The organism is Plantibacter sp. AC185 (genome assembly GCF_979258065.1).
Genome location: NZ_OZ409831.1, coordinates 4,014,360 through 4,070,217, shown reverse-complemented (window position 1 = coordinate 4,070,217; position 55,858 = coordinate 4,014,360). Strand labels below are relative to the sequence as shown.

Annotated in this window: 54 protein-coding genes (2 of these 54 only partly in view); 22 read left to right on the top strand and 32 right to left on the bottom strand. The window is 70.6% G+C overall.

The features are described 5' to 3' along the window. The 6 genes from ACZZZB_RS18965 to ACZZZB_RS18940 form a co-directional block, all read left to right on the top strand. A protein-coding gene (locus ACZZZB_RS18965; RefSeq protein WP_463530485.1) for an ABC transporter substrate-binding protein crosses the window boundary here: on the top strand, nt 1-991 show its 3' portion. Its footprint begins 503 nt before the window's first position; only the last 991 of its 1,494 coding nucleotides appear in the window; its start codon lies off the left edge, out of view; the stop codon is at nt 989-991. Nucleotides 992-1,053: 62 nt separating this feature from the next. Next, the gene (locus ACZZZB_RS18960) at nt 1,054-2,022 is read left to right on the top strand and encodes an ABC transporter permease (RefSeq protein WP_463530484.1); all 969 of its coding nucleotides are present in this window, start codon (nt 1,054-1,056) and stop codon (nt 2,020-2,022) included. Further along, on the top strand, nt 2,019-2,885 hold the full coding sequence (locus ACZZZB_RS18955) for an ABC transporter permease (protein WP_430890862.1): 867 nt from the start codon (nt 2,019-2,021) through the stop codon (nt 2,883-2,885). Before ACZZZB_RS18960 ends, ACZZZB_RS18955 begins: the two co-directional genes overlap by 4 nt. Continuing rightward, nucleotides 2,882-3,703 (top strand): ATP-binding cassette domain-containing protein, encoded by an 822-nt coding sequence (locus ACZZZB_RS18950; protein ID WP_463530483.1) that lies wholly within the window; start codon nt 2,882-2,884, stop codon nt 3,701-3,703. Before ACZZZB_RS18955 ends, ACZZZB_RS18950 begins: the two co-directional genes overlap by 4 nt. Further along, on the top strand, nt 3,700-4,482 hold the full coding sequence (locus ACZZZB_RS18945; RefSeq protein ID WP_194644661.1) for an ABC transporter ATP-binding protein: 783 nt from the start codon (nt 3,700-3,702) through the stop codon (nt 4,480-4,482). The genes ACZZZB_RS18950 and ACZZZB_RS18945 overlap by 4 nt, the downstream gene beginning before the upstream one ends. A gap of 115 nt (nt 4,483-4,597) precedes the next feature. Then, entirely contained in the window at nt 4,598-6,100 is a 1,503-nt protein-coding gene (locus ACZZZB_RS18940; RefSeq protein WP_370582632.1) for an MFS transporter, read from the top strand. A 7-nt stretch (nt 6,101-6,107) separates the two neighbouring features. On the opposite strand, the gene ACZZZB_RS18935 is transcribed toward ACZZZB_RS18940, so the two are convergent. The 3 genes from ACZZZB_RS18935 to ku form a co-directional block, all read right to left on the bottom strand. Continuing rightward, the gene (locus ACZZZB_RS18935) at nt 6,108-8,291 is read right to left on the bottom strand and encodes a RecQ family ATP-dependent DNA helicase (protein WP_137241600.1); all 2,184 of its coding nucleotides are present in this window, start codon (nt 8,289-8,291) and stop codon (nt 6,108-6,110) included. Between the two features lie 91 nt (nt 8,292-8,382). Continuing rightward, complete coding sequence (locus ACZZZB_RS18930; protein ID WP_370582633.1) at nt 8,383-8,865, bottom strand: VOC family protein; 483 nt, start codon at nt 8,863-8,865, stop codon at nt 8,383-8,385. 32 nt (nt 8,866-8,897) lie between these two features. After that, entirely contained in the window at nt 8,898-9,878 is a 981-nt protein-coding gene (gene ku / locus ACZZZB_RS18925) for a non-homologous end joining protein Ku (RefSeq protein ID WP_463530482.1), read from the bottom strand. Between the two features lie 111 nt (nt 9,879-9,989). On the opposite strand from ku, the gene ACZZZB_RS18920 reads away from it, so the two are divergent. Further along, nucleotides 9,990-12,434: an ATP-dependent DNA ligase gene (locus ACZZZB_RS18920; protein ID WP_463530481.1), complete on the top strand. Its 2,445-nt coding sequence runs from the start codon at nt 9,990-9,992 to the stop codon at nt 12,432-12,434. A gap of 27 nt (nt 12,435-12,461) precedes the next feature. Here ACZZZB_RS18920 and ACZZZB_RS18915 read toward each other — a convergent pair whose 3' ends face one another. Further along, complete coding sequence (locus ACZZZB_RS18915; protein ID WP_463530480.1) at nt 12,462-13,196, bottom strand: LuxR C-terminal-related transcriptional regulator; 735 nt, start codon at nt 13,194-13,196, stop codon at nt 12,462-12,464. Nucleotides 13,197-13,300: 104 nt separating this feature from the next. Here ACZZZB_RS18915 and ACZZZB_RS18910 point away from each other — a divergent pair, with 104 nt between their 5' ends. Then, nucleotides 13,301-14,515, top strand: a complete 1,215-nt coding sequence (locus ACZZZB_RS18910; protein ID WP_463530479.1) for a sensor histidine kinase — start codon at nt 13,301-13,303, stop codon at nt 14,513-14,515. A gap of 6 nt (nt 14,516-14,521) precedes the next feature. Here the strand turns inward: ACZZZB_RS18910 and ACZZZB_RS18905 are convergent, their stop codons facing one another. Beyond that, entirely contained in the window at nt 14,522-15,571 is a 1,050-nt protein-coding gene (locus ACZZZB_RS18905; protein WP_079706043.1) for an LLM class flavin-dependent oxidoreductase, read from the bottom strand. Between the two features lie 197 nt (nt 15,572-15,768). On the opposite strand from ACZZZB_RS18905, the gene ACZZZB_RS18900 reads away from it, so the two are divergent. After that, complete coding sequence (locus ACZZZB_RS18900; protein ID WP_079706044.1) at nt 15,769-16,230, top strand: DUF3817 domain-containing protein; 462 nt, start codon at nt 15,769-15,771, stop codon at nt 16,228-16,230. A gap of 41 nt (nt 16,231-16,271) precedes the next feature. Here the strand turns inward: ACZZZB_RS18900 and ACZZZB_RS18895 are convergent, their stop codons facing one another. Continuing rightward, entirely contained in the window at nt 16,272-17,045 is a 774-nt protein-coding gene (locus ACZZZB_RS18895; protein WP_463530478.1) for an alpha/beta hydrolase, read from the bottom strand. Nucleotides 17,046-17,205: 160 nt separating this feature from the next. Here ACZZZB_RS18895 and ACZZZB_RS18890 point away from each other — a divergent pair, with 160 nt between their 5' ends. Continuing rightward, on the top strand, nt 17,206-18,204 hold the full coding sequence (locus tag ACZZZB_RS18890; protein ID WP_236555474.1) for an NAD(+)/NADH kinase: 999 nt from the start codon (nt 17,206-17,208) through the stop codon (nt 18,202-18,204). 43 nt (nt 18,205-18,247) lie between these two features. Here the strand turns inward: ACZZZB_RS18890 and ACZZZB_RS18885 are convergent, their stop codons facing one another. Continuing rightward, entirely contained in the window at nt 18,248-19,087 is an 840-nt protein-coding gene (locus tag ACZZZB_RS18885; RefSeq protein ID WP_124769423.1) for a siderophore-interacting protein, read from the bottom strand. 67 nt (nt 19,088-19,154) lie between these two features. Here ACZZZB_RS18885 and ACZZZB_RS18880 point away from each other — a divergent pair, with 67 nt between their 5' ends. After that, complete coding sequence (locus tag ACZZZB_RS18880) at nt 19,155-19,553, top strand: hypothetical protein (RefSeq protein WP_463530477.1); 399 nt, start codon at nt 19,155-19,157, stop codon at nt 19,551-19,553. Between the two features lie 67 nt (nt 19,554-19,620). Here ACZZZB_RS18880 and ACZZZB_RS18875 read toward each other — a convergent pair whose 3' ends face one another. From ACZZZB_RS18875 to ACZZZB_RS18860, 4 genes are all read right to left on the bottom strand, one after another. Continuing rightward, complete coding sequence (locus ACZZZB_RS18875) at nt 19,621-20,136, bottom strand: CarD family transcriptional regulator (RefSeq protein WP_064296128.1); 516 nt, start codon at nt 20,134-20,136, stop codon at nt 19,621-19,623. Between the two features lie 65 nt (nt 20,137-20,201). After that, a complete protein-coding gene (locus ACZZZB_RS18870; protein ID WP_194644670.1) occupies nt 20,202-20,927 on the bottom strand; it encodes a TetR/AcrR family transcriptional regulator in 726 nt (241 codons plus the stop codon). A gap of 228 nt (nt 20,928-21,155) precedes the next feature. Next, nucleotides 21,156-22,427 (bottom strand): HNH endonuclease signature motif containing protein, encoded by a 1,272-nt coding sequence (locus tag ACZZZB_RS18865; RefSeq protein ID WP_463530476.1) that lies wholly within the window; start codon nt 22,425-22,427, stop codon nt 21,156-21,158. 315 nt (nt 22,428-22,742) lie between these two features. Next, a complete protein-coding gene (locus ACZZZB_RS18860; protein WP_463530475.1) occupies nt 22,743-23,165 on the bottom strand; it encodes a VOC family protein in 423 nt (140 codons plus the stop codon). A gap of 139 nt (nt 23,166-23,304) precedes the next feature. On the opposite strand from ACZZZB_RS18860, the gene ACZZZB_RS18855 reads away from it, so the two are divergent. Further along, a complete protein-coding gene (locus tag ACZZZB_RS18855; RefSeq protein ID WP_192017882.1) occupies nt 23,305-24,537 on the top strand; it encodes a glycosyltransferase in 1,233 nt (410 codons plus the stop codon). Next, entirely contained in the window at nt 24,534-25,301 is a 768-nt protein-coding gene (locus tag ACZZZB_RS18850) for a PIG-L deacetylase family protein (protein WP_192017881.1), read from the top strand. The genes ACZZZB_RS18855 and ACZZZB_RS18850 overlap by 4 nt, the downstream gene beginning before the upstream one ends. Here the strand turns inward: ACZZZB_RS18850 and ACZZZB_RS18845 are convergent. Together ACZZZB_RS18845 and ACZZZB_RS18840 are read right to left on the bottom strand one after the other, a co-directional pair. Next, nucleotides 25,298-26,521, bottom strand: coding sequence for an MFS transporter (locus tag ACZZZB_RS18845; protein WP_192017880.1), 1,224 nt, complete (start codon nt 26,519-26,521; stop codon nt 25,298-25,300). The genes ACZZZB_RS18850 and ACZZZB_RS18845 overlap by 4 nt on opposite strands. Before the next feature lie 21 nt (nt 26,522-26,542). Beyond that, a complete protein-coding gene (locus tag ACZZZB_RS18840; RefSeq protein WP_064296121.1) occupies nt 26,543-27,586 on the bottom strand; it encodes an NAD(P)-dependent alcohol dehydrogenase in 1,044 nt (347 codons plus the stop codon). 261 nt (nt 27,587-27,847) lie between these two features. Between ACZZZB_RS18840 and ACZZZB_RS18835 the strand changes: the two genes are divergently transcribed. Then, nucleotides 27,848-28,168 carry a hypothetical protein gene (locus tag ACZZZB_RS18835; RefSeq protein ID WP_064295440.1) on the top strand — a complete coding sequence of 107 codons (321 nt, stop codon included), beginning with the start codon at nt 27,848-27,850 and terminating at the stop codon, nt 28,166-28,168. 64 nt (nt 28,169-28,232) lie between these two features. Here ACZZZB_RS18835 and ligD read toward each other — a convergent pair whose 3' ends face one another. The 3 genes from ligD to ACZZZB_RS18820 all read right to left on the bottom strand — a co-directional run bounded on the left by ligD (nt 28,233) and on the right by ACZZZB_RS18820 (nt 31,916). Beyond that, on the bottom strand, nt 28,233-29,258 hold the full coding sequence (gene ligD / locus ACZZZB_RS18830; RefSeq protein WP_463530474.1) for a non-homologous end-joining DNA ligase: 1,026 nt from the start codon (nt 29,256-29,258) through the stop codon (nt 28,233-28,235). 70 nt (nt 29,259-29,328) lie between these two features. Further along, nucleotides 29,329-30,810 (bottom strand): MFS transporter, encoded by a 1,482-nt coding sequence (locus tag ACZZZB_RS18825; protein ID WP_463530473.1) that lies wholly within the window; start codon nt 30,808-30,810, stop codon nt 29,329-29,331. Nucleotides 30,811-30,983: 173 nt separating this feature from the next. Beyond that, nucleotides 30,984-31,916: an alpha/beta fold hydrolase gene (locus ACZZZB_RS18820; RefSeq protein WP_463530472.1), complete on the bottom strand. Its 933-nt coding sequence runs from the start codon at nt 31,914-31,916 to the stop codon at nt 30,984-30,986. Between the two features lie 116 nt (nt 31,917-32,032). On the opposite strand from ACZZZB_RS18820, the gene ACZZZB_RS18815 reads away from it, so the two are divergent. Continuing rightward, the gene (locus tag ACZZZB_RS18815; protein WP_192004832.1) at nt 32,033-32,869 is read left to right on the top strand and encodes a DUF1206 domain-containing protein; all 837 of its coding nucleotides are present in this window, start codon (nt 32,033-32,035) and stop codon (nt 32,867-32,869) included. 92 nt (nt 32,870-32,961) lie between these two features. After that, on the top strand, nt 32,962-34,791 hold the full coding sequence (locus tag ACZZZB_RS18810) for a DEAD/DEAH box helicase (RefSeq protein ID WP_159878916.1): 1,830 nt from the start codon (nt 32,962-32,964) through the stop codon (nt 34,789-34,791). Nucleotides 34,792-34,874: 83 nt separating this feature from the next. Here the strand turns inward: ACZZZB_RS18810 and ACZZZB_RS18805 are convergent, their stop codons facing one another. Genes ACZZZB_RS18805 through ACZZZB_RS18795 form a run of 3 tightly spaced genes read right to left on the bottom strand, consistent with a single transcriptional unit; the run spans nt 34,875 to nt 37,524 of the window. After that, a complete protein-coding gene (locus ACZZZB_RS18805) occupies nt 34,875-35,438 on the bottom strand; it encodes a hypothetical protein (RefSeq protein WP_463530471.1) in 564 nt (187 codons plus the stop codon). A 57-nt stretch (nt 35,439-35,495) separates the two neighbouring features. After that, nucleotides 35,496-36,854 (bottom strand): sensor histidine kinase, encoded by a 1,359-nt coding sequence (locus tag ACZZZB_RS18800; protein WP_463530470.1) that lies wholly within the window; start codon nt 36,852-36,854, stop codon nt 35,496-35,498. Then, on the bottom strand, nt 36,847-37,524 hold the full coding sequence (locus ACZZZB_RS18795; RefSeq protein ID WP_079706060.1) for a response regulator transcription factor: 678 nt from the start codon (nt 37,522-37,524) through the stop codon (nt 36,847-36,849). Before ACZZZB_RS18795 ends, ACZZZB_RS18800 begins: the two co-directional genes overlap by 8 nt. 123 nt (nt 37,525-37,647) lie before the next feature. Between ACZZZB_RS18795 and ACZZZB_RS18790 the strand changes: the two genes are divergently transcribed. After that, nucleotides 37,648-37,833: a hypothetical protein gene (locus ACZZZB_RS18790; protein WP_192017873.1), complete on the top strand. Its 186-nt coding sequence runs from the start codon at nt 37,648-37,650 to the stop codon at nt 37,831-37,833. A 6-nt stretch (nt 37,834-37,839) separates the two neighbouring features. On the opposite strand, the gene ACZZZB_RS18785 is transcribed toward ACZZZB_RS18790, so the two are convergent. Then, entirely contained in the window at nt 37,840-38,304 is a 465-nt protein-coding gene (locus ACZZZB_RS18785; RefSeq protein WP_079706065.1) for a carboxymuconolactone decarboxylase family protein, read from the bottom strand. Between the two features lie 88 nt (nt 38,305-38,392). Then, nucleotides 38,393-38,611, bottom strand: a complete 219-nt coding sequence (locus ACZZZB_RS18780; RefSeq protein ID WP_463530469.1) for a hypothetical protein — start codon at nt 38,609-38,611, stop codon at nt 38,393-38,395. A gap of 25 nt (nt 38,612-38,636) precedes the next feature. On the opposite strand from ACZZZB_RS18780, the gene ACZZZB_RS18775 reads away from it, so the two are divergent. Next, nucleotides 38,637-39,182, top strand: coding sequence for a CGNR zinc finger domain-containing protein (locus ACZZZB_RS18775; protein ID WP_426737990.1), 546 nt, complete (start codon nt 38,637-38,639; stop codon nt 39,180-39,182). Here the strand turns inward: ACZZZB_RS18775 and ACZZZB_RS18770 are convergent. The 7 genes from ACZZZB_RS18770 to ACZZZB_RS18740 all read right to left on the bottom strand — a co-directional run bounded on the left by ACZZZB_RS18770 (nt 39,171) and on the right by ACZZZB_RS18740 (nt 47,715). Beyond that, nucleotides 39,171-40,355, bottom strand: a complete 1,185-nt coding sequence (locus ACZZZB_RS18770; RefSeq protein ID WP_463530468.1) for a sensor histidine kinase — start codon at nt 40,353-40,355, stop codon at nt 39,171-39,173. The genes ACZZZB_RS18775 and ACZZZB_RS18770 overlap by 12 nt on opposite strands. A 123-nt stretch (nt 40,356-40,478) precedes the next feature. Beyond that, nucleotides 40,479-41,660, bottom strand: a complete 1,182-nt coding sequence (locus tag ACZZZB_RS18765; RefSeq protein ID WP_463530467.1) for a M20 metallopeptidase family protein — start codon at nt 41,658-41,660, stop codon at nt 40,479-40,481. Beyond that, nucleotides 41,657-43,294 carry an amidohydrolase gene (locus tag ACZZZB_RS18760; protein ID WP_463530466.1) on the bottom strand — a complete coding sequence of 546 codons (1,638 nt, stop codon included), beginning with the start codon at nt 43,292-43,294 and terminating at the stop codon, nt 41,657-41,659. The genes ACZZZB_RS18765 and ACZZZB_RS18760 overlap by 4 nt, the downstream gene beginning before the upstream one ends. Before the next feature lie 32 nt (nt 43,295-43,326). Further along, nucleotides 43,327-44,796, bottom strand: coding sequence for an amidohydrolase (locus tag ACZZZB_RS18755; RefSeq protein WP_463530465.1), 1,470 nt, complete (start codon nt 44,794-44,796; stop codon nt 43,327-43,329). Continuing rightward, nucleotides 44,793-45,467 (bottom strand): FMN-binding negative transcriptional regulator, encoded by a 675-nt coding sequence (locus ACZZZB_RS18750; protein WP_463530464.1) that lies wholly within the window; start codon nt 45,465-45,467, stop codon nt 44,793-44,795. Before ACZZZB_RS18750 ends, ACZZZB_RS18755 begins: the two co-directional genes overlap by 4 nt. Next, nucleotides 45,464-46,444, bottom strand: coding sequence for a hydroxymethylglutaryl-CoA lyase (locus tag ACZZZB_RS18745; RefSeq protein WP_463530463.1), 981 nt, complete (start codon nt 46,442-46,444; stop codon nt 45,464-45,466). Before ACZZZB_RS18745 ends, ACZZZB_RS18750 begins: the two co-directional genes overlap by 4 nt. Next, entirely contained in the window at nt 46,441-47,715 is a 1,275-nt protein-coding gene (locus ACZZZB_RS18740; RefSeq protein WP_124769450.1) for a hydroxymethylglutaryl-CoA reductase, degradative, read from the bottom strand. The genes ACZZZB_RS18745 and ACZZZB_RS18740 overlap by 4 nt, the downstream gene beginning before the upstream one ends. A gap of 202 nt (nt 47,716-47,917) precedes the next feature. Between ACZZZB_RS18740 and ACZZZB_RS18735 the strand changes: the two genes are divergently transcribed. Then, nucleotides 47,918-49,723, top strand: a complete 1,806-nt coding sequence (locus ACZZZB_RS18735; protein ID WP_463530462.1) for a GAF domain-containing protein — start codon at nt 47,918-47,920, stop codon at nt 49,721-49,723. A 30-nt stretch (nt 49,724-49,753) separates the two neighbouring features. Here the strand turns inward: ACZZZB_RS18735 and solA are convergent, their stop codons facing one another. From solA to ACZZZB_RS18720, 3 genes are all read right to left on the bottom strand, one after another. Continuing rightward, nucleotides 49,754-50,914, bottom strand: coding sequence for an N-methyl-L-tryptophan oxidase (gene solA, locus ACZZZB_RS18730; RefSeq protein ID WP_463530461.1), 1,161 nt, complete (start codon nt 50,912-50,914; stop codon nt 49,754-49,756). A gap of 130 nt (nt 50,915-51,044) precedes the next feature. Further along, nucleotides 51,045-52,748 carry an ABC1 kinase family protein gene (locus tag ACZZZB_RS18725; protein ID WP_463530460.1) on the bottom strand — a complete coding sequence of 568 codons (1,704 nt, stop codon included), beginning with the start codon at nt 52,746-52,748 and terminating at the stop codon, nt 51,045-51,047. Between the two features lie 61 nt (nt 52,749-52,809). Further along, on the bottom strand, nt 52,810-53,301 hold the full coding sequence (locus ACZZZB_RS18720) for a PadR family transcriptional regulator (protein ID WP_085514431.1): 492 nt from the start codon (nt 53,299-53,301) through the stop codon (nt 52,810-52,812). A gap of 199 nt (nt 53,302-53,500) precedes the next feature. On the opposite strand from ACZZZB_RS18720, the gene ACZZZB_RS18715 reads away from it, so the two are divergent. Then, a complete protein-coding gene (locus ACZZZB_RS18715) occupies nt 53,501-54,373 on the top strand; it encodes an oxidoreductase (protein WP_463530459.1) in 873 nt (290 codons plus the stop codon). A gap of 21 nt (nt 54,374-54,394) precedes the next feature. Here ACZZZB_RS18715 and ACZZZB_RS18710 read toward each other — a convergent pair whose 3' ends face one another. Continuing rightward, nucleotides 54,395-54,880, bottom strand: a complete 486-nt coding sequence (locus tag ACZZZB_RS18710; RefSeq protein WP_056005205.1) for a glutathione peroxidase — start codon at nt 54,878-54,880, stop codon at nt 54,395-54,397. 185 nt (nt 54,881-55,065) lie between these two features. Between ACZZZB_RS18710 and ACZZZB_RS18705 the strand changes: the two genes are divergently transcribed. Continuing rightward, nucleotides 55,066-55,692, top strand: a complete 627-nt coding sequence (locus ACZZZB_RS18705) for a dihydrofolate reductase family protein (protein ID WP_137241562.1) — start codon at nt 55,066-55,068, stop codon at nt 55,690-55,692. Next, nucleotides 55,689-55,858, top strand: partial view of a flavin monoamine oxidase family protein gene (locus tag ACZZZB_RS18700; protein ID WP_463530458.1) — the 5' portion only. The gene runs 1,243 nt beyond the window's last position; only the first 170 of its 1,413 coding nucleotides appear in the window; it begins with the start codon at nt 55,689-55,691; the stop codon falls past the right edge of the window. Before ACZZZB_RS18705 ends, ACZZZB_RS18700 begins: the two co-directional genes overlap by 4 nt.

Sequence of the window (55,858 nt, the reverse complement as noted above, 5' to 3'; positions counted from 1 at the left end):
CTGGATCGTCAACGACGCGGCGAAGGACCTCAAGACCACCGAGGACGGCACGGGTCCGTACACGCTCGGCGACTGGAAGCGCGGCAGCACCCTGAGCCTCGAGCGCTGGGACGACTACTGGGGTGAGCCCGCCAAGAACGCGGAGGTGGTCTTCACCTACTTCACCGACGCGACCGCGCTCAGCAATGCGCTCGTCACGAAGCAGATCGACATCATCACGAGCGTGCAGAGCCCCGACCAGCTGAGCCAGTTCACCGACAACGCGGACTACGTCGTCTCCGACGGCGACTCCACGACGAAGGAGCTGCTCGCCTTCAACGACCGGGTCGCCCCGTTCGACCAGGCGCTCGTCCGCAAGGCCGTGTACTCCGCGATCGACACCAAGAAGCTGCTCTCGTCCATCTGGGGCGACTACGGCACGCTCATTGGGTCGATGGTGCCGCCGACGGACCCCTGGTATGAGGACCTCACGCAGGTGAATCCGTACGACCCCGAGCTCGCCAAGCAGCAGCTCGCCGAAGCGGGCTTCGCCGACGGCTTCACCTTCACCCTCGACACCCCGAGCTACGACCCGCACCCGGCCGTCGCCGAGTTCCTCCAGAGTGAACTCGCGAAGGTCGGCATCACGGTCGAGATCAACACGATCAGCGCGGACGAGTGGTACTCGAAGGTGTTCAAGGAACGCGACTTCCAGGCGACCCTCCAGGAGCACGTGAACGACCGCGACGTCGTCTGGTACGGCAACCCGGACTTCTACTGGGGCTACGACAACCCCGAGGTGACCCAGTGGGTGTCGGAGGCCGAGCAGGCGACGACCACCGAGGAGCAGACGGCGAAGCTGAAGCTCGTCAACGAGCAGATCGCCGAGGACGCGGCGAGCGTGTGGCTCTACCTCTACCCACAGATCGTCGTCGCCGCGAGCGACGTCTCGGGGTACGGCGTCAACGGCCTGAACTCGCAGTTCTTCGTGGCGGACATCGTCCGCAAGTAGTCGTCGCCCGGGCCGACCGGCACCGCCCGGTCGGCCCGGGCCTCGCTACGCTGAGGTCCACCATGCTCGCTTACCTGCTGCGCCGATCCGCGTTCCTCGTGGTGTCGTTCCTCGTCGCCATGACCGTGCTGTTCGTGCTGCTCCGGCTGCTGCCGGGCGACCCGTCGAATGCCCTGCTCTCGGTGAACGCCACGCAGGAGCAGATCGACGCGGCGCGCGAGCAGGTGGGAGCCGACCGACCGCTCGGCGAGCAGTTCGCCGCCTGGTTCGGCGGCGTCCTCACCCTCGACCTCGGTTCCTCGTTCGTGAGCTCGCTCCCGGTCGGACCCGAGATCGCGTCGCGTCTCCAGGTGACCGTGCCGCTGACGCTGCTCGCGTTCCTCCTCGCCGTGGTGCTCGCCCTCGTGGCCGGTGTCGTGTCCGCGCTCCGGGCCGACCGCTGGTACGGCGTCGCGTTGTCCGGCCTCTCGCAGCTCGGGATCGCCGTGCCGGTGTTCTGGGTCGGCATCCTGCTCGTCAGCGTGTTCGCGGTGACGCTCCGGCTGTTCCCGTCCGGCGGCTTCCCGCGCGACGACTGGGCCGATCCTGCCGCGGCGCTCACGAGCCTCGCCCTCCCGGTCATCACCATCGCCATCGTCATGAGTGCGTCCATCACCCGATACGTCCGTTCCGCCACGCTCGACGTGGTCGGGAGCGACTATCTGCGCTCCGCGCGGGCGCAGGGAGCCGGCTTCGGCGAGGCCCTGCTCCGACACGGCGCCCGGAACGCCGCGGTGCCCGTCGTGGCGATCCTCGGCATCGAGCTCGCCACCACCTTCCTCGGCGCCGTCGTGGTCGAGAGCGTCTTCAGCCTGCCCGGCCTCGGGTCGATGCTCCTGACGGCGATCCAGCAGCATGACTACCCGAACATCCAGGGCATCCTCCTCGTCTCGACCCTCGTCGTCCTCCTGACGGGCTTCGTCGCCGACATCGCGCAGCGGCTCATCGATCCGCGTCTGCGCACCTCGATCTCGGGGAACGGGCTCCGATGAGCGCCGTCGACGCCCAGACCGCGCTCGCCGACCGGCGCCCCGTGCGGCGCCGCGCCCGGTCCGCGACGCTGACCGTCGGACTCGTCCTCGTCGGCGTCATCGCCGTCCTGGCGGCCGTCTCGCTCGTGTGGTTGCCCTTCGCCCCCACGGACACCTCCGGCGGTCGCCTCGAGGGGCCGAGCGGCACCCACTGGCTCGGTACGGACAAGCTCGGTCGTGACCTCATGACCCAGCTCATGATCGGCGCGCGCATCGCGCTCGCGACCGGCGCCGGGGCCGTCGCGGTCGGGGCGGTCATCGGCATCGCCGTGGGACTCGCCGCGGCCTTCGCATCGGCCTGGCTGGACGACACGATCTCCGCCGCGCTCGACGTCGTGATCGCATTCCCGGTGCTCCTACTCGCCATGCTCATCGTGGCCGCCCAGGGCGCGTCACTCGGCACCGCGATCATCGCGATCGGACTCGCCATGTCGGCCATCGTGGCCCGCCTGACCCGTATCCTCACGAAGCGGGTCCTCAGCGAGCAGTACGTGGTGGCGGCCAGGACCGCCGGGACGAGCTGGGCCGGTGTCATCGGCCAGCACGTGCTCCCGAACATCTGGCCCACCCTGAGCGTCAACCTCGCGCTGCAGTTCGGCATCGCCGTCCTCGCCGAAGCGAGCCTGTCGTACCTCGGCCTCGGCGCGCCGCCGCCGAACGCCTCCTGGGGGCGCCTGCTGCAGGAGGCCCAGGCCACCGTCACGACGGCACCGGTCGGCGCGATCGCTCCGGGTGTCGCCGTGGTGATGCTCGTGGTGGGCGTGAACTTCATCGCGGACGGCCTGCGGGACCTCGGTGATCCGACGAGGAGGCGCGGCGCATGAGTGATCTCCTCGACATCTCCGGCCTGACCATCACCCGGGGCATCCGGCGCGGTGCTCCCGACGGCGCTGACCGGCCGCTCCTCGACGGGCTGGACCTGACCATCGCCGCCGGGGGTCGCCTCGGCCTCATCGGCGGTTCCGGGTCTGGGAAGTCCTTGACCTCCCTCGCGGTGATCGGGCTGCTCGGCGACCAGCTGAGCGCGAGCGGCAGCGTCGAACTGGCCGGCACCCAGGTGATCGGTGCCCCGGACCGCGCGCTGCGGCCGCTCCGCGGTCGGGTGGCCGGACTCGTCTTCCAGGAGCCGCTGACCGCACTCGACCCGCTCATGCGGGTCGGCGCCCAGCTCGCCGAGCCCCTGCGTCGCCATCTGGGACTCCGGGGCGAACGGCTCAAGGAGGCCGGCGAAGCGGCCCTCGTCGAGGTGTCCCTCACCGACACCGCGCGCATCGCCGCCTCCTACCCCCATGAGCTGTCCGGCGGGCAGCGGCAGCGCATCGCGATCGCCATCGCGCTCGCCGGTCGCCCGCAGCTCCTCATCGCGGACGAGCCGACGACGGCCCTCGACGTGACCGTCCAGGCGGAGGTGCTCGCGCTCATCGACCGTCTCGTCCGGGAACGCGGCATGGCGCTCCTGTTCATCAGTCACGACCTCGCCGTCGTGTCGGCCATGGTCGACGAGGTGGTCGTGCTGAGCGAGGGTCGCGCCGTCGAGCGCGGCCCGGTGGCGCAGGTGCTGACGGCACCGAAGCACGAGGATACCCGTCGTCTGGTCGCCAGCGCACGCGCGCTCGACGACGCGCTGGAGGACCCACGATGACCGATGCACCGATCACGGCGACGCCGATCCTCGAGCTGGACGCGGTCGGTTTCCGATACCGCGGCGGTCAGGAGGCCCTGGACGACGTGTCGCTGGCCGTCGGCGCAGGAGAGGCCGTCGGGATCGTCGGTCAGTCCGGCGCCGGCAAGAGCACTCTCCTCCGGCTGCTGCTCGGCCTCGACCGGCCGACCACGGGCTCGGTCCGGTTCGACGGTGGCGCTCTGGACCCCCGCGACCGGACGCGGGTCCGTCGGTTCCGCGCATCGGTGCAGGCCGTCTTCCAGGATCCGTACTCCTCGCTGGATCCGCGGCAGCGCATCGGGCGCATCGTGGCCGAACCGTTGCGATCCCTCCGATTGGCGACCACCGAGCAGGCGACCGTCCGCGCGTCCGAGGCGCTCGAGGCGGTGGGACTGCCCGCCGACGCGGCGTCGCGGTTCCCGCACGAGTTCTCGGGCGGCCAGCGGCAGCGGATCGCCATCGCCCGCGCGATCGTCCCGAACCCCCGGCTCCTCCTCGCCGACGAGCCCGTCAGTGCCCTCGACATGAGCACCCGGATCCAGATCATCGAGCTCCTCGCCGAGCTGCGGGCCTCGAACGGTCTGGCGCTCGTCATGGTCTCGCACGACCTCGGCACGGTGGCAGCGCTGTGTGAACGCACGATGGTGCTCCGACACGGGCAGGTCGTCGAGGCCGGCGCCACCGCGCAGATCCTCCACGATCCCGCCGAGGCCTACACGAAGCAGCTCATCGCGGCGATCCCCCGCCTCCCGCGCTGAGTCGACGACGAGGCCGGACGACATCGGCCCGGCCGAGCCGGGAATACCGCACCGACGGACGGTGTTCGACTCCGAGTGGCCTCGGCCGCATCGACTCTCCACAGGAACAGGACCCGTGACGCAGGATTCAGCGCAGCCCGACGACCACGACGAGGACCAGCCTGGGGCCGAGCGTCCCTGGCTCAGCGACGAGGAGCGGGCGGCTCTCCGCAAGCCGCTTCCGGAGCGCGCGGTCGTCACGAGCCTCGCCTTCACCGGTCTCGTCGCGGCGTTCATGATGACGCTCGTCACCCCACTCGTGCCGTCGCTCCCGACGATCCTCGGCGTACACGCCTCCGACAGCATGTGGGTCGTGACGGCGACGCTCCTGTCGGCCGCGGTCGCGACCCCGATCGCCGGTCGGCTCGGCGACCTCTACGGTAAACGACGGATGGTGCTCGTCCTGCTCGGGATCATGATGGCCGGTTCGGTGCTCGCCGCCTTCTCGTCCACGATCGTCCCGCTCATCGTCGCCAGGGCCCTCCAGGGGATGGCGATGGGCGTGATCCCGCTCGGCATCAGCATCCTGCGCGACGTGCTCCACGCGAAGCGCCTCGGCCCCGCGGTCGCGCTCGTGAGTGCCACGCTCGGTATCGGTGGTGCCGTCGGTCTGCCGATCTCCGCGGTGATCTCGCAGTACCTGGACTGGCATGTGCTGTTCTGGGTCGCGGGTGCCCTCGGCCTCATCGGCTTCGTCCTCGTCGCGCGTTTCGTCCCGGTGAGCACCCTCCGGAGCGAAGGCGGTTTCGACTGGATCGGCGCGATCGGTCTCGCCGCCGGCCTCGTCCCCATCCTCCTCGCCGTCTCGAAGGGCAACGAGTGGGGTTGGACGAGCGTCGGGACCCTCAGCTGCTTGATCGGCGGCGTCGTCGTGCTCCTGCTCTGGGGATGGTTCGAGGTACGGTCCGCCAGTCCGCTCGTCGACCTGCGGATCGCCGCCAGACGGACGGTGCTCTTCACGAACCTCGCATCCATCACGGTCGGTTTCGCCTTCTTCGGCAGCACGGTCGTCCTCCCGGGCATCCTCGAGGCGCCGGTCGGCACCGGGGTCGGTCTCGGGCAGAACATGCTCATCGCGAGCCTCTGCCTCATGCCCAGCGGTCTCATCATGTGGGCGATGTCGCCGGTCGCCGCTCGACTGACGGCGGCCAAGGGCGCCCGGTTGAGCCTGCTGATCGGCATCGCGATCATCGCGGTCGGCTACGCGATCGCGATCGGACTCATGACCGAGGTCTGGCACACCGTGCTCACGGCCACCGCGGTCGGCTTCGGGGTGGGGTTCGCCTACGCAGCCATGCCGACGCTCATCATGGGTGCCGTCCCACCCAGCGAGACGGCGGCCTCCAACGGACTCAACTCCGTCATGCGGACGCTCGGTTCCACGATCGCGAGTGCGGTGATCGGCGCCATCCTGGCCTCACAGGTCGTCACCGACGGCGCTGTCACGACACCCAGTGCGGACGCCTTCCGCCTGAGCTTCGCGATCTGCGCTGCAGCAGCCGTCGTCGGACTCGTCTGCACGATCCTGCTGCCGCGGCACCTGGCCAAGGACACCCGCTCCAGCCTCCACGAGGGCTGACGGGCGATCAGCCCACGATCCCGAGTGCGAACGGGAGGACCGGGCCGGACCCGGCGCGGCGGAGCGCGCGACCGGCGACGGTGAGCGTCCACCGACTGTCGGCGCGGTCGTCGACGAGCAGGACCGGTGCGCCCTCCAACGCTGCGAGCTGCGCCCGGAGTTCGGATCCGACGGTGAAGGCGTCCCAGACGCCGGCCAGGCGGTAGGCGCTGTTGCCGCCCGGACCACCGCGCGGGCCGTCGCCGACGAGGTCGAGCTCCGCGAGGTAGGGCAGTCGCCCGAGCGACGCGATGCCCCTCGCCACGGAGTCGACGAGCTGCGGACGCGACCGTGACGGCACACTGACCACGGCGGCCGGTCGTTGCGCCCACGGCCAATCCGCCAGGACGCGGACGCTCGCGTCGATGACGGCACGGGAGGCGGGAGCATCGGGTGCGCCCGCGGCGAAGAGTTCACGGAGGACACCGCCCCAGCCGAGGTCGGTGAGCCGAGCGAGCGCGCGCCCGGGTTCGAGGCGGTCGTCGAGCGCGATGCGCCCCTTCACCGCTGCGCCGTCCGCGGTGACGCCGAGGCGGTCGGCTCCCGTGGGCCACTGCGCCCGCGGTTCGAGCTCGACGCCGACCCGACCGAGTGCCTCCGAAGCGGAGACGGCCGCGGCGCTGTCGAGTTCGGTGGGGAACCACGGCCCGGCGCACCGGTCGCATCGGCCACAGGGCACCGCGCTCGCGTCGTCGAGCTCACGTTGCAGCACGAGCATCCGGCACTCGTCGCCGCGCTCGTAGGCCAGCATCGCCTGTTGCTCCGCCACCCTGGCCTCGGCGATCCGCCGGTACCGCTCCCGGTCGTAGACCCACGGCTGGCCGGTCGACACCCATCCCCCGGCCACCCGCTGGACCGCGCCGTCGACGTCGAGCACCTTGAGGAGCAGTTCGAGGGGTGTGCGGCGCAGGTTGACGAGCGCCTCGAGCGCGGGCGTGGACCGCGGCTGGCTGTCGAGTGCGTCGAGGACCGCGGTGGCCCGCGCTTCGTCCGGCATCGACGCGGTCGCGAAGTACTGCCAGATCTCCTCGTCCTCCGCTCCGGGCAGGAGCAGGACGTCTGCGTGCTCGGTGGCGCGGCCGGCGCGACCGACCTGCTGGTAGTACGCGACCGGCGAGGACGGAGCGCCGAGATGTACGACGAACCCGAGGTCCGGTTTGTCGAACCCCATGCCGAGCGCGCTCGTCGCGACCAGCGCCTTCAGGCGGTTCTCCTTGAGGAGCCGCTCGGACTCTTCGCGTTCGTCGGGATCGGTCCGGCCCGTATAGGCCCGGACCTCGTGACCGGCCTCGCGCAGCAGCCGCGCGGTGTCCTCTGCGGCGGACACCGTGAGCGTGTAGATGATGCCGGACCCGGTGAGCCCGCCGAGGTGGCTGAGCAGCCAGGTGAGGCGGTCCCGTGACTCCGGCAGCCGGAGCACGCCGAGCCGGAGGGACGCCCTCGCGAGCGAGCCACGGATGGTGAGCACCTCGGCTCCGTGGGAGCCTGCGGCGCCGGGTGCGGTGAGCTGCTCGGCGATGTCGCGGACGACGCGTGCGTTGGCCGTCGCGGTGGTCGCCAGGACCGGGACCTCGGCCGGGAGGCGTCCGATCAGTTCGGCGAGCCGCCGGTAGTCGGGTCGGAAGTCGTGTCCCCAGTCGGAGATGCAGTGCGCCTCGTCCACCACCAGCATGCCCGTCCGGGCCACGAGGGTCGGGAGCTGTTCATCGCGGAAGCGTGGATTGTTGAGCCGCTCGGGTGACACGAGTAGGACGTCGACCTCGTCGGCCTCCAGGCGCGCCCGGACGTCGTCCCATTCGTGCGCGTTCGCCGAGTTGATCGCCACCGCGCGCACGCCGGCACGCTCGGCGGCCGCCACCTGGTCGCGCATGAGCGCGAGCAACGGCGAGACCAACAGCGTCGGCCCGGCGCCCCGTCGGCGCAGAAGGGCGGTCGCGATGAAGTAGACGGCGGACTTGCCCCAACCGGTGCGCTGGACGACGAGCGCACGACGATGTTCGTCGACGAGCGCGAGGATCGCCTCGAGTTGACCGTCGTGGAACGTGGCCCCCGGAACGCCCGTGAGTGCGGCGAGCGCCGCCGTCGCCTCGGCGACCGATCCGGTGGGGGTCGGTTCGGGGTGGGCGGGGGTGGGCGCGCTGGGGTGGGACATGCGGCAAGTCTGTCAGGAGCTGCTGACGGTGGACTGCGCCGGCGTCTCGGAGGGGCGGTGTGCCGTCGGCTGGTCGGTTGTGGAGGAGCCGCTACCGACCGTCCGCAGCGGCGACGAGTTCGGCGATGACGAACTTGGTCTGCCCCATCATGCATTGCATGGCTCGCGCCGCGCGTTCCCGGTCGGGGTCGTTCTGCAGTTCGGCGAGGATGCCGGGCACGATCTGCCAGGACAGTCCCCAGCGGTCCTTGAGCCAGCCGCATTGGCTCGGGGCACCGCCGTCGGCGATGAGGGCGTCCCAGAGCCGGTCGATCTCGTCCTGGGTGTCGGCTCTGACGGAGAAGGAGAACGCCTCGGTGAACGAGAAGATGGGCCCGGCGTTCATCGCGCTGACGGGCAGTCCTTCGAGCTCGAACTCGACGACCATCGCCTGGCCCGCCGGCATGGGTCCGCCCTCCGGGTAGCGGCTCACCGAGGTGATCCGGGAGTCGGGGAACAGTGACACGTAGAAGGTCGCCGCCTCCTCGGCTTGCGAGTCGTACCAGAGGAACGGGGTGATGCGGTGCTCCATCATGTCGTGCTCCCTCTCAGCCCGGGCGTCGTCGCTCAGGCGCTCTTCTTGCGTTTCGTCGCGGTCGACGGCTTCGACGCCGCGGTATTGGCGGTAGCGGTCTTCGCGCTACTCGTCTTGGCGGTGCCCGTCTTCGCGGTACCGGTCTTCGCCGAGCTGCTCGTCGCGGCGGGCTTGGCGGTGCCGGACCGTTTCGCTCCACTCGCCGTCTTCGCGCCGGTCGTGCCGCGCTGCCGTTCGATGCTGCGTTGCAGCACCTCCATGAGGTCGATCGGCTCGGCGCCCGTGTCGTCGTCGGGTTCGGGCTGCTCGCCGAAGGTGGCGGCGGTGTCGAGGGCGTCGCCCTGCTCGAGTTTCGCGTCGATGAGCTTCCGGAGTTGTGCCTGGTATTCGTCGACGAACGCGTCCGGGCGGAAGCGGGACGAGAAGGACTCGACGAGCGCCTCCGACATCTCGAGTTCCTTGGCGGAGATGCGGACGCGTTCCTCGAGGGCCGGGAACCGCACCTCGCGGACCTCGTCCTCCCAGAGCAGTGTCTGCAGGAGGATGACGTCCTCGCGCACCCGGAGGGCGCCGAGACGCGTCTTCTGGCGGAGGGCGAACCGCACGATGGCCGTGCGGTCGGTCTCCTCGAGCGTCCGCCGGAGGAGGACGTAGGCCTTCGACGAGGAGGAGTCCGGTTCGAGGAAGTAGCTGCGGTCGAACATGATCGGGTCGAGGTCGTCGCTCGGCACGAACTCGACGACCTCGATCTCTCGGCTGCGTTCCTCGGGGAGTGACGCCAGGTCGTCGGCGGTGAGGACCACCGTCTGCTCGCCGTCCTGGTACGCCTTGTCGATGTGGTCGTAGGTGACGACCTTGCCGCAGACCTCACACTTGCGCTGGTACCGGATGCGCCCACCGTCGGCGTCGTGGACCTGGTGCAACGAGAGGTCGTGGTCCTCCGTGGCGCTGTACACCTTCACCGGGACGTTCACCAGGCCGAATGTGACCGCACCCTTCCAGATCGCGCGCATGACCGCTCCCGTCCGCCGGCGGATCCGCCCGCGCTGTCGTGGTGACCAGTAGACACCCGGAACATCGTCAAGGGCTAGCCCTTGACGCCCGTGGGCGGCAGGCTGATCGCCATGGCGAGGACGAGCGGTGGCGGCGCGCAGACGCAGTGGGTCGACGTCGACGGACGCCGGATCCAGCTCACCCATCTCGACAAGGTGCTGTACCCCGAGACCGGCACGACGAAGGCCGAGGTGCTCGCCTACTACGCCGCGGTCGCCGAACACCTCCTCCCGCACCTGGCCGATCGGCCGGTGACCAGGAAACGCTGGGTGCACGGCGTCGGGACGGCTGCGTCGCCGGAGTCGGGGTTCTTCCAGAAGGACCTGGGTGCCTCGGCTCCCGACTGGGTCCAGCGGCTCCCCATCGAGCACAGCGATCACACGAACGAGTACCCGATCGTCGACGATCTCGCGACACTCACGTGGCTGGCGCAGCTGGGTGCGCTCGAGCTGCACGTGCCGCAGTGGCGGTTCGACCGATCCGGCGAGCGCCGTCCGCCCGACCGTCTCGTCCTCGACCTCGATCCGGGTGAGGGGGTGTCCCTCGCCGAGTGCGCGGGGGTCGCGGGCCTGGCGCGGGCGGTGTTGGTGGACATGGGGTTGGATCCGGTTCCGCTCACGAGTGGGAGCAAGGGGATCCACCTGTACGCGGCGTTGGACGGTCGGCAGAGTTCCGCGGAGGTGTCGCTCGTGGCGCATGAGCTCGCGCGGGCGCTGGCCGCGGACGAGCCGGGCCTCGTGGTGAGCGAGATGTCGAAGCAGCGACGCACGGGGAGGGTCTTCGTCGACTGGAGTCAGAACAACGGGTCGAAGACGACGATCGCGCCGTTCTCGTTGCGGGGTCGGTCGCGGCCGACGGTGGCGGCTCCCCGCCGGTGGGAGGAGCTCGACGATCCCAGGCTGGCGCAGCTGGAGTTCCCTACGGTGCTCGAGCGTCTGGCGGACGGTGAGGACCCGTTGCGGGTGCTCGGCGACCCGCGTCCGTCGATCACGATCCGCCCGTCGGAGCACGAGGACCGGCTCGTGGAGTACCGGCGGAAGCGGGATGCGGAGCGGACGCCCGAGCCCGTCCCGGACGGACCGCCGACGCCTGCCGCTGCCGGGGCACCGCCCTCGTTCGTGATCCAGCGACACGAGGCCCGGAAACTCCACCATGACTTCCGACTCGAGCACGACGGCGTGCTGGTGTCATGGGCCCTGCCGAAGGGGGTGCCGACGGATCCGAGCAGCAACCACCTGGCGGTGCGCACGGAGGACCACCCCATCGAGTACGGCAGTTTCGAGGGCACGATCCCCGCTGGCGAGTACGGGGCCGGTGAGGTGACCATCTGGGACGCGGGCACCTACGAGCTGGAGAAGTGGCGCGACGACGAGGTCATCGGGACCCTGCACGGCCGGGCGGGAGGCGCGCTCGGCGGGCCGATGCGGTTCGCACTCATCCGGACCGCGGGCGGGACGGGACGGGAGGCGCCGTCGTGGCTCATCCACCGGATGCGGGCCCCGGGTGACCCGCCGGCTCCACCGGTCGCACGGCCTCGTGGGATCCCCACCCCCATGCTCGCGAGTGTCGCGGTACCCGGCGAGCTGGTCGACGACGGTTCCTGGGCGTTCGAGATGAAGTGGGACGGCATCCGTGCGATCGCGAGCGTCGACGGCTCGACGGGGCGGGTGCGGTTGTCGAGCCGGAACGGCAAGGACCTCACGGCGGCGTACCCGGAGGTGGTCGAGGAGCTCGCGGCGTCGCTCGCCGGCCGTGCGGTCGTCCTCGACGGCGAGATCGTGGCGTCGGGTCCTGACGGCCGTCCCGACTTCTCGCTGCTGCAGCGTCGGATGCAGCTCACCGCGGAGCGGGACGTCGAACGGGAGCGCCGTCGGACGCCGGTCCGGCTGCTGCTGTTCGACCTGCTCGCGCTGGACGACACGGATCGGACGGAGCTGCCCTACCGGGAGCGTCGCGAACTGCTCGAGCGGACGATCCGATCCGGGACCGTCGTCCAGGTGCCACCGACGATCGACGGCTCGCTCGACGATGCGCTCGAGGTGAGTCGGGGGTTGCGTTTGGAGGGGGTGATGGCGAAGGAGCTCGACGGACGCTACCGCCCGGGTCGGCGCAGCAGCACCTGGGTCAAGTTCAAGCACGAACGCATGGAGGAGGTCGTCGTGGCCGGCTGGCGTCCCGGTCGGGGCGGGCGCTCGGGTGGGATCGGGTCGCTCCTACTCGGGGTGCCGGGCTCGGACGGGTTGCTGCACTACGCGGGACGGGTCGGAAGCGGCTTCAGCGATCGGGAGTTGGCGGCGACCGCGCTCCGCTTCGAACGGCTGGGCCGGGCATCGACGGCCCTCGTGGGTGTCCCGCCGGCCGACGCGGCCGACGCCAACTGGGTGGAACCCGTCCTCATCGGGGAGGTCCGCTTCAGCGAGTGGACACCGGACGGACGGTTCAGGCACCCGGTCTGGCGTGGGTGGCGCCCCGATCGGACGGTGGACGACCTCGAAGCGCCGGACCGCGGACGCTGAGCCCGCGCATCGACCGCGGACGTCCCGTCAGGACAAGCGGCCGGATTCGGCGAGGAGGGCGAGGACGGCCGAGACCCGTGGGTTGCTCGAGGTGTCGTGCTCGATCCCGAGTGCGGCGTAGATCGCCGTGAGGTGGTTCTGGACGGACTTCTCCGCGATCCCGAGCCTGGTCGCGATCCCCGTGTTCGAACGACCGGTCGCGAGCAGCTGCAGGACGGCGTACTGCCGGTCGGTGAGCGACTCGAGACTCGATCCCGCCCTGGGCCGGGTCCGGTCGATGAGTTCGGGATCGAGCATCGTCTCGCCACGTGCGGAGACCCGGATGGCCTCGAGGAGGACCTCGCGCGTGAGCGACGAGGTCTTCGACAGGTAGCTCCACCCGTCGCGGACGTCCGCCGGCATCTCGAGCAGCATGTCCATGAGGTCGTAGGCGGACAGCAGGACGACACCGAGGCCGGGTTGCGCACGGCGGAGGGAGACGCCGAGGCTCACCCCGTTGCCGTCGGGCAGCTCGATGTCCATGGTCAGCACGTCCACCGTTCCCGGGAGGAACAGCCTGCGGGCCTCGGCGACCGTACCGGCACGCCCGACGAACTCAACGCCTGGCGCCCCGTCGAGCAGCTCGGCGAGCATGCCGCCGAGCAGCGGCTGATCCTCGATCACCCCGACACGCAGCGGCCTGGTGGTCGCGGCGTCCGTCGTCGCGTCACCGACCGTGGACAGCGCGGCGGGCGAGGGGTCGGAGTGCGACTGGTGGTGCATGTTCCGAGTATCCCGGATCGACCGGGGAACGACCGAGGGGGAAGCTCCCGACCGGCCGCACGTCGATGTCGGCGGTGGCGCGCACGGCAGGTCAGAATGGAGCCATGACCCAGGAGGCCCGGACCCCTCGCGCTGAGCGCTGGAGCGACAGCCGGGCGTTCATCACGGCCAGCGGCGCCATGGCCGCGGTCTTCGGACTCGCCGTGTCGTTCCAGAGCGTCTACATCTACACCTGGGTCGCCCCGGGCGGGACACGTGGCATGCTCGCCGAACGGGTCACCGCCAACCTCGTCTCGTTGAGCGCGGCGATCCTCGTGCTCGCACTCCTGCTGTGGTCGAGGTGGGGGCCGTCGCTCCACGAGTGGTGGCGCCCGAAGGTGCTCGCGGGTGTCCTCCTCGTGGCGATGCTGACGGGGCTGCTGCGAAGCGGACTCCAGCTCCTGCTGGGCGTGTACCGCGATCCGAGCCTGCAGACGGTCCTCGTCGAAGCCGGGACGACGACGCTCGCCCTGGCGGTCTGCGCGACGTTCGGGTTCAGCCTCAGTGCGGCCCGGCGACGCGCCCGCGAGGAGGAGCGAGCGCACGCCGATCAGCGACACCGGGCCGACCTCGCCCTCCAGTCCCTGCAGGGTGAGGAGCTGCGGGTGAAGCGGGAGGTCGCGGAAGGCCTGCACGGCACCCTGCAGCAGCACCTCGTCCTCATCAGCGCCCAGCTCGCATCCGTCACCACGGCACTCGAGCAGGGCGGCCCGGACGTCGCGTCGGAGGCGGCCCGGACCCTGAGGTCGCTCGGCGAGGAACTCCGCACCGTGCGCGAGCGCGACGTGCGGGAACTCAGCCGGCTCCTGTCGCCGCCGCTGCTCGAGGTCGGGATCGCCCCGAGCATCCGGGCGATCCTGCAACGGCTCCCCCCGTCGATCACCACCAGTCTCGACGTCTCGCCGGACTTCCGGCTCCTCGACGACCCGATCGACAACGTCTTCACGACCGCGGAGCGCGCGGTCGTCGTCCGCACGCTCGAGGAAGGCGTGACGAACGCGCTGACCCACGGGGCAGCCGACCGACTCGTCGTGGACCTCCGGGTCTCGTCACCCGCCACCGAGCGGCGAGGGACGATGGCGGGCGCCGTCGAGCTGCGCGTCGTCGACAACGGCTCCGGTCTCCGCGACGACGCCGAACCGTCCGGCGGCCTGCTGCAGCTGGATCGACGGGCCGGCGCGTTCGGCGGGTCCCTCAGGGTCGGCCCGGCACCCGACGACGAGACCGGCGGCACCGTCCTGACGCTGACGATGCCCTACCGTGCGCCGGCCATCCGCTGAGCCGGATCAGGCGGTCGAGGTCTCGGCGAGCAGTTCACGGACGCGAGGGACGACCGCGGACCCGTACAGACCGATGCTGTCCATGAGGTGCTCGTGCGACAGCGAACCGTTGCTGATCTTCAGATCCACGCGGGACAGCCCCAAGCCGTCGACCGCGGTCGCGACCTTCCGTGCGACCGTCTCGGGCGAACCGACGAACAGCGCACCCTCCGGGCCGGCCTCCTGCTCGAAGTGCCCGCGCGTCATCGGGCTCCAGCCCCGCTCGCGGCCGATCCGGTCCATCATCGCCCGGTAGTGCGGCCAGAGCTGCTCCTGCGCGAGCTCGTCGGTCTCGGCGATGTGGGCGGGCGAGTGCATGCCGACGGGCTGGGTCGGCAGCTGGAACTGCGCGAGTGCGCGGTGGTAGAGGTCGACGAAGGGGGCGAACCGCAGCGGCCCACCACCGATCACGGCCAGCATCATCGGCAGGCCGTACCGGGCGGTCCGCACGACCGACTCGGGGCTGCCGCCGACACCGACCCACGTCTTCAGCTTCCCGTGCTCCACCCGGGGGTAGACCGACTGCTCCCGGAGCGGCGCGCGCGTCTTGCCCGACCAGGTGACCGGTTCCTGCTCGAGGAGTGCGACGAACAGCTCGAGCTTCTCCTCGAAGAGCTCCTCGTACTGCGACAGCTCGTACCCGAAGAGCGGGAACGACTCGGTGAAGGATCCGCGGCCCAGGATGGCCTCGGCCCGCCCTCCGGAGATGCCGTCGAGCGTCGCGAACCGCTGGTAGACCCGAACCGGGTCGTCGGAGCTCAGCACCGTGACCGCGGAACCGAGATGGATGCGCTCGGTGCGGGCCGCGATCGCCGCCAGCACGACCTCGGGTGACGAGACCGCGAAGTCCTCGCGGTGGTGCTCCCCCACGCCGATGAAGTCGAGGCCGACCGCCTCAGCGTGGACGCCCTGCTCCACGACGTTGCGCAGGACCTGCGCCTGGGACAGTGGCGCGCCGTCGGCGTCGACCGTGACGTCACCGAAGGTGTCGATGCCGAACTCGAGGGGTGTGGTCATGGGGTTCTCCAACGTCGTGTGGCTCGCCGCGAGCTGTCACGGCGATTGTATGTGTTTGCATACATATCGGTGAACCCCGTCACTGCGACGGGTATTCCCGATCCACCCAGGGTGGCAGAACCGGACGCCGGCTGGGAGCGCCTTCTCAGCCGTCCCTGGCAAGCTGGAAGACCCGCACCCCGAGCCTTGGAGCCCCTGTGTCGCCGCGCCGCCTCTTCCGCCTGATCGCGATCGCCGAGGCGATCACCTGGACCCTGCTCATCATCGGGATGATCCTCAAGTACGTCACGAAGACGACCGACCTCGGCGTGAGCATCGGTGGCGCGCTGCACGGCTTCGTGTTCCTCGTGTACGGCGCGACGGTCCTGCTCATCGGGATCAACCAGCGCTGGCCCATCGGCACGATCCTCGTGGGCCTCGTGAGCGCCGTCGTCCCGTACGCGACCATCCCCTTCGACCTCTGGGCGGACCGCACCGGCCGACTCGACGGGGCGTGGCGCCGCGAGGCGGGCGCCGACCCGCGCGACCAGCGCGTGCTCGACCGCCTGACGCGCTGGCTCGTCCGACACCCGATCCTGCTCGTGGTCGTCGGCGGCCTCGTGGTCGTCGCCGTCTTCACGGCCCTGCTCGTCGTCGGGCCGCCGGTCCCGAAGGGCTGATCGTCAGGGTCTCTGCGGACCGCCGGGGCCAACCTCTACGCTCAGCCGAGCAGCTCGACCAGATCCCGCGTGATCTCGGAGCGGGCCTCATCGGTGGAGATCGTCGCCGTACCGTCGCCGGGCTGCACCCCGTAGTCACCGAAGCTCGCGTGGTTCGCCCCCTCGATCTCGATCATCGTCGCGTCAGCGGGCAACCGGACGCGCGCGTCGGCGACCTTCTCCGGGGTACTCAGTCCGTCGTCGCTCCCCGCGAGGCTCAGCACCTCGAGGGAGGAGCCGGAGAGGTCGTTCGCGCAGTAACTCCCGAACAGGACGAGACCCGTCACTGCGGGATCCTCCGCGAGCTGGCAGGCTCGCACCCCACCGAGTGAGTGGCCACCGACGAACCAGGTGTCGACGTCCGGGGCGGCGGCGGTGAACGTCTCCAGCGGCCGTTGGTCGAAGAACGCCAGGTTGAGCGTCGGCTTCGTGATGACCACGGTCACGCCGGCCTCCTCGACGACGCCGGACAGCTTGTACAGGTAGGCGTACGGGTCGACCTTCGCCCCGGGGATGAAGACGAGACCGGTACCGGAGGCAGGACGCTCGGCGTCCGCGGTCGGGGCGAGGACCACGGCGTCGCCGACGTCGGTGACGGAGACCGCGGGGTCCTCCCACACCGCGAGTGCGGCGGGACGGGTGCCCTGCATGACGATCTGGGTCCAGACGACGAACCCGAGGACGACGACGAGCACCGCACAGAGGATTCCGATGAGGATCGGCTTCAGCCGCCCCGCCCGCCGTAGTCGGCCAGGGTTCTCGGTCACATCGCTCATGTCGTTCCTCCACGCTCGGCGCCCCGCGAGGATCACGGCGGACCGGCTCCCTCCAGTATCCCAAACCCGGCCCGGCGCGCGTCGGTCGCGAGCCACGCTGCTGCCCGCTGGCTGCCCGAGTCCCGGTCGTGCTGTCAGGCGATCGGCCTATGCTCGACGGGTGACCACCACTCGCACGAAGCACCCCACCGGGCCGTCGATGACGATCGGCCTCATCACGCACCCGACGAAGAACATCGACGACTCCGTCCGCATCCTCCGCTCATGGCAGCTCGAACACGGCGCGCGCCTCGTCGGACTCCGCGCCGAGGCCAACCGGCTCGGCGACGACGTCGAACTGCTCGACGAGGACGCCTTCGCGTCGTCGGTCGACGTCGCCGTGGCGATGGGCGGCGACGGCACGATGCTCGGGGCGATGCGGCTGCTCGCTGGCCGGTCCGCACCGGTGCTCGGCGTCAACTACGGCAACGTCGGCTTCCTCGTGGAGGTCGAACCGGCCGCACTCGCGGAGGCGCTCCAACGGGTCAGCGACAACGAGTTCTCCCTCGAACCGCACCACGGCCTCGAGGTGACGATCACCACCGGCGAGCAGGTCGCCCATCTCCTCGCCTTCAACGACGTCTCCATCGCCCGGCGCCCGGGAACCGGCGTGGTCATGGCCGACCTCGCCGTGGACGGCACCGCCTACGGGTACTTCAAAGCCGATGCGATCGTGATCGCCACCCCGACCGGATCGACCGCCTACAACTACGCGGCCGGCGGACCGGTGCTCTCCCCCGCCGTCGCCGCCACCGTCGTGACGCCGGTCGCCCCGATGTCGGGCATCGACCGCTCCTTCATCCTCGGGCCGGCGGAGCGCCTGCAGTTCTCGATCGGGACGGCGACCAAGCAGGCCGCCGTCGAGATCGACGGCCAGGTCCTCGCCGATGTTGCAAGCGGCGCGGTCGTGACCGTCCGGCTCGTGCGCGACGCAGCCAACGTCGTCCGTCTCGACCCGAGCCGGCACTCGCGCAAGGGCCGGATGAAACTCAGCCTGCTCGACCTCCCGTTGCGGCGCGATCAGCTGCTCGACCTCGTTCCACCGGACATCCGCGCGCGCGTCGAGCGTCCGTCGCGGGTCCGCCGGACGCGGAGCAAGCCGGCCGACCCCTCGCACTGAGTCCCGCGCCCGCCCGCAGCGCGGCGCCGGGGCGGGGCGGGCGTCACGACGTCGGCAGGACGACCCCGATCGGTTCGCGCTTCTCCGCCTGGAAGCGGTCCTCCGTGCGTCCGTAAGCCCAGTACCCGGACAGAGAGAGCTGGGAGCGGTCGAGCCCTCGTTGAGTGAGGAACACCTCGCGCAACGCCTTCATCGACTCCCGCTCGCCATGGGCGAAGACCTGCACGCGTCCGTCGGGCCACGGGTGTCCGCTGATGGCGGTCGCGAGGAGCGCGGCCGTCGATTCATCGCGGGCCGCACGGCCGACCCAGATCAGCTGCACCCCGGCCGGGTGGTCGAGGTCGACGAGGTCGTCCCGGCCACCGATCTCGAGGAACGCGAGCCCTTTCGCGTCCGCCGGGAGCGCCTCGAGGGCGGCGGCGATCGCGGGGATCGCCGACTCGTCGCCCGCGAAGAGGTGCCAGTCGGCGGTCGGGTCGGGTCGGTAGGCACCGCCGGGTCCGGCGAGCACGACGCGGTCTCCCGGCTGCGCGGCAGCGGCCCATGGGCCGGCGATCCCCTCATCGCCGTGCACCACGAAGTCGATGTCCATGGTGCCCGCCGCCTGGTCCACGCGTCGCACGGTGTAGGTGCGGGTGACCGGGAGGTCGGCGGGTGCCAGCGTCTCGCGGAGCGCCGCGAGGTCGTACGGCGGCTCGAGGCCGAGTTCGGGCTTGGCGAAGGAGATCTTCACGTAGCTGTCGGTGGCGTCCTTGGGCTGGAAGTCGGCGAAGCCGGGACCGCCGAGGGTGAGGCGCACGAGGTGCGGTGTGACCCAGGAACTGCGGACCACCTCGAGGATGATCTGTGGACGTGGGGCTCGAGGTCGCGGTGTCGTCGTCATGATTGTCTCCATTCTGCCGCCCATCGGACGGTCTCGGCATCCCCGATCCCGCTGTCATACTTGAGGGATGGCTACGACCGCAGGCTGGTACCCGCACCCCGACGACCCGACGAAGGAACTCCACTTCGACGGCGAGACCTGGGGCGACTCGAGGGTGCTGCGGTTCCAGCGGGACAAGCCCTCGCAGGCCGACGCCGCGGGCTGGTACCCGCACCCGACCGACGAGGAACGCCAGGTCCACTTCGACGGACGAGCGTGGACGGACACTCGGGTGTTGCAGCTCAGCGGCGGCGCTTCCGGTGATGGTGGGCAGGCGCCGGTCTACGTGTCGCCCGCAGAACTGCCGGCACCGGAACGCGAGAGCCGCGTCTGGACGATCACCAAGGCCGCCCTGTCGTTCGGGCCCATCGTCGCCATCGCGGTCGTCGGCGTGCTGGCGATCGTGAGCGGCAACACCGGGGGCTGAAGGCACCCTCCACAACGACGAAGAGCGCCCCGCCGAACCGGCGGGGCGCTCTTCGTATTCACGGGTCCTACTTGGCTGCGACGGCCTCGGGGGTCGCGATCGACGAGGCGAGCACCTCGTCGAGGCCCGCGGACGCCTCTTCGTCGGTCATCGACTGCGCGAGCGCGAGTTCGGAGACGAGCACCTGGCGCGCCTTCTGGAGCATGCGCTTCTCGCCGGCCGACACGCCGCTGTCCTGGTCGCGACGCCACAGGTCGCGGACGACCTCGCCGACGCGGTGGACGTTACCACTGGCCATCTTCTCCTGGTTGGCCTTGTACCGACGCGACCAGTTGCCGGGCTCCTCGACGAACGGCTCGCGGAGCACGCCGTAGACGGCCTGGACGCCGTCGTGGTCGATGACGTCGCGCACACCGACGAGGTCGGCGTTCGCGATCGGCAGCTTGATGGTGAGCTCGGACGTGTGCACGCGAAGCGTCATGACGTCCTGCTCGACACCCTTGATCGTCACCTTCGACAACTCGGTGATGGTGACCGCTCCGTGGTGCGGGTAGACCAGGGTCTCTCCAACGATGAACTGCATGGTTCCTCTTCTCTTCTCAGGTCGTCACCGGTACTCGCGCACCGGCGTCGTCGTGCTCCGGCGGTTCAGCGGCCGGATGGTTCGGGGATCGGTGGTGGCGGTGACGCGCCGACGGGTCGTTCGTCGAGCAGCCAGGCGGGCAGCAGGGCGACCAGGGCTTCGACCAGTTCGTCGTCCGAGACGTCGATGCGTCCGCGGCGCCAGCCGTCGACGAGGGAGAGCGTGCCACCGGCGACATAGGCGGAGACCAGGCCCGCCGGGATGCCGGCCGGGACCTCGGTGCGCTCGAGCAGCGATCCGATGAGGTGGTCGGCGTGCTCGCCGACGAGGTCGTCGAACGCGCTGCGGGCGACGGGGAGCTCGAGCACGCTCGAATAGAGCGGTGCGTCTTCGAGGAGCTGGGCGACGAGCCGTCGGTAGGCTTCGCGGGCGCGCTCGGCGCTACCCAGCGACTCCCCCGCGGGACGCACCGAGACACCGGACGCGGCAAGGCCGGCGAACTGCACGCGCAGGTAAGCCGCGGTGAGGTCGTCGAGGCTGGAGAAGTGGGCGTAGAACGAGCTGCGGCTGATGCCGGCGACCCGGACGATGTCGCCGACGGACACGCGTTCCGGCCGGCCGGCGAGAATGGTGGCGACGGCGTCGAAGATCGTCTGCCTGGTGCGCTCGGCACGTGGGTCGCCCGTCACTCGGAGGACGGGAGCGAAGCGCTCGACGCGCGACGGCGGAGCGGGACGTTCAGTGGTGGACTGCTCGACACCGAGGGCGGGAACTCCTGATGTGCGAGGCATTCCCACCAGTGTACCACGACTTCTCGGACAGCTGTCCGAGACAGGTGTCGGCTCGGGGACCGAAGCGGTGCGGACAGACGCCTCCCGGTCACTGAGCTTGTCGAAGTGCCCACGAGGAACCCTTCGACAGGCTCAGGGACCGAAACGTTCACGGTGAACTTCTTCCGGTCACTGAGCTTGTCGAAGTGCCCACGAGAACCCTTCGACAGGCTCAGAGGCCGGAAACGGTCAGAACGGTGCGGGATCCGGTTCGGTCCGATACTGCTTCCCGTCGGGTGTCGTCCATTCGAGTACCCCGCCGGGCCCGTGGTCGAGGTTCCACCCGGGGAGGTGCTTCATCCGGTGGTGATGTCGGCAGAGGCAGGCGAGGTTGCCGACATCTGTTGTGCCGCCGTCGTCCCACGCGACCGAATGGTCGAGGTCGCAGGCCCGGGCGCGCCTCCCGCAACCGGGTGCCCGACAGGTGCCGTCCCGAAGCCGCACTGCCCGTTGGAGGTCGGCGGGAACCCGGTACTGATTCCGCCCAACCGACAAGACCGCACCCGTCTCTGGCTGGACGAGGATCCGGGTGAAGCTGGGCGCGTTCACCGCGAGCCGGGCGGCGGTCTCGGGATCGATCGGGCCGTAGCCGTCCAGCATGGCCGGTGCGTCGCTGACGCCGGCCATGCTCAGCGCCGGGACGGTGATCTGCACGGTCGGCTTGATGTGCTCCTGGACCTCGATGGGGTGCGGGAGCACCGGGCTCGACGCCACGTCTTCCGGCGTGAAACCGGTGAGCGCGAGTGCTGCCAGGGCGTCTGCCTGCAGCTGCGCGCAGGTGCGAGTGTCACCCGCAGCGCGCGACTCCGCTGCCGCCGCCTCGATCCGCTCGATGATGCCCTGCGCGATGGGTGCCGTGGTGAAGAGATGCACCCAGGCCATGCCGTCGGCGGCGGGCTCGAACTCGACGCGGCGGTCGGCCTCAGAGCGGGTTGCGCGCGCGGTGATCGATTCGGGGTGCAGGCGCTCCCGGAGCACGCGGGCGCTCGTGCGGAGGCCAGCGACAGTGGTGCGCTCGGCGACGACGAGAACCTGTTCGAGGAACACCGCCCGCCCAGCAGCAGGGATGTCGCTGAGCTGGTCGGTGATCACCTGCGCATGCCGCACCGAGATACGGCCTGCCTCCAGCGACTCGAGCACGGCCGGCGCTTCGTTGACGAGACGTTCGGCGTCGTTCGTCGCACGCTGGATCGTCCGTTCCGGTATTCGGGTCGCCATCGCGAGTGCTGCACAGGTCGACCGACGGGAGAGGGCCTGGCGTTCGGCCGGCGGGAAGATCGCCGGGACCATGGCATCCGCGAACGCGTCCGCGTAGGCGGCGGAGCGGGCCAGGAGACGCGCCTTGCGTGCGTCGAGGACGGCCTGTTGCCGGTGGATCTCCGCCCACTCGTCCGAGAACTCCGCCAGCTGCGCGGCGTATTCGTCGCCGACGCGGGTCGCGGTGAGGGTGGTCTCGGTCATGGAACAAGTCCAGCATGGACCACTGACATTCCAGATGCTGAGTCGTGACGGTTGGGGAAGTTCCTCGTGCGCCCTTCGACAAGCTCAGGGACCGAAAGAGAGATACGGGCTTCGCGGGGTCTCTGGCGCGCCCTTCGACAGGCTCAGGGACCGGAGAGGGGGCTCGGCGAACGGAGTGAATGCGAGTGCACCTCTCCCGGTCACTGAGCCTGTCGAAGTGCCTACGCGAGCCCTTCGACAAGCTCAGGGACCGGGAGAAGATCACCGGAACGGGAGGTCCCTCGCCGGGCTTGTTCAGGTGGAAGTGTTCCCCGGCTACGCGGCTGCCGGGGCGGCGATGTTCACCAGCCAGGTGATCCCGAAGCGGTCCTGCACCATGCCGAAGGAGTCGCCCCAGGGGGCCACGCTCAGCGGCTGCTGGACGGTGCCGCCATCCGAGAGCCGCTCGAAGTACTCGCGCAGTTGGGTCTCGTCGGTGTCCGACCCGCTCAGCGACATCGAGAAGTTGCTGCCCTCGCGGTCGTCCATGTGCTTCGGCGTGTCCGATCCCATGAAGACGACCCCGGCATCGCCGGTCAGCTGGGAGTGCATCACCAGATCGACCTCGTCCGGCTCGACCGCGGCGCCGAAGTCGCCGAACGTCGACACCGTCAGTTCGCCACCGAAGACCCCCTGATAGAACTCCATCGCTTCACGGGCTGTCCCGCGGAAGCCGAGGTACGGGTTGAGCGTCGTCATGATCGTCCCTTTCGCCTGGGCGGGCGCATCGTCGCGCTCGTCTCGCGATCATTCTCACGCTCCGGCGTCGCATGCGCGAGCACGTTCTGGTGTCTCCGTCACGAGGGGCCGGGACGCCCACGGCTACTAGGCTCGTCTGGTGCCCTCGCAACCCCAGCCCCTCCGCATCGCGATGATCTCGCTCCACACCAGTCCCGGTGACGAGCCGGGTTCCGGTGACGCCGGCGGGATGAACGTCGTGGTCCGTCATCAGGCCGTCGCGATGGGCGCAGCGGGCCACGAGGTCGACGTCATCACCCGGCGTTCTTCGGCCGACCAGCCGTCCGCCGCATCCCTCGCCCCCGGCGTGACCCTGCGCTTCCTCGACGCCGGTCCCGCCGAGCCGGTCGCGAAGGGTCGGCATGAGGAGTTCGTCGAGGACTTCCGCTCCGAACTCGCCCGACTGCCGCGATACGACGTCCTGCACGCCCACCACTGGTTCTCCGGCATGGCCGCACTCCCCCTCGCGCGGGAGCTGGGGATCCCGCACGTGCAGAGCTTCCACAGCATCGCCGCCGAGTCCACCACGCCGCTCTCGCACGGCGAGCGCGCCGAGTCCCCCGGGCGCCTGGCCGGCGAGGCACGGCTCGCCGCGGAGTCGGACGCGGTCGTCGCGATCAGTGCAGCCGAGGCCGACACCGCGATCACCCGGCTCGGAGCCCGCGCCGATCGGGTGTCGATCGTGCCACCCGGGGTCGACGGGACGCTGTTCCATCCGCTCGACGGCACCCGGTCCGGTCGTCCGACCGCGGTGGTCGCCGGTCGCCTCCACCCGCTGAAGGGCTTCGACCTCGCCATCGAGACCATCGCAGCGGTCGCGCCCGAGCTCCGCCCCGAACTCGTCATCGCCGGTGACGTCTCGGTCGACTACGACCGCTACGCCGAGGAACTCGCCGCGCTCGCCCACGACCTCGGTGTCGCCGACGACGTCCGCTTCGTCGGGCCGCAGTCGCGCGTCGGGCTCGCCACGCTGTTCCGCGAGAGCACGCTCGTGCTCGTCCCCTCCCACTCGGAGACGTACGGTCTCGTCGCGCTGGAAGCCGCGGCGAGCGGTGTGCCCACCGTCGTGGCCGCCTCGGGCGGCTTGCGGGAGGCCGTCGTCGACGGTGAGACGGGCATCGTCATCGACTCCCGCGACCCGCAGGTCTGGGGTGCTGCGGTCGCGTCCATCCTCGGCGACCCGGGGCGGCTCGCGCAGCTCGGCTCGGCAGCGCGACGTCGGGCGGAGCGGTTCGACTGGCAGCGCTCGGGAGACGCCCTCGTCGACGTCTACCGTCCCTTGCTCGACACCACTCCGGCCGTCGTCACCGCTCCGGCGACCTCGGCCTCGTGAACCGCGGACTCCTCCCGCTCGTCGACAGCGGGCGCACCGTCCTGTTCGCACACGCTCACCCCGACGACGAGACGCTCGCCTCGGGTGCCCTCATCGCCGAGCTCGTGGACCACGGTGCTCGCGTCGTCCTCGTGACGGCCACGCGAGGCGAGCGCGGCGAGGTCGTCGACGGCCCGCTCCGGTCTCTCGCCGGCACCGCTGCACTCGCGTCCCACCGTGAGTCGGAGCTCGCCGCCGCCTGCCGGACGCTCGGCGTAGCCGAGCAGTTCTGGTTGGGCACGAGTCCGGCGGCCCGGCCGGGGACGTCGACGCGATACGTTGACTCGGGCATGCGGTGGGTGCGCGAGGGACTCGCCGGCCCCGCTGACGACGTCTCCCCCGGCGCGTTCTCACTCGCGCCGCTCGACGACGTCGCCGACGACCTCGTCGCGCTCATCGGACACGTCTCGCCGGACCTGGTCATCAGCTACGACCACGGTGGCGGGTACGGGCACCCGGACCATCTCCGGATGCACGAGGCCGCGATCATCGCGGCACGGAGGAGCGGGGTGCCGTTCGCGGAACTCGTGCACCACCGCACCGACCTCGAGCCGGTGGGCGACGACGCCGTGTGGTTCCCACTCGAGCACCGCCTCCCGGTCGTCGCCGCGGCACTCGCGGAACACGCCAGCCAGCTGACGGTCGACGGCGAGCAACTCGTCCACTCCGGTGGTCAGCGCGAGGACATCACCACCTCGGTGGGCCTGCGACTCCGGTCCCGCTAAGCGGTCGCTGACTGGTTCCGGTGCTCCCGTGGCATGCGGGCCGCGAGCACGGGGACGAGCAGCATGAGCACGACCGCGGAACCGAAGGCCGCGGGGAACGAGAAGGCGTCGAGCAGTGCGCCGGCGACCAGCGGGCCGACGATGGCGCCGAGGTCGGACGTCGCCTGGAACACCGCGACGGCCCGGCCTCCCCGACCACCCGCGGCGTCTCCGACGGCAGCCGCCGGAGCGGTCCCGAGGAAGGCCGCCGCGACACCGTAGACGCACAGGGCGACGACCAGCAGCCAGAGCTCGCCGACGAACGGCATGGCGAGCAGCGCCGCCGCCGCGACCGGGAACGCGACGAGCATCGCGGGTCGCCGTCCGACGGTGTCGACGAAGCGGCCGGCGGGACCGAGCGCGAGCGTCTGCGCGACAGCGGCGATCGCGAAGGCGATCCCGGTCCAGGCGGCCTCCTCATGGAGCGCCTCCACGACGAGGACCGGCACGAGTGCGCCACGGACGCCCATCGACGCCCACCCGTTCGCGAAGTTCGCGAGGAGCGCCGCCTGGTACCGGCGATCGGCGAGGACGGTGCGGAAGGGCTCGGCCTGCGTGGCGGTCTCGATTGGCGCGGCGATCCGACTGCCGCGCAGCATCACGAGTCCGAGGAGGCCGGCGACCGCGAGGGTCCCGGCGTAGAAGAAGAAGGGTGCCGTGAGCGAGATGGTCGCGAGCAGGCCACCGACGGCCGGCCCGGCCATACCGCCGACGAGGAACCCGCCCTGGTAGAACCCGACCGCCCGTCCACGACGGTGCGGTGGGGTGGTGCGCAGCAGCAGCGTCATCGCGGCGACGGAGAACATCGCCGACCCGATCCCTCCGACCCCGCGGAGCAGGAGCAGCTGCGGATAGTCCGCCGCGAGCCCGACGAGCGCGCTCGACACCGCGACGATCCCGATGCCGGTGGCCAACACCACCCGCTCACCGATCCGGTCGACGAGCGCACCCACGAACGGGTTCGCGATGAGCCGCATGAGCGCGAAGACCGAAACGACCGCCCCGACCTCGAGGTAACCGACGCCGAAACTGCGCACGTACACGGGCAGGACCGGGATCACGACACCGAACCCGAGCATCACGAAGAACGCGACACCGCCGAGGACGAGGACCTCGCGGCCAAGAGGCTCACGAGGAACGGCTCCCGCTCCGCCTGGACGACGGAACGGGAGCCGGATCATGCTCTCAGGGTATCGGTGCGATCAGCCGATCGTCGCCGTGTCGATGACGAAGCGGTAGCGGACGTCGCTGCGGACCACGCGGTCGTAGGCGCCCTCGACCTCGTCGGCACCGATGAGCTCGATCTGCGAGCCGATGCCGTGCTCGGCGCAGAAGTCGAGCATCTCCTGCGTCTCGCGGATGCCGCCGATGTTCGAGCCCGCGAGCGAGCGGCGGCCACCGACGAGCGAGAACACCCGGAACTGCTGCGTGTTCTCGGGCAGTCCGACGAAGACCATCGAGCCGTTGAGCTTGAGGGTCGACAGGTAGGCGTCGATGTCGAGGTCGGCGGAGACCGTGTTGATGATGAGGTCGAAGCGTCCGCGGAGCGACTTCAGGGTGCCCTCTTCACCGGTCGCGTAGTAGTGGTCGGCCCCGAAGCGCTTGCCGTCCTCCTCCTTCGAGGTCGTCTGGCTGAGCACGGTCACCTCTGCACCGAGGGCGTGGGCGATCTTGACGCCCATGTGACCGAGGCCACCCATCCCGACGATGGCGACCTGCTTGCCGGGACCGGCGCCCCAGTGCTTCAACGGCGAGTAGGTGGTGATGCCGGCGCACAGCAGGGGTGCCGCGACGTCGAGCTCGATGCCCTCGGGGATGCTCAGCACATAGTTCTCGTCGGCGACGATCTGCTTGCTGTAGCCGCCGTACGTGGGCTCGCCGTCGTACTCACGGCCGTTGTAGGTGGCGACGTTGCCCTTCAGGCAGAACTGCTCCTCGCCGGCGAGGCAGTTCTCGCACTCGCGGCAGGAGTCGACGAAGCAGCCGATGCCGACGCGGTCGCCGACCTGGTGCTTGGTGACCGCGTCGCCGACCTCGGTGACGATGCCGGCGATCTCATGGCCGGGGACCATCGGGAAGATGGCCTTGCCCCATTCCTCGCGGGCCTGGTGGATGTCGCTGTGGCAGATGCCGGCGTAGTGGACGTCGATGACGACGTCGTTGGCGCGCGGCGCACGGCGCTCGATGGTGCCGACCTCGAAAGGCGCGTCGGCGGTGGGCTTGATGATGGCGGCGACGGTGGTCATAGGACTCCTCGGGCTGGGGGTGTTGGGGGTGCCGTGGGGCGGGATGCACGCGCCGGACAGCACGTTCGACGCTAGCAGCCCACTCCACCGGACGAACCCCCAAGGGACGATCACCCGAGCTGTGCTACGAGCGGCGCGGAGGTGTGAATCCCTGCAGAGTTGCTTGGCAGTTCCCGCAGAGGATCGGCCTCAGGGTGGCATCCTGCCGCGAACCCGAGCAAGGTGGGGAACTCGTATTCGCGAACGGAACGGAGAACACACATGCTCACCCTGACCGAGAACGCCGGCCGAGTCGTCAAGACCCTCGCCGAGAACGCACCACTCACCCCGGGACTGGTCGTCCCGGACGACGCGTCGTCGCTCACGCACGGCGCCGGACTGCGCATCAGCAGCAGCTCCGACGACAACAACTTCGAAGTCACCATGACGGCGACACCGCACGAGGCCGACCAGGTCATCGAGAGCGCCGGAGCGACCGTCTTCCTCGAGGAGTCCGCAGCCGTCGCCCTGAGCGACGCGGTCCTCGACGCGCAGATCGACGAGCAGGGCGGCGTCCGCTTCGCCCTCGGCAAGGCCGAATAGCGCCCTGATTCAGCAGAACGCCCGGTGATCCACGATCACCGGGCGTTCGTGCGTCCGGGTGGGCTCAGTCCTCGGAGTGTCTGGCGCGACTCGGCTGCACCCGCGGCGGCTCGCCCGGCATCTTCGGGAAGTCGGGAGGGAACGGGAGCTCCCCCAGTCCCTGCTCGAGGTCCCGCTCCCACCACTGCAGGAGGACGTCGATGCGCCCGGCGGTGTCGTGCATGCCGGCCCACGGGTCTCCGGTCGTCCGGAGTCGCTCCGGGACGGTCCGCACGGTGAAGGCGCCCGGATCGATCTCGGGGAGTTCGTCCCAGGTCACGGGGCACGAGACGGTCGCCGAGGCCAGCGCACGCGGGCTGTAGGCGCCGGCCATCGTCCGGTCGCGGTTCGCCTGGTTGTAGTCGACGAAGATGCGTTCACCGCGCTCCTCCTTCCACCACGAGGTCGTGACGCGGTCGGGATCCCGTCGCTCCAGTTCCCGAGCCGCCGCGATCACGGCGTGCCTGACGTCGAGGAACTCGCGCTCCGGCACGATGGGCGCGAACACGTGGACACCTCGGTTGCCGGAGGTCTTCACGAACGCCGTCAGTCCGACCTCCGTCAGCAGCTCCCGCAGTGAGCCCGCAACGCGCACGGCGTCGGCGAAGTCGGTTCCCGGCTGCGGGTCGAGGTCGATCCGCAGTTCGTCGGGGTGGTCGGTGTCCGATGCCCGTGACGGCCACGGGTGGAACACGACCGTGTTCATCTGCGCAGCCCAGACGACCGCAGCCGCCTCGTCGAGGACGAGTTGCGGATGCCGCCGGCCACTCGGATACACGACGTCGACCGCCCGGACGTACTCGGGTGCTCCTTTCGGCGGGTTCTTCGAGAAGAACCACTCACCGTCCACACCGCCCGGGAACCGCTGGAGGGACACCGGCCGGTCGCCGTTGGCGGCGAGGAAGGCCGGCGCGACCTCGATGAGGTATTCCGCGAGCTCCCGCTTCGTGACACCGGACTCCTCCCAGAGCACGCGGTCGGGACTGGAGAGACGCACCTCGCGGTCGCCGTGCGGTCCGGGGACGGTGAGGACAATCGCGGTGCTGGCCATGTCGGACACCGTACGCCGACGGCACCCTGCTGTCAGGAGGCTTGCGCTCGACGAGGCAGGGCCGTCCCGCTCAGCCCAGGTGGACGGCCTGCTGGTCGCCCGAGGGCAGGAGGTCCTCCTTGCGACCGCGGATGCAGACGATGGCGATGACGCTCGCGATCACGAGGCCGACCGCAGCCGCGATGAACGCCGCCGAGTAGCCCTGGGTGAACGCCACGAGCTGCGACGCCTGATCGGTGACCGTCGCCTGGTCGGTGACACTCGCGTAGACCGTGGTGAAGACCGACAGGCCGATCGACCCACCGATCTGCATGGAGGCGTTCGCCGTGGCGGAGGCCGCACCGGCGTCGTGCGGCGCGACGCCCGTCAGCGCGAGGTTCTGCATCGGGACGAAGATCATCGCCATGCCGATCCCGAGCACGAGGAGCGCAGGCAGCACCTGGACGAAGTAGTCGCCGTCCGCCGTGATGCGGCTGAGGTACACGAGGGCGGCCGCCGCGATGAGCGGACCGACGATGAGCAGCGGGCGCGGGCCGATGGCCGGCAGGAGCTTCGTGGCGATCGGGGCGACGATCATGATCGCGACGGTCATCGGGAGGGTCGCGATGCCGGCCTCGAGCGGCGGGAAGCCGAGCACGATCTGCAGGTGGAACGTCAGGTAGAGCAGGGCCCCGATCATGACGCTGCCGACGATCATCTGCATGAGGAAGGCACCGCCGCGGACCCGGTCCGCCACGATGCGCAGCGGGAGCAGGGGCTGCGCGACGCGCATCTCGATGAAGACGAAGAGGGAGAGGAGTCCCGCACCGAGCGCGAGGAACCCGATGGTGTCGGCGCTCCCCCAGCCGCCCTCGGCCAGCGTGAAGCCGTAGACGAGGGAACCGAGGCCCAGGATGACCGTGATCGCGCCGAGCCAGTCGTAGCGGTTGTCGCCCTCGGCCTTGCTCTCGGTCACGAGGATGAGGCCGGCGATGAGTCCGACGATCACGAACGGTACGTTGACGAGGAGACACCAGCGCCAGTCGACGAACTCGGTGAGCACGCCGCCGAGGATCAGGCCGACGGCCGCTCCCGCACCGGCGACGGTGCCGAAGACGGCGAAGGCCGTGTTGCGGTCGCGTCCGTGGGAGAAGGTGACGGTGAGGAGCGCGAGTGCGGCAGGTGCCATGAGCGCTGCGAACACGCCCTGCAGACCGCGGGCGACGATGAGCTCGGTCCCGCTCTGGGCGAACCCACCGAAGGCCGATGCGGCGCCGAAGCCGACCATGCCGACCAGGTAGGTGCGCTTCCGGCCCCAGTAGTCGGCGATGCGGCCACCGAGCAGCAGCAGGGCGCCGAACGCGAGCGCGTAGGCCGTGACGACCCACTGACGCTGCGTGTCGGACAGCTCGAGCTCCTGCTGGGCTGCCGGAAGGGCGATGTTCACGATCGTGCCGTCGAGGACGACGATGAGCTGCGTCATCGCGAGGACGACGAGGACCCACCAGCGGCGGGCCGGGGAACCGGACGGTGCTGTGGTGGGATGCGATGCGGTGGCTGCGGATGCAGACAAGGAGGACCTCCGTGCGAGGGGTGGGGGTGCTGGGGGTTTCCAGCCCCAGATCGATGCTCGGCACACGGCGCGAGTGCAGCACGGTGCGGACGATCAACCACCCCAACCACGAAGTCGGGCAGAGGACCAGGATAGCGGATGCCGACGTCGCTGCTCCCATGAGGCCACGCGGATCACTCGGAGGTGACGAGCTCCAGGACGGCCTCCGGGTGTTCCACCGCCGCGAAGTGCCCGGTCGCCGGCAGTGTGCGCAGTCGGACGTCCGGGACCAGGGCCGCGAGGACGGCTGCATCGTCGGGCCCGATGAAGACGTCGCGGTCGCCCATCATGCAGCGGACGGGACACCGCACGCCGCGCCAGACGTGCAGGTCGTAGGCGGCGGCCGCTCGGGCAGCCAGGAGGAACGACGCCGGCCGGACGTCGGCTGCGAGCGCGTCGACGACCGACCGGTCGAGGTCCCGGCGTCGTCCGAACAGGGGGGACATGAGCGGTGCGAGCAGGCCGATCCGGTTCAGCGCGCGGACGAGCCCCGGCCCGCGTTCGCCGAGCGCCTGCAGCACGCGCATGCCGAGGAGCATGCCCGCGAACCACGGGAGCCGGACGCCGCCACCGACCGGCTGGCGGATCGCCTCGACGACGCCGATCCCCGTCGGTGAGACGAGGTCGACCCGGATCGTCGCCTCGGGTTCGCGGACGGCGAGGTCGAGCGCGACGAAGCCGCCGAGCGAATGCCCGACCACGCGCCAGGACCGGTAGCCGAGGGAGCGGGCGACGGTCGCGACGGCTGCGGAGAGGTCTCCGACCGTCACCGGGTCGGCGGTGGGAAGCGCCGATTCACCCCACCCCGGGAGGTCCACGGCGATGACGTCGTCGACGACCGCGCCCCGCTCGTCGTCGGCACGGAGGAGTGGTGACCACGTGGTCCAGGAACCGGCGGCGCCGTGCAGCAGGATCGTGGCCGGTCCGCCCGCTTCACGACCCGCCCGGACGGTGACCGGTCCGATGTCGGTGTCCACCGTGACGCGTCCCAGGCCGAGCGCGGTCGCATCGGCGGTGATCACGGAGGGGTCGTCCGGCGGGGCAGGACGCGAGGAGTTCACGGGCATGCGTGTCATTCGGAAACGAGGTACCGCTCGGATCGGTGCTCGATCGACGACGCCGGTCCCCCGGTGCGGCGCGCAACCCCCCTTCCGGTCGGGAACCCGGCCGCTACCGTGGTCTGATGCCTGAGAACGCACGCGCCGCCGCAGACCAAGCCGCTGGAACCGCACAGAACAGCACGACCCTCCGCACCCTCGCCCGCACCGGCCACGCCGTCAACGGATTGCTCCACGTCCTCATCGGCGGGATCGCGATCTCCATCGCCCTGTCCGGCGCGAGCGGTGGATCCGGCGGCGGCGGTGACGCGGACCAGTCGGGTGCGCTCAAGACCCTTGCAGGCACGCCCGGCGGGATCGTCATCATCTGGGTCGTCGCCGTCGGACTGTTCGCCCTCGGTCTCTGGACGGCGATCTCCGCCTTCCTCGTGCGCGAATCCGACACCCGCAAGCGGTGGAGCAAGCGGATCTCGACCGCCGGACGCGCGATCGCCTACCTCGCCGTCGGATCGACCGCGCTGACCTTCGCCCTCGGCGGCAGCCAGGACTCCTCGCAGTCCAGCCAGGGCCTCACGGCGACCCTCCTGTCCTCCCCCGGTGGGGTGTTCGTCGTCATCGTCGTCGGCCTCGTGGTCATCGGCATCGGCGGCTTCTTCGTCTTCAAGGGCGTCACGCGGAAGTTCCTCGAGGACGTGCACCCGCCCACCGGCACGACGAAGCGTGCCGTCGTCGTCCTCGGGGTCGTCGGATGGGTCGCGAAGGGCGTCGCGCTCGTCACGGTCGGGATCCTCTTCATCGTCGCCGCTGCGACCCAGGACCCCGAGAAGGCCTCCGGCATGGACGGCGCCATCTCGGCATTGGCCGCGCTCCCGTTCGGCGTCGTCATCCTGCTCGTGGTCGGCGTCGGGCTCATCGCCTACGGACTCTTCTGCGGTGCCCGGGCGCGCTGGGGCAGCCTCTAGGACGGTGAGGCGGACGCCTCGGGCGACGACGCGGACGGGTCGGCTCCAGACCATGTCCTGCAAACGCTTGCGTTGCGACTACCGTTAGGAGTATGACGTCTTCTGATTCCACGACGCAGCCCGAGGCGGAACCCGCCGGCGCTACGCAGACCTTCTCCGATCTCGGCCTCGACGACGCGGTGCTCAAGGTACTCAAGGACGTCGGCTATGAGACCCCGTCCGCCATCCAGGCGGCCACCATCCCGCTGCTGCTCGAGGGACGCGACGTCGTCGGCCTCGCACAGACGGGCACCGGCAAGACCGCGGCGTTCGCCCTGCCGATCCTGTCCCGCCTCGACATCACGCAGAAGACGCCGCAAGCGCTCGTCCTCGCACCGACCCGTGAGCTCGCCCTCCAGGTCTGCGAAGCGTTCGAGAAGTACGCCACGCACCTGCGCGGCGTCCACGTCCTGCCCGTCTACGGCGGCCAGGGCTACGGCGTCCAGCTGTCGGCCCTCCGTCGCGGTGTCCACATCGTCGTCGGCACGCCGGGTCGCATCATGGACCACTTGGAGAAGGGCACCCTCGACCTCACGGAGCTCAAGTACCTCGTGCTCGACGAGGCCGACGAGATGCTGAAGATGGGCTTCGCCGAGGACGTCGAGACGATCCTGGCCGACACCCCGAAGGACAAGCAGGTCGCGCTGTTCTCCGCGACGATGCCGTCGTCCATCCGTCGCATCTCCGCGAAGTACCTGAACAACCCGGAAGAGATCACGGTCAAGACGAAGACCACGACCTCGGCCAGCATCACGCAGCGCTACCTGACGGTCTCGTACCCGCAGAAGGTCGACGCCCTGACCCGCATCCTCGAGACCGAGAACTTCAGCGCGATGATCATCTTCACGCGCACGAAGAACGAGACCGAGACGCTCGCGGAGAAGCTCCGGGCGCGCGGCTACTCGGCGGCCGCCATCAACGGCGACGTCGCCCAGGTGCAGCGCGAGCGGACCGTCAACCAGCTGAAGGCCGGCAAGCTCGACATCCTCGTCGCGACCGACGTCGCCGCGCGCGGTCTCGACGTCGAGCGCATCAGCCACGTCGTCAACTACGACATCCCCGTCGACACCGAGTCCTACGTGCACCGCATCGGCCGCACGGGCCGCGCCGGACGCACGGGCGACGCGATCAGCTTCGTCACGCCGCGCGAGCGCCACCTCCTGAAGGCCATCGAGCGGGCCACCCGCCAGCCGCTCACGCAGATGCAGCTGCCGAGCGTCGACGACGTCAACGCCACGCGCCTCACCCGCTTCGACGACGCGATCACCGAGGCACTCGGCCAGACCGACCGCATCGAGCGCTTCCGCGAGATCATCGGCCACTACGTCTCCCACCACGACGTCCCGGAGGCCGACGTCGCCGCGGCCCTGGCCGTCGTCTCCCAGGGCGAGACGCCGCTGCTCCTCTCGGCCGAGGACGAGCGCCGCCGCCGCGAGGAGTTCGACAACACCAACCGTGGCAACGACCGCGCCGGTCGCGACCGTCGTGACTCCGGGGACCGCGGCTCACGCTTCGACCGCGGCGACCGTGGCGATCAGGGCGACCGTCCCGAGCGTCGCAGCCGTCCGTCCAGCGGACCGATGGCTCCGTACCGCATCGCGGTGGGTCGTCGCCAGAAGGTCGACCCGCGTCAGATCGTGGGCGCGCTCGCGAACGAGGGCGGTCTGAAACGCGAGGACTTCGGCGCGATCCAGATCAAGCCGGACTTCTCGATCGTCGAACTCCCCGCGAGCCTCGGCAACGACGTCTTCGACCGTCTCGAGAACACCCGCATCAGCGGCAAGCTCATCGAGCTCCGTCCCGACCGTGGCGGCCCCGCCCGCCGACGCGACGACGAGGGTGGCACGAGCGGCGGCTCGTACGACCGCAAGCCGCGTTCCTAGCTCGCACGCACACGACGAGGGCCGGACGGAATCCTGGGATTCCGTCCGGCCCTCGTCGTTCCGCACCCGGCGGGGTGCGTCCGTCAGTCGCGCGGGTCGAGCACGCTCGTGACCACGGCGTAGTCCGCGTCGAGCGCGACCTCGAGCTCGTCGCCGTTCTCGAGGAGGACGTCGACCTCGAACGCCTCGCCCGGGTCGTCGCTGCGGTCCACATCGGTCACGGTGCCGCCCTTCGCCTCGGCGAGCGCTGCCTTCGAGGCCGCGTCGAACTCGGTGTCGGTCAGCGGCACGTCGTCTGCGTCACGGGCGTCGCGATCATCGGTGGCCGCCGTGGTGTCACCGTCGTCGATGGCGGTGCCGCCGTCGCGGTCGGTGTTGGACGCAGCCGCGACGCGGTCGTCGTCGGCGTCTCCGAACTCGTCCACGGCGTAGGCGGCACCGGCTCCACCGAGGGCGAGGGCCCCCACGACGATCGCGGTGATCCACACGGGCTTCCGGCGCCAGAAGGCCGGCTTCCCGGTGGTCGCCGGGGTCGCGGGGATGGCGGGGTGGTCGGTCGCCTCGACGCGCTCGACGGGCTCGATGCGCTCAGTGGCTGCGGTGGGCTGCGTGGGATCGGTGGGCTGGGAGGCGGTGTGCTCGTTCATGTGCCCCAGACTGTCCGAGGAGCGCTGAAGCGGACCTGAAGCGAGCTGAAGCCGCGTTCAGGAAGCGGACGGCGCCGGGAGCGTGACGATGAACGCCGCCCCGCCGAGCGCGCTGTCGACGAGTTCGATCGATCCACCGTGCAGCCGCACGACGTCGGCCACGATCGCCAGGCCGAGGCCCGAACCGCCGGCGTCGCGCGAACGACTCTCGTCGAGGCGGACGAACCGTTCGAACACATGTGCGCGGGACTCGACCGGCACGCCGGGGCCGTCGTCCTCCACGGATATCCTGACGAACCGACCATCGGTGGCGGAGCCCAGTCGGACCACGGAGCGCGCGTGCCGGACGGCATTGTCGACGAGGTTCCTCACCACCCGGGCGAGCAGGACGTCGTCGCCGTCGACCCTCGCCGCCGCGACGGCCGCGGACTCGACGCGCAGTCCGCCGGCCGATCGGAGACGAGCAGCCTCCGCCAGTAGGAGGTCGTCGACGTCGACCATGCGCCGTGCGGTGCCCGTCGCCCCTTCGTCGAGCTTCGCGAGCAAGAGCAGCGACTCGACGAGCCCCTGCATCCTGGCGCCCTCCTCGAGAACCGTCGAGGACAGCTCGGCCGGGTCGACCCGGTCCGGGTGGAGCGCCGCCACCTCGGCGTACTGCCTGATCACCGCGAGCGGTGAGCGGAGCTCGTGGGAGGCGTCCGACACGAACCGCCGCTGCGCTATCTGGGCGTCCTCGAGCCGCTCGAGCATGCCGTTCATCGTCCCGGCGAGGCGACCGATCTCGTCGCCCGTGTCGGGGACCTCGATCCGTCGGTGCAGTTCGCCGGCCCCCAGCTCCGAGACCTCACGGCGGATGCGTTCCACCGGCGCCAGCGCACGCCCGACGAGCAGCCAGGTCAGGCCGCCGACGAGGGCGACGAGCACGGGCACCGCGATGAGCAGGAGCGTCGACACGAGTCCGACGGCGTCATCGGTCTCCTCGAGGGAGCGGCCCGCGAGGACGACCAGGTCACGGCCGTCGACGTCGACGTCCTCGCTGGCGAACACCACCGGCTCGTCGTCGACGACCGAGACGAACACGTCACCGTCCGGGATCGGCGTCGGGAGCTCGATCTCGTCATCCGTCCGGTCCACGACACGGCCGTCCTCGACGAGGACCAGGAGTCGACCGTCATCCTCGGGCAGCGTCGTCGCGTCCGCCGCGGCCAGCTGCGCCGCGGCGCTCTCCGCCTCGGCCGAGGCGCTCTGTTCGACGCCGGAACGGAGCGCCGCGGAGAACAGGCCGACGAACGCGACGGAGCCGACCCCGAGGAACAGTCCGACCGCGAGCACCGATCCCAGTGCCGCGCGGGCTCGGACCGACCGCCACAGCCGCCGTCGGGGCGCGACCGCTCCGTGCGGCCCGGCGTCAGCCACGCCCGCCCGCCAACCGGTATCCGAACCCACGCACCGTCTCGATCGAAGCCCGCTCGAAGGGGCGGTCCACCTTGTTGCGGAGATGCCCGACGTAGACCTCGACGATGTTGGGATCGCCCTCGAAGTCGTCGTCCCACACGTTCTGCAGCACCTCGCGCTTCGACACCACCTCGCCGCCGCGTCGCATGAGGAACTCGAGGACCGCGAACTCGCGCGAGGTCAAGTCGATCGGGACGTCGCCCCGGTGGACCTGCTTCGACGCCGGGTCGAGCCGCAGTTCGCCGACCTCGAGCACCGCCGGCCGCTCCCGCGATCCACGTCGGACGAGTGAGCGGATCCGCGCGACGAGCACCGCGAAGGAGAAGGGTTTGCTCAGGAAGTCGTCGGCACCGGTGTCGAGGGCTTCGACCTGGTCCCAGTCGCCGTCCTTCGCCGTGAGCATGAGGATCGGGGTCCAGTCGCCCGCGTCGCGGAGCTGCTGACAGACGCGGTAGCCGCTGAGGCCCGGCATCATGATGTCGAGGATGATCGCGTCGTAGCGGTGTTCTCCGGCCATCCAGAGGCCGTCGACCCCGTTCGCAGCGACGTCGACCGCGAAGCCCTCCGCTTCGAGCCCTCTCCGAACGCCGTCGGCGAGTCGCACCTCATCGTCCACGACGAGTATCCGCATCCGTGCGACCTCCAGGCTCCGTGCCGGTCGACGGTCGAGCGGCGCGTCCCAGTCTGGCGCGGACAAGCTGAAGCAGTGCTGAAGCGGGACGGTCCGGCGTGGACCCCCGTCTAGGCTGGGCGCATGGGTGATGAGGACCGCCGGAAGCGAGCCGCCGAGCAGGAGGCCCGGGCGCTGCGTGCGCTCGAGTCGATCAGGAACGGCGGCGATCTCGGCAAGGAGACCCTCGACCTCTCGAACGAGTACTCCGACGGACTGCGCACCCGCGTCGCAGCGTGGTTCCGTGGCGCGAAGCGCCGGAAGGACTGACCGCCGTCAGTCCGCCTGCTCCGGGTGCACCGGGTAGTGGCTCGTGATCGAGACGCGGTTGAAGGCGTTGATCACGATCGCCAGCCACCGGACCGCGGCGATCTGACCGTTCGTGAGCGTCGACAGGTCGTCGTCCGGCAGGCGCCGCCGGTGTTGGACGTCCGCGATGAGGGTGACGTCCTCGGTGATCGCGAGTGCGGCCTGCTCCACCGGGCTGAAGTACTCGCTGTCGCGCCAGGCGGACAGGATGGCGAGGCGTTCCGTGGTCTCGCCGAGCGCGATCGCGTCAGCGACGTGGAGACGCAGGCAGTACGCGCAACCGTTGATCTGCGAGGCCCGGATCCGGATCAGCTCGATGAGCCGCTTGTCGATGCCGGCGTCGAGAGCCGCACGACCCGCGGCGCGGCCCGTCTCGACGAGCGCCTGATAGACCTCGGGTGATTCCTTGTCGAGCCAGACGTCGGCGCTCATGGGGTTCCTCTCGTCACTGGGCGGGTGCGGTCCCGCACGCATTCGTCCAACGCTAACGCGCATGGCGGGACGACGTCAGCGTGCCGCGTCACCGTGGCGGGATGTCCTGGCGTGTGACCGGCACGGCTGGTGCGTCGTCGTGGGGTCGCAGTTCCACCCGACGACTGCTGCAGGCGGCGCACCGGAGGTAGCGCAGCGACCCCTCCGAGGTGGCGTGCGCCGACTCCGTCGCCCAGGTGTGCCGGCAGGCGTCGAGGGCGTTCGGCGAGGGTTCGGAGGACTGCGGGGGTGCGTCGAGGAGGGTCATGACTCCACCATGATGTAATGGCGTTATGCATCTCAACCCTTACGGTTCGTACGCCGTCCTCCTGGCCGCGTCGCTGGCGAACGACTGGCCCGACGACCGGGACGGCATCGTCGCCCGCACCCGCGAACACGGGATGACGATGCCCTTCGCGGAGGTGGCCCGTGACCACGCCCGCGTCCGCCAGGTCGTCGACGAGTGGCTGACGGTCGTCGACGCGGCAGACGATCAGGCCAGGGCGGCCGCGCTCAACCGCCAGATGGCTTCCGCCGCCGCGTTCCCGCGGCTGACGGACCACGACGGCGAGGGGTGGCACCTGCACTACCGCGACGAGCATCAGGCGCTCCCCGAGGTCCTCGCCGCGGTGATCAGCGTCGGGACGGCCCTCCACCTGACGACCAGGGGGATGCAGCGTCTCGGTCGGTGTGCCGCGGGGACCGAACCGGGCGACACCTGCCGGAGGGTCGTCGTCGACGTCACCCGCAACGGCCGTCAGCGCTACTGCTCGGTGCGGTGCGCCAACCGGTCGGGCGTCCGCAGGCACCGCGCACGCGCGGGCGGCTCAGGCCGCTGATCGGGCGTCGGGCAACAGGAACCAGACGCTCGCTCCCCCGAGCCCCGACTCGTCGATCTCGATCCGGCCACCGTGCGCCTCGACGATGCGTCGACAGGTCGAGAGGCCGATGCCGAGGCCGGCGACCTCGCTCCCCGCCGCGCGTTCCATGAGGTCGAAGACCCGCTCTCGCTGCTCCGGAGCGACACCGGGACCGTTGTCCTCGACCGCGACCAGCACCCCGGCGGAGACTCGCTCGGCCTGCACCAGCACGTGCGGGACGACTCCGGCCGCTGCACTGAACTTCACCGCGTTCGCGATCAGGTTCTGCAGCAGCGCGCCCAGCAGCGTCTCGTCGCCCTGCACCTGGAAGGGCGTGTCGACGTCGACGGTCGCGCCGGTCGAGGTGATGGTCGCATCGAGGTCCTCGACCACCGAGGACACGAGCGGCCCGAGGTCGATCGGGACGCGTCGCGGACGGGCGCCACCGATCCGGGCGAAGTCGAGCAGGTCGGTGATCATCGCCGCCATCCGGTCGGCGGCGGACTCGGCTCGCGCGAGCGCCTTCGCCGCGTGCGGCGCGTTCACCATGTCCGGGCTGTCGGTCGCGAGCTCGAGGAACCCGGAGACCGCCATGAGCGGGTTGCGCAGGTCGTGGCTCACCTGGCCGGCGAACTGGGCGAGCTGCTCGTTGGACTGGCCGAGCTCGTAGGTGAGGCGGAGCAGCTCGAGGACGTCGACGACCTGCCTCGCGAGGAGGTCGAGGGCCTTGCCCTGTTCCGGAGTCAGCTCACGGACCCGGTCGTCGAAGATGCACAGGGTGCCGATCGGGACGCCGTCGGGGGTGACGAGCGGGCTCGACGCGTAGAAGCGGACGCTGGCGAGCTCACCGGTGACGAAGGGGTTCGCCGCGAAGCGCGGGTCCTCCCGAGCGTCCGAGACGATCGTCCGCACCTGCTGTTGGAACACGACCGCGCACATCGAGTCCTCGCGCGAGCAGCTCGCCGGTTCCAACCCGACCGCAGCGATCTGGTGCTGGAACCGGTCGTCGATGATGTTGATCACGGCGGTCGGCACGTCGCACATGGTCGCGGCGAGGTGGACGAGACTCTCGAGGTCCGTCTCGGGCGGACGACCGACGACCTGGTACTCGGCGATCGCGGAGCGCCTCGTGATGTCCTCTGCGGTGATCACGCGCGCCCTTTCGTCGTCGGAATCCGGAACGTGTCCATGCTACCCATCCAGGGCACATGCACTGCCCCGGCTGTCGGATACGTCCGGGATGTGCCACTCCCTACCCGGACGGTCGACCGTCGCTCACGCGAGCTGGAGACGTCTCCAGGCGAGTTCGGCGAGCACCGCGGACTGCAGGTCCAGGACGCCGTCATCGAACACCGCGCGTTCGGAATGCAGGGCGACGGAGCCCTCATCGGGGGCGGCACCGACGAAGACGAGCGTGCCGGGGACCTCGTCGAGGATGTAGGCGAAGTCCTCCGACGCCATCGACGGCACCTCCTGCCGGACGACCCGGTCGGGCCCCACGAGCGCGTCGAGCGTGCTGAGGACGAACCGCGTCTCCTCCGGGTCGTTGACGGTGACGGGGTAGGACGCGATGAACGTCGACTCGAGGGTGCAGCCGTGCGCCTCGGCGATCGCGGTCAGCAACTCAGGCAGCTGCTCGCGCACCGTCTCGAGCGTCGCCTTCGACAGCGTGCGGATGTTCGCCTCCAGGCTGACGGCCGAGGCGAGCACGTTGCTGGCCTCGGAGTCGCTGCTCAGCCGGGTGATGGAGATGACGGCCTGGTCGGTGGCCGGAAGCCGACGGGCCGCGAAGGTCTGCACGGCGAGGATGAGGTGTGCGGCGACCGGCACCGGATCGACGGCGAGGTGCGGGAACGCCGCGTGACCGCCCGTCCCGCGGACGGTGAGCTGCAACGCGTTGGCACTCGCCATCATCGCGCCCTCCCGCGTGACGAGCTGCCCGCGTGGGGTGCTGCAGTCGACGTGCAGCGCGTACGCCGCGATGGGTCGCTCTCCGGCGATGTCGAGCAGATCTTCCTCGAGCATGATCCGCGCGCCGGCCTGGCCCTCCTCCCCGGGCTGGAACATGAACACGACCGTGCCGGCGAGGTCGTCGCGACGGGCGACGAGCAGCCGGACGGCACCGAGGAGACCCGCCATGTGGAGATCGTGGCCGCAGGCGTGCATGGCCCCGGAGGTCGATGCGAACGGCAGCCCGGTCGCCTCGGTGACCGGCAGACCGTCCATGTCGGCACGGAGCAGCACGGTGGGGCCCGGGGCGCCGCCCCGGAGGACGGCGACGACCGAGGAGAGTCCGATGCCCGTCGTGACCTCCAGGCCGAGGCCCTCGAGTTCGCGCAGGATGATCCCCTGTGTCACTGGCAGGTCGAGGCCGACCTCGACGGCCTGGTGCAGTTCGCGTCGGACGGCGATCAGTTCGTCGCGCAACGCGGTCGCGTCCTCCTGGAAGCCGGTCACGAGCGCACCCCGTCGTCCTGCGTCGAGCGCCGGTACACCTGCTCGCCGCGGATCCAGGTCTCGGCGACCCGGACGGTGGCGATCTCGTCCGCGGGGACGGAGAAGACGTCGCGGTCGAGGACGGCGAAGCTGCCGTCGTATCCCGTGGCGATCCGACCGACGCTGTCGAGCGGCGAGAGCAGGCCGGCTCGTCCCGTGTACAGCAGGAGCGCCTGGGCGACGCTGATGGCTTCCTCGGGGACGAAGTCGGCGCCGTTGTAGGCCTGTCGACGGACGGCGGCCTCGACGGAGAGCATGACGTCGTCGGCGCCGCTCCAGGCGGTGGCCGGGCGGTCGGAGGAGAGCGCGAGCGGCCCGATGGTGCGGAACAACCGGGCGATCGGGTAGGCGTCGGGGACCTGTTCGGCGCGGAGGGCGAGCTCGTAGCCGTCGTATTCGGCGAAGAAGAACACGGTGTGGGTGGCGATCCCGAACGTCATGCGCGCGGAGCGGAGCCGTTCGGCGTACTCCTCGCTGATGATGGTCGCGTGCTCGATGCGGACGGAGGGGATGCCGTCGAGCCAGGGCTCCTGGTCTTCGAAGAGGCTCGCGACGCGGTCGAGGGCGCGGTCGCCCATGGCGTGCACCGCGAGCTGGACGCCGTTGCGGCGAGCCCAGGCGCCGGCTGCGAGGACGTCGTCGTCCTCGACGAGTCGGAGTCCGTGGTCGCAGGATTCGGGATACGGTTCGGCGACCCAGGCGGTGCGGTTCGAGTAGGCCCCGTCGAGGACGACCTTCACCCCGCCGATGCGGATCCGCCCCTCGCGATCGTCCGGAGTGAGCTCGGCGAGTGGCGCGGAGGGGTCCCAGCCCGGGTAGAGGGCGACGCGGGTGCGGAGCCCCTTGGCGGCAGCGGCGCGGAAGGCGTCGAGGGGGTCGTGCAGTCGGTTGGACAGCAGGTCGCATACGGCGACGATCCCTCGCGAGGCCAGTTCCTCGCCGATCGCGACGAGCGAGGCGACCTGTTCGTCTCGTTCCGGCACCGGGATGAACCTCGCGACCGCCTCGACCGCGGCGATCTCGGTGAGGACACCGTTCGGCTCGCCGTCCGGTCCGCGTTCGATACGCGCACCGGCCGGGTCGGGTGTGGCGGCCGTGATGCCCGCGAGGCGGAGCGCCGCGGTGTTGCAGACGGCGGAGTGGGCGTCGCAGCGCCAGACGAGGACGGGGCGTTCTGCGGACACCGCGTCGAGGTCGGCTGTGGTCGGCATCCGTCCCTCGGGGAACTTCGTGTCGTCGAACCCTCGGCCGAGCACCCAGGCGCTCGGCGCGGTCAGCGTCGCCTGGTGCTCTCGCAGCCGCTCCACGAGTCCCTCGATGGAGACCACTGACGGCGGGAAGCACTCGGCGGCCACGGCGGTGGCAGCCATGAGCGCCGGGTGGGTGTGGCTGTCGATGAGGCCGGGGAGCACGGTGCGTCCGCCGAGGTCGACCGCGGGTTTCCCCGCGACCGCGGACGCCTCCCCTACCCAGTCGAAGCGGCCGTCGACGATGCGAAACGCGGAGGCGAAGCCCGTCTCGTCGGTGCCGGTGAACACCCGGGCGTTCGTGAAGAGCTGCGAGTGGGTCGGCGTCGCGGTGGGTTGCAGTGTCACGGTGGGGGTATCCGTCTCGGTCTCAGCTGCCATCAGAACGCGCGCCAGGTGAAGCGTCCGCCGAGCAGGGTCGCGGCGACCGGCATCGACCGCAGCCGCTCAGCGTCGGCGTCGAACGGGTCGAGGTCCGTGATGACGAGGTCGGCGGGCTGCCCGACCGCGATCGAAGTGCGGACGCTCGCGGCCAGGGCCACGTCCAGCGGGAGCCGTTGCTCGGGGTGCCAGGCGTCGCGGCCGTCGCGACTCCGGCTCGTCGCGGAGGCGATCGCCTGCCACGGGTCGAGGGGCGAGACCGGAGCATCCGAGCCGAGTCGGAGGCCGACGCCTGCGCGGTGCAGGGATCCGAACGCGAAGGCGCGACCCGTGCGGCCGCTCCAGTGGCGGTCGGCGACGTCCCGGTCGTCCATCGCGTGCTCGGGCTGCACGCTCGCGATGAGCCCGAGGCTCGCGAACCGGGCGAAGTCCTGCTCGCGCACGAGCTGGGCGTGCTCGATGATGCCGCGCATCCCGAGCGCTTCGAAGGTGTCGAGGACCTCGGTGTTGGCTCGGTCGCCGATCGCGTGGACGGCAGCCTCGATCCCGGCGCCCCTCGCTCGTTCCAGCAGTCGGCGGAGCTCGTCGACCGAGACGCTCTCGACCCCGCAGGCGTGCGCACTCGACGGGTCGACGCCCGGATACGGGTCCCAGCACCAGGCGGTCCTCGTGTTGAGGGAACCGTCGACGACGACCTTGAGTCGCCCCATGGTGAGGAGTCCGGCCGGGTCGATCGCGTCGCCGGTGCGGAGTCCCGCCGCGATGACGGACTCCAGCCTGTCGGGCCACGCGGCGGCCTCGATCCGCAGGCTCGTCGCGCCGTCCGCGATGCGCTCGGACCATTCGCCGAGATTGTCGGTGTTCTCGAACTCGACGACCCCGACGACGCCGCGTCGGGCTGCCGCGTCGGCGGCATCCCGGTAGGCGTGCGCGGCGAGCCCCGAGTGCTGATCGATCCGCTGCAGCGCCTCGATCCACGGCGCCTCGGCGATGACCCCGCTCGCGTCGAGGTCCAGACCGAGTCGTCGCGCGGCGCGCGTGTTCATCCAGGCGCAGTGCAGGTCGCCGCTGACAAGAACGACGGGTACGTCCGATTCGGTGGCCTCCAGCGCGGCGAGCGTTGCCGGCTGCGTCCACAGACCGTCGCGGAAGCCGTACCCCATGAGGAACCCGTCAGTGAGGGGTGCATCGGTGTCGACCGCGCGACGGACGGCCTCGAGGACGTCGGCCGCGCTGGCCGTCTCCGTCAGGTCGATCCGTCGCCGCTGGATCACCCACTGGGTCATGTGGACGTGCGCGTCCCAGAGCCCCGGTCCGACCGTGCGTCCGGCGACGTCCACGACCTCGCCGGACGCCGGGGCCGTCCCGGCCGGTCCGATCCCGGCGATCCGACCGTCGCGGACGAGGATGTCGACGGGCTCGCCGCCGGAGGGCCGTGCGTTCCGGAGCGTGAGGTCGGTCGCGGTCACCGTGCCGGTGTCCCGTCGTCGGTGGTCGGCGCAGCTGTCCCTGCGTCGAGCCCGTGGAGGGCCGCCATGCGGGCGGCGAGGCTCGGGTTCCGGTACGGACCCGGCTCCCCGAGCGCCGTGACGACCCGTTCGACGACCTCTGCCGGCTTGTCCTGGCTCATCTTCTCTTTGGCCTCGAACCGGGTCACGCGCAGGCGGAATCCGACCGTCCCATGGACGATGCGTGCCGCGTACTCGCTGTTCGCGATCGTCCCGTTCATGAGGTACGGCTCGGGCAGCACACGCTCGAAGTGGGCGACGAGGCGGTCGAGCACCTGCAGGTTCTCCTCGTCCGAGAGCAGTTCGGGCACCCCGTACAGGTGCGCGACCGCGAAGTTCCAGGTGGGGACGGCCGGCGACGTGTCGTACCAGCTCGGCGACACGTACCCCTGGGGGCCGTAGACGATCACCATGGCCTCGTGCTGACCGAGCTCATGCAGTCGCTCATCCGGCCGCCCGACGTGGCTGAGGAGCACGATCCCGTCCTCGTCCTCCTCGAGCAGGACCGGATAGTGCGACGAGACGAGCCCACGATCGGGGACGTGACTGACGACCGTCGCCCAGGGGTACTCGCGCACCAGCGCGCGGACCGCTTCGACGTCGCCCTGGACGTACTCGGTGGTGTGCCTCATCTGCCGCCTCCTGCGGTGCTCGGGGTGTCGACCGCGGACGCTGCGGCCGCCAGGGCCGTCGCCACGTTCGAGGGGGCTGCGACGCCCCGGACGCGCGCCAACCAGGCGGTCGCCGCGGCGAGGGCCCCGAGGTCGAGCCCGGTCTCGATCCCGAGCCCGTGGAGCATCCACACGAGGTCCTCGGTTGCGAGGTTACCGGTGGCGCCCTTCGCGTACGGGCAGCGACCCAGGCCACCCACGGAGGAGTCGAACTCGGCGACGCCCAGCGAGAGCGCCGCGTACACGTTGGCGAGTCCCTGCCCGTAGGTGTCGTGCAGATGCAGCGCGACCGCCTCGACCGGGATCCCGGCGGCGAGCACGTCCCGGACGACCCTGGTCGTGAGCCCGGGCGTCCCCACCCCGATCGTGTCGCTGACGGCGACGGTCGAACACCCGGCGCGGTACAGCCGGACGGCGGCCTCGACGACCGTCGCCGGATCGACCGCACCCTCCCAGGGGTCCCCGAACGCCATCGACACGTAACCGCGCACCGGGACGCCATCCGCGATCGCGGTGGCGACGACCTCCTCGGCGCGTTCGACGGCTCCCTCGCGCGAGGTGTTGAGGTTGGCCCTGGCGAACGACTCCGACGCGCTCACGACGACGGAGACCTCCCGGACACCCGCGTCGATCGCCCGATGCAGGCCGCGCAGGTTCGGCACGAGGCCGACCGCCCGCGCACCGGTCGGCACCTCGAGGCCCGCGACGAGCCGTTCCGCGTCCGCGAACTGCGGGATCCAGGTGGCCGGCACGAAACTCGTCACCTCGAGGTCCCGTGACCCCGCCTCGTACAGACGCCGACAGAGCTCCGCCTTCACCGCTGTCGGCAGGATGTCCGTCTCGGCCTGCAGCCCGTCGCGCGGAGCCACCTCGTAGACGCGCACCCGTGTCGGGAGACCGTCCACCGGTTCCATCCGGGGCTGCGGAAGGCCGCTCATGCCGACGTCGCCCGGAGCTCGTCGAGCACCTCGCGCGCGTACTCGACCCGGATCCGACGGTCGGCGACGATCCTCGCCGCGACCGCTCCGATCTCGTCCACGGTCGCGCCGGCGCTCGCCGCGATCGTCCGAGCGTGCAGGGTCATGTGGCCCCGCTGGATGCCCTCGGCGGCGAGCGCCCGACACGCGGCCAGGTTCTGGGCGAGGCCCACCGAGGCGATGACGGCCGCGAGTTCCCGGGCCGTCTCGACGCCGAGGAGGGTCACGCCCGCCTGCGCCGTCGGGTGTGCCTTCGTCGCTCCACCGACGAGTCCGACGGCCAGAGGGACCTCGATCGTGCCGACGAGGTTCCCGTCGGCGTCCTGCTCGAACTGCGACAGCGCCGCATAGCGACCGGACCGCGCCGCGTGGGAGTGGCAGCCGGCCTCGACCGCCCGGGTGTCGTTGCCCGTGGCGAGGACGACGGCCGTGATGCCGTTCATGATGCCCTTGTTGTGGGTGGCCGCCCGGTACGGATCGGCCTCGGCGAACGCGCTCGCGGCGACGATGTCGGCGACGACCTGCGCACCGCCGAGGAGGTCGGCGTCGAACACCGCCCTGGCACGGGTGATGCGCTGATCGGCCTTGTTCGTGAGGATCCGCAGGAGGGTCCGCGATCCGGCGATCTCGGCGATGCGGGGCGCGATCGCCTCGGCCATCGTGTTCACGGCGTTCGCGCCCATGGCGTCGCGGACGTCGACGTGGAGGTGGACGATGACCTGCGTCCCCACGCGCGTCGGCAGGATCCGCACGTCGATGTCTCGGGCGCCACCGCCGAAGGAGACGAGGATCGGGTCGAGCTCGTTCGCGAGGGCGAGCAGTTCGTCGCGGGCCTCGAGGACACGGAGCCGCGCGGCGTGCGGGTCGACCGCGTCGAGGATCTGGATCTGCGCGATCATGACGTCGCCCGACGACGACGTCCGGAACCCGCCGTGGACGCGCGCGATGCGGGCGGCGTTGGATGCCGCGGCGACGACGCTCGGCTCCTCGGTCGCCATGGGGACGAGTCGGTCCTCGCCGTCGATGGTGAAGTTCGTCGCGACGCCCACCGGGACGGCGATGACCCCGACGACGTTCTCCACGAGGTGGTCCGCCTGGGCGATCGACAGGCCGGCGTCGGGTCGCAGTGCGGCGAGCGCCTCCGCCGCGATCCCGGCCCCCTCGGCGACGAGGTCGAGCCGCTCGTCCGGCGTGTGGTCGCGCAGCCCCTGGATTCGGCTGTTTCTCGGCATGGGTCGCCCTTCGGTACAGGCAGACACCGGATCCTCGGTGCTGCGGTCAAGACGACCCTAGGAGCGGCGATCGTCGACGACGATGGGTGGATGACTCAGCGGATCGGCGATCGTGTGGGTGGATCCCACACCCCGCTGGACCGGCCGTCGCTTTAGACTCCTGAGGGACCAGTCAGGAGACCCGATGCGAGAGCCTGCCGACGTGCGAACGGCCACCGACCTCGTCGACGCCGAACCCGTCCACGACACCGAGCGGGAGCTGATCCGGCTGCGACGCCGCGAGCACGAGCTCTCAGCCCTGTTCTCGAGCGCCCGCGAACTGGCCGAGCTCCGCGACAGCGACGCCGTGCTCGCCAGACTCGTCCAGCGCGCCCACCAGATGATGGGCGTCGATCTGGCCTACCTGTCCGAGTTCGACCCGGTCACCCACGAGTTGCGGGTCCGCGAGACGAGTGGCTCCGTCAGCCCGTCGTTCCAGACGCTCCGCGTCCCTCCCGGGCGCGGGCTCGCGAGCGTCGTCGTCGAATCGCGCACGGCCCAGTGGGTCGCGGACTACTCCGACTACTCGACCGATCGACACGAGCGCGGCATCGACGACGCGGTCGCAGCGGAGGGGCTCGTCTCCCTGCTCGGCGTGCCGATGCTCACGAGCGATGACGTCCTCGGCGTCCTCTTCGTCGGCAACCGCGACCGGAAGGACTTCTCCCCCGACGAGGTCGCGCTCCTGGCGGCGCTCGCGGACCACGCCTCGGTGATCCTCCAGACCACGCAGACCCTCCGCGACCTGCAGGACTCCGAGGACGCCAGCCGACGGAACCTCGCGGACCTCACCGCCCACCTCGTCGAACGCGATCGGGCGAACACCGTCCACCAGGAACTCGTCCAGGCGGTCCTCGCCGGGGGCGGATTCGCACCCGTCGCGGAGACGCTCGCCACCGCACTCGGCCGTGCGGTCGCCGTCACCGACGCGCAGGACCGGGTGATCGCGGCGGCCGGCCTCCCGCTCTCCCCCGGCATGCTCGACCTCGACGACGTCACCCGCGCGGCCATCACTGACAGCCGTCACTCGGGCCACTGCGTCCTGGTCGCGAGCGGCGGTGTCGGAGCAGTCGCCGCCCTGTCTGCCGGCAGCCAGCACTTCGGCGCCCTCATCCTCGGCGACGGCGACTTCGAGCTCGGCGCCGTGGACCTCCGCACCGTCGAACGCGCGGCGCAGGTCGCGGCGCTCCTCGAACTCCAGCAGGAGGCGGCCTCGGGCGCCGACCACCGCGTCCGCAGTGAACTCATCGCCGACCTCCTCGACGACGTGCCCGAACGCCGATCCGACGTCGAACGACGCGCCAGGCGCCTCGGCATCGACCTGCACGAACTCGACTCCCTGCTCCTCCTCGCCGTCCCGGGAGACCAACAGACCACCGCCGCCCGAGCGCTCAGCCGCCGACTCGACGACCATGCGCTCGTCGGCGAGTACCGCGGGTACGTCGTCGCCGCACACTCCTCCGGCCGTCGGCCGCTCGACGCCGACGCCGTCCGCCGACACGTCGCCGGCAGCATCCAGCAACCCGTCGTCGCCGTCGTGCCCCGCACCGCTCCCGACGCCCTCACCTCCGCGTTCACCAGCGCGATGCGCACCGCCAGACTCATCGCCGCACTGGAACTCTCGGACCTCACCGCATCGACCGACGACTTCCTGCCCTACTCCGCGATCTTCGACACCGATGCGCGGGCGCTCGCCGACTTCCTGCGCGACACCATCGGACTCGTCCGGCGCTACGACGCCGAGCGGAACGCCGACCTGCTCGGGACGCTGCGTGCGTTCGTGCGGAACAACGCGAGCCCCACCCGCACGGCGCGCGCCCTGAACTTCCACACGAACACGATCCTGCAGCGGCTCGATCGGCTCGACCAGGTCCTCGGCGCCTCCTGGCGCGAGGACGAGCGCATGTTCCGGCTCGGCATCGCCGTCCGCCTCGACGAGCTCCGCGAGCAGTTGCAGGCCGGACGGTAACCGGCAGCCCTCGGACCGGCCCGCTCCGGATCAGCTCGCGGAGGTCGGCATCGGTGAGAGGCGGTCGGCGCTGCGGGCATGGGACGGGGCGAAGCTCGCGATGTGGTCGCTCGTCTCCCCGTCGAGCGCGAGCTCCGCGAGGATGCGTCCGAAGGCCGGCGTGAATTTGAAGCCGTGACCGGCGGCGAGGGCGACGATGACGTCCGGGTGCTCCTCGAGCGGGCCGAGGACGAAGTTCCGGTCAGGGGTGAGCGCGTACTGGCAGGTCACCGTGCGGAGCTGGGGGCCCGACGCCGGCACGAGGTCCGCCATGAAGTCGGCCAGCTGCCCGGTGAGCTCCGGCGACGGGACGAAGGTGCGCTCCGCCGGCGACATGCGGTTCTCCGAGACGTCGCGTGCGGCCTTCACCGTCGGTTCCCCGAAGGTCGGGAAGCCGTAGTAGCACTCCTCGTCCTCCCAGATCCACACCGGGAACCGCTCGCGATCGAGCTGCTCGGCGTCGGCCGGGCGGAAGTAGGTGACCTGCTCCTGCATGACGTCGAGTGGGATCGCCGCGCCGAGGGGTTCGAGCAACTCGTTGGCCCACGCATCGGCGGCCAGGACGACCTTGCCGGCACGCACCGGGCCGCTGGAGGTCTGCACCACGACCCCGTCGCCGTCGGGGGTCAGCGCGTCGACCCGGGTGCGGTCGCGGATGTCCGCCCCGAGTGCTCGAGCACGGAGCTGCAGCGTCGCGACGGTGCGCGCCGCGTGGGCGATGCCGGTGTCGGCGGTGTAGACGGTCTCGACGTTCTCGGGGATCCGGAACTGCGGCCACCGCGCCTGCACCTCGGCCGGCGTCAGCAGTTCGTGCGGGACACCGCACTCCTCCAGGGCCGCGGTGAAGTCGGTGGCCGAGTAGGGCCCGTCGACGGGCAGGAAGATGACCCCGCCGGTGATGGTGAGCAACCGCTCGCCCGACTCCTGCTCGAGGTCGGCCCAGTCGCGGTACGCCGACTGCGCGAGTCGCACGTACTGCGGAGCGCCGTACGACGTCCGGACGATCCGCGAGGTGTCGTGCGAGGCACCGCGGACGTGCCCGAGTTCGAACTGCTCGAAGGCGACGACCTTCGCGCCCCGGCGGGCGAGGTGGTAGGCGGCGGCACTGCCGAGAGCTCCCATGCCGACAACCGCGACGTCGAACGATTCCATCCGGTGGTGCTCCCTCGTGCTTGCCCGATCGATTCAGGCAAGTGTGCTGGAGCGCCGGGGACCGGCCTATGGACCGTTGATCCAGGTTTTCGCGTCAGGAGTGTGCCGTGGCGACGACCCCTCGCCGGGGTCAGCGCCCGCGGCGCCCCGAGAACAGTGCATGGAGGAGTGGCACGACGGAGACCACCATGAAGACGGTGCCGAGCACGGCGTCGTCGGACCGGAGGACGGCTCCCGCGACGAGCAGCGCGGCGAACAGTACGGCCGAGACGACCCGGCCCGTCGTGCGGTCGAGCCGCGCGATCCGCTGTTCCAGTCTCGGGTTGGTGGTCGCGACCGTGCCGGCTTCGACCCGCGTGATGACCGCGTCGAGACGCTTCGGCAGGCGGACGGCGACCGTGGCGATGTCGAGTGCCTCGCGACCGAGATCCTGGACGACGTTGCCGCGTTCGTCACGGAGCAGCTGCGCGGCGTAGGGCTCGACGGAGTCCCAGAGGTTGAACTCGGGGTCGAGTGCGCTGCAGACACCGGAGGTGAGCGAGATCGCGCGGATGATGAGCAGGAAGTTCTCGGGCAGCTGGAACGGCAGCGTGCGGATGACCTCGCTGAACTGGTTGCCGAAGTCGCGGAACTCCTTAGGATCGACGTCGCGCAGTTCCGCGAACCCCATGCCGCCGAAGCGTCCGAACAGCGCGGTCATGGCCCGCTCGAGCTCGGTCGTGTCGGCCGAGGGCAGGAGGACGCCGAGGTCTCGGATCGCGTCGACGAGGCCCTTGCCGTCGCGGGAGGCTGCGGCGATGAGGAGCTTCCGGAGGCCACGCCTCGTGGTCGGCGGGACCTCGCCCATCATCCCGAAGTCGATGAAGGTCAGCTTCCAGGGTCGCTCGCCCGGGGCGGCGTCGACCGGCGTCACGAAGATGTTGCCGGGATGCGGGTCGGCGTGGAAGAACCCGTTGGTGAAGAGCTGGTCGAACATGACGGCGGCGAAGACGGGTGCCACGTCGACCGGATCGATGCCGGCGGCGCGCAGGGCGTCGGCATCGGTGATCTTGATGGCGGTGACGTCTTCGAGCGTCAGGACGCGCTGGGTCGTGCGCTCCCACACCACCGCGGGTACGGAGACGCGGTCGTCGCCGGCGAAGTCGGCGGCGAACCGCTCAGAGCTCGCGGCCTCATGGAGGTAGTCGATCTCCTCGAGGCTCGTCGCGGCGAACTCCTCGACGAGTGCGGGCATGTCGACGCGGTCGGAGACGAGCCGGACGCGGCGCAACCAACCGCCCACCTTGCGCAGGGCGGCGAGGTCGACGGCGACGATCTCGTCGATGCCCGGCCGCTGGACCTTGAGCACGACGGCGTCGAGCCCCGTGTCTGCGGCGAGCGCCGGAGCGAGCAGGGCGCGGTGCGCCTGGCCGAGCGAGGCCGCTGCGACGGGGCGTTCGTCGATGCCGGCGAAGACCTGCGAGAGCGGCACACGGAGTTCCGACTCGGCGAGCGCTCGGATGCGTGGGAAGGCGACGGGCGGGACTTCGTCCTGCAGGCCTTCGAGCTCCTTCGTGATCTCCGGCGGTAGGACGTCGAGGCGCGACGACATGAACTGGCCGACCTTGATCATGAGGCCGCCGAGGTCGACGGCGAGCACGTGGAACCGTCGTGCGAACTTCTGCATCCGACGCGTGCGGGTCCGCTCCGTCAGCTTGATGAGCCCGAACCGCGGCAGGACGATCTCGAACCACCAGGCGGCGGCCAGGTGCCAGCTCGCGAAGCGGAGGATGCGACGGTACCGGGCGCGCCCGTGAGCGGGCGGACCGGCTGGAACGCCGGCCCGCCCGCTCATGGGGAGCTCGCCGAAACGGGACGCCGAGTCGCTGGGCGTCCCGCCGGTCGACGACACTCGGTCAGTCCTGGGCGAGGATCGCGTAGAGGCGCTTGCGAGCGTCGTCGAGGATGGTGACGGCCTGCTGGACCTGCTCGGGCGTGCCGGTGCGGCCGACCTGGGCTGCGGCCTGGGCCAGCTCGACGCCGGCCTTCGGCAGAGCGGTGAAGCCGGGGTGCTCGGACGACTCGGCGTTCTGCCACGGAGCGGATGCCCCGGACTCGGCGACCTCGTCGCGACCGGCCTCGGTCAGTGCGTAGGTCTTGCGGCCGCCCGACTCCTCGGCCGTGATGATGCCCTCGTCAGACAGCAGCTGCAGCGTCGGGTAGACCGAGCCTGCGCTGGGCTTCCAGGAGCCGCCGCTGCGCTCCTCGATCTCGCGGATGATCTGGTAGCCGTGCATCGGCTGCTCGGCCAGGAGGGCCAGCACGGCGGAGCGGACGTCGCCGCGGCCGACGCGCGAGCCGGCGCTCTTCTCGAACTTCGAACGCAGCTGCTCCATCATCTGCCACATGCCGTCGGTACCGAAGCCGGCTCCGTTGCCGAAGCCTCCGCCGTTACCGAACCCGGCGCCACCGAATCCTGCGCCACCGCTTGGGAATCCACCCATGATTGCTCTCCTTCGTCGTACGTGAACGATGCTCAACGATATATCGGTGAAGCTGTGAACGATATGTGTAATCGGAAGATCGTGATGGCGTAACGTCGCCCTCATGAGCCCCTGGACCGCAGCAGACATCCCCGATCAGCACGGCCGCGTCGCGATCGTGACCGGCGCGAACAGCGGGATCGGCGCGGTCACGGCCCGCGAGCTCGCCGCCCACGGTGCCGCCGTGATCCTCGCCTGCCGCGACACGGACAAGGGCGCGCGGGCCGCGGCGACGATGACCGGCGACGTCGAGGTGCGGCAGCTGGATCTCGCCGACCTGGCGTCCGTCCGTCGATTCGCCGACGGCGTCGAGCGGGTCGACGTGCTCGTGAACAACGCCGGCGTCATGGCCGTTCCCGAACGACGCACGGCCGACGGCTTCGAGATGCAGATCGGCACGAACTTCCTCGGGCCCTTCGCACTCACCGGCCTCCTGATCGACCGCATCACCACGCGGGTCGTGACGCTGTCGAGTGCTGCACACCGCGCCGGCAAGATCGACCTGGCCGATCTCAATTGGAGCAACCGGACGTATCGGCGCTGGTCCGCCTACGGCCAGTCGAAGCTCGCCGACCTCATGTTCTCGGCCGAACTGCAGCGACGCCTCTCGGCGGAGGGTTCCTCGGTGCTGTCCGTGGCCGCACACCCCGGCTTCGCGTCGACCGAGCTCCAGTCCCACACCGAGTCCGCGCAGGGTCCGCTCCTCGCGTGGGGAACCCGGCTCCTCGGTCAGAGCGCTGAGATGGGTGCGCTTCCGACGCTCTACGCGGCGACGTCGCCCGACGTCGAGCCCGGCGGCTACTACGGTCCGAGCGGCTTCGGTGAGATGCGCGGTGCCCCGAAGCCCGTCGACCGGACCTCAGCGGCTCGCGACGAGCACGTCGCCGCCGAGCTCTGGACGACGGCCGAGGCGCTCACCGGAGTCACCTACCGGTGAGCGCGCCCGGCCGTCCCGGCGTCATGCGGGAAGGCTCTCCTCGATCGCGGCGATGACCTCGGGGGCATCCGGCTCGGTGGTCGGACGGAAGCGGTGCACGGTGCCGTCGGGCGCGATGAGGAACTTCTCGAAGTTCCACTTCACGTTGCCCGCCTTGCCGTTCGCGTCGGCGGTCTTCACGAGCTCCTGGTAGAGCGGGTGCCGGTTCCGGCCGTTGACCTTCACTTTGTCCATCATCGGGAAGGTGACGCCCCAGGTGGCCGAGCAGTACTCGGCGATCTTCTCGTTGTCGCCGAGCTCCTGCAGGAACTGGTTGCTCGGGAACCCGATCACCGTGAAGCCGCGGTCGGCGTACTCCTTCTGGAGCGCCTCGAGCTTCTCGTACTGCGGCGCGAGGCCGCAGCGGCTCGCGACGTTGACCACGAGTTTGGCCTTCCCGTCCCACTCCGCGAGGGTCGTGTCCCGGCCGTCGAGGGTGGTGACGGGGATGGTGTCCAGATCGGTCATGGTGTGATGCCTCTCATCTGTCGAACGACGTCCTGCCCGTGCACTGGTGTGCGCAAGCGGATCCACTCCGAACGCTACTCGCCCAGGACACGGCCGATGCCCTTTCGTCAGTGCGTTCTCAGCCGACAGCCGTTGACACCGCCTGCCGGCCGGTGGATCGTGAGTGCAGCAGATCGGAGCAGGACATGGGACGCATCCACATCGACCTCTTCATGACCCTCGACGGCGTCGCTCAGGCGCCGGGTGGGCCGGAGGAGGACCCCAGTGACGGGTTCGCGTTCGGTGGCTGGCAGGCGCCGCTCATCGACGAGGTCGACGGTGAGCAGATCGACGCCGGCATGGTGGGCATGGACGCCCTCCTGCTCGGTCGCCGGACCTACGACATCTTCGCCGGATACTGGCCGCACCAGGAGGGTGGCCAGGACGACGGCATCGCCAGGCTCTTCAACCGACTGCCGAAGTACGTCGCGTCACGCGAGCCGCGGGAGCTGGGGTGGGCGAACTCGACGCAGCTCGGATCGAACCTCCCGGAGGCCGTTCGATCACTGCGCGAGCGTCACTCGCAGATCCACGTCATCGGCAGCCTCGACCTCGTGCAGACCCTGCTCGCCGACGCACTCTTCGATCAGCTGAACCTCTGGGTGTACCCGATCACGCTCGGCACCGGGAAGCGGGTCTTCGCCACCGGCACCGTGCCGTCCTCGCTACGCCTGCTCGGCCCGGCGACCACCTCCCCCGCAGGGACGGTCCAGCTCAGGTACGAACGCATCGACGGCACACCGGCCACCGGCGACATGGGTGACCCGCGATGAGCGCGTCGGACGAGGCATCGGCGCAGACGCCCGAAGCCGACACCCGCTTCGACACGGTCGTCGTCGGTGCCGGCGTCGCCGGGCTCGTCGCCGCACGACTCCTCGCGGCCGCCGGACGAACCGTGGTCGTCGTCGAGGCCCGTGACCGGGTCGGCGGGCGGGTGTC

Coding starts and splice junctions, on each gene's coding strand:
- ACZZZB_RS18960 (WP_463530484.1), top strand. CDS start 1,054: ATGCTCGCTTACCTGCTGCGCCGATCCGCGTTCCTCGTGGTGTCGTTC.
- ACZZZB_RS18955 (WP_430890862.1), top strand. CDS start 2,019: ATGAGCGCCGTCGACGCCCAGACCGCGCTCGCCGACCGGCGCCCCGTG.
- ACZZZB_RS18950 (WP_463530483.1), top strand. CDS start 2,882: ATGAGTGATCTCCTCGACATCTCCGGCCTGACCATCACCCGGGGCATC.
- ACZZZB_RS18945 (WP_194644661.1), top strand. CDS start 3,700: ATGACCGATGCACCGATCACGGCGACGCCGATCCTCGAGCTGGACGCG.
- ACZZZB_RS18935 (WP_137241600.1), bottom strand. CDS start 8,291: ATGTCCCACCCCAGCGCGCCCACCCCCGCCCACCCCGAACCGACCCCC.
- ACZZZB_RS18930 (WP_370582633.1), bottom strand. CDS start 8,865: ATGATGGAGCACCGCATCACCCCGTTCCTCTGGTACGACTCGCAAGCC.
- ku (WP_463530482.1), bottom strand. CDS start 9,878: ATGCGCGCGATCTGGAAGGGTGCGGTCACATTCGGCCTGGTGAACGTC.
- ACZZZB_RS18920 (WP_463530481.1), top strand. CDS start 9,990: ATGGCGAGGACGAGCGGTGGCGGCGCGCAGACGCAGTGGGTCGACGTC.
- ACZZZB_RS18915 (WP_463530480.1), bottom strand. CDS start 13,196: ATGCACCACCAGTCGCACTCCGACCCCTCGCCCGCCGCGCTGTCCACG.
- ACZZZB_RS18910 (WP_463530479.1), top strand. CDS start 13,301: ATGACCCAGGAGGCCCGGACCCCTCGCGCTGAGCGCTGGAGCGACAGC.
- ACZZZB_RS18905 (WP_079706043.1), bottom strand. CDS start 15,571: ATGACCACACCCCTCGAGTTCGGCATCGACACCTTCGGTGACGTCACG.
- ACZZZB_RS18895 (WP_463530478.1), bottom strand. CDS start 17,045: ATGAGCGATGTGACCGAGAACCCTGGCCGACTACGGCGGGCGGGGCGG.
- ACZZZB_RS18885 (WP_124769423.1), bottom strand. CDS start 19,087: ATGACGACGACACCGCGACCTCGAGCCCCACGTCCACAGATCATCCTC.
- ACZZZB_RS18880 (WP_463530477.1), top strand. CDS start 19,155: ATGGCTACGACCGCAGGCTGGTACCCGCACCCCGACGACCCGACGAAG.
- ACZZZB_RS18875 (WP_064296128.1), bottom strand. CDS start 20,136: ATGCAGTTCATCGTTGGAGAGACCCTGGTCTACCCGCACCACGGAGCG.
- ACZZZB_RS18870 (WP_194644670.1), bottom strand. CDS start 20,927: ATGCCTCGCACATCAGGAGTTCCCGCCCTCGGTGTCGAGCAGTCCACC.
- ACZZZB_RS18865 (WP_463530476.1), bottom strand. CDS start 22,427: ATGACCGAGACCACCCTCACCGCGACCCGCGTCGGCGACGAATACGCC.
- ACZZZB_RS18860 (WP_463530475.1), bottom strand. CDS start 23,165: ATGACGACGCTCAACCCGTACCTCGGCTTCCGCGGGACAGCCCGTGAA.
- ACZZZB_RS18845 (WP_192017880.1), bottom strand. CDS start 26,521: ATGATCCGGCTCCCGTTCCGTCGTCCAGGCGGAGCGGGAGCCGTTCCT.
- ACZZZB_RS18840 (WP_064296121.1), bottom strand. CDS start 27,586: ATGACCACCGTCGCCGCCATCATCAAGCCCACCGCCGACGCGCCTTTC.
- ACZZZB_RS18835 (WP_064295440.1), top strand. CDS start 27,848: ATGCTCACCCTGACCGAGAACGCCGGCCGAGTCGTCAAGACCCTCGCC.
- ligD (WP_463530474.1), bottom strand. CDS start 29,258: ATGGCCAGCACCGCGATTGTCCTCACCGTCCCCGGACCGCACGGCGAC.
- ACZZZB_RS18820 (WP_463530472.1), bottom strand. CDS start 31,916: ATGCCCGTGAACTCCTCGCGTCCTGCCCCGCCGGACGACCCCTCCGTG.
- ACZZZB_RS18815 (WP_192004832.1), top strand. CDS start 32,033: ATGCCTGAGAACGCACGCGCCGCCGCAGACCAAGCCGCTGGAACCGCA.
- ACZZZB_RS18810 (WP_159878916.1), top strand. CDS start 32,962: ATGACGTCTTCTGATTCCACGACGCAGCCCGAGGCGGAACCCGCCGGC.
- ACZZZB_RS18805 (WP_463530471.1), bottom strand. CDS start 35,438: ATGAACGAGCACACCGCCTCCCAGCCCACCGATCCCACGCAGCCCACC.
- ACZZZB_RS18795 (WP_079706060.1), bottom strand. CDS start 37,524: ATGCGGATACTCGTCGTGGACGATGAGGTGCGACTCGCCGACGGCGTT.
- ACZZZB_RS18790 (WP_192017873.1), top strand. CDS start 37,648: ATGGGTGATGAGGACCGCCGGAAGCGAGCCGCCGAGCAGGAGGCCCGG.
- ACZZZB_RS18785 (WP_079706065.1), bottom strand. CDS start 38,304: ATGAGCGCCGACGTCTGGCTCGACAAGGAATCACCCGAGGTCTATCAG.
- ACZZZB_RS18780 (WP_463530469.1), bottom strand. CDS start 38,611: ATGACCCTCCTCGACGCACCCCCGCAGTCCTCCGAACCCTCGCCGAAC.
- ACZZZB_RS18775 (WP_426737990.1), top strand. CDS start 38,637: ATGCATCTCAACCCTTACGGTTCGTACGCCGTCCTCCTGGCCGCGTCG.
- ACZZZB_RS18750 (WP_463530464.1), bottom strand. CDS start 45,467: ATGAGGCACACCACCGAGTACGTCCAGGGCGACGTCGAAGCGGTCCGC.
- ACZZZB_RS18745 (WP_463530463.1), bottom strand. CDS start 46,444: ATGAGCGGCCTTCCGCAGCCCCGGATGGAACCGGTGGACGGTCTCCCG.
- ACZZZB_RS18740 (WP_124769450.1), bottom strand. CDS start 47,715: ATGCCGAGAAACAGCCGAATCCAGGGGCTGCGCGACCACACGCCGGAC.
- solA (WP_463530461.1), bottom strand. CDS start 50,914: ATGGAATCGTTCGACGTCGCGGTTGTCGGCATGGGAGCTCTCGGCAGT.
- ACZZZB_RS18725 (WP_463530460.1), bottom strand. CDS start 52,748: ATGAGCGGGCGGGCCGGCGTTCCAGCCGGTCCGCCCGCTCACGGGCGC.
- ACZZZB_RS18720 (WP_085514431.1), bottom strand. CDS start 53,301: ATGTGGCAGATGATGGAGCAGCTGCGTTCGAAGTTCGAGAAGAGCGCC.
- ACZZZB_RS18715 (WP_463530459.1), top strand. CDS start 53,501: ATGAGCCCCTGGACCGCAGCAGACATCCCCGATCAGCACGGCCGCGTC.
- ACZZZB_RS18710 (WP_056005205.1), bottom strand. CDS start 54,880: ATGACCGATCTGGACACCATCCCCGTCACCACCCTCGACGGCCGGGAC.
- ACZZZB_RS18705 (WP_137241562.1), top strand. CDS start 55,066: ATGGGACGCATCCACATCGACCTCTTCATGACCCTCGACGGCGTCGCT.